This window comes from Roseovarius conchicola (genome assembly GCF_041403425.1).
Lineage (GTDB): Bacteria > Pseudomonadota > Alphaproteobacteria > Rhodobacterales > Rhodobacteraceae > Roseovarius > Roseovarius conchicola.
On the sequence record NZ_JBGEHK010000004.1, the window covers coordinates 406299 to 447563 of the forward strand.

At 55.9% G+C, this 41265-nt stretch carries 36 protein-coding genes and 1 tRNA gene (1 of these 37 cut by a window edge); 15 read left to right on the forward strand and 22 right to left on the reverse strand.

The annotated features are described in order from the left end of the window. Together V6N02_RS14135 and V6N02_RS14140 are read left to right on the forward strand one after the other, a co-directional pair. On the forward strand, positions 1–307 hold the 3' portion of the coding sequence (locus V6N02_RS14135; RefSeq protein WP_371226292.1) for an SDR family NAD(P)-dependent oxidoreductase. The gene continues 437 nt to the left of window position 1, outside the view; 307 of the gene's 744 nt are visible here — the last part of the coding sequence; its start codon lies off the left edge, out of view; its stop codon occupies positions 305–307. After that, positions 304–1233, forward strand: coding sequence for a 3-hydroxyacyl-CoA dehydrogenase NAD-binding domain-containing protein (locus V6N02_RS14140; protein ID WP_371226294.1), 930 nt, complete (start codon positions 304–306; stop codon positions 1231–1233). Before V6N02_RS14135 ends, V6N02_RS14140 begins: the two co-directional genes overlap by 4 nt. Before the next feature lie 164 nt (positions 1234–1397). Here V6N02_RS14140 and V6N02_RS14145 read toward each other — a convergent pair whose 3' ends face one another. Beyond that, positions 1398–3242: an ABC transporter ATP-binding protein gene (locus V6N02_RS14145; RefSeq protein WP_371226296.1), complete on the reverse strand. Its 1845-nt coding sequence runs from the start codon at positions 3240–3242 to the stop codon at positions 1398–1400. 172 nt (positions 3243–3414) lie between these two features. After that, a complete protein-coding gene (meaB, locus tag V6N02_RS14150) occupies positions 3415–4398 on the reverse strand; it encodes a methylmalonyl Co-A mutase-associated GTPase MeaB (RefSeq protein ID WP_371226298.1) in 984 nt (327 codons plus the stop codon). A gap of 105 nt (positions 4399–4503) precedes the next feature. On the opposite strand from meaB, the gene hrpB reads away from it, so the two are divergent. After that, a complete protein-coding gene (gene hrpB, locus V6N02_RS14155) occupies positions 4504–6924 on the forward strand; it encodes an ATP-dependent helicase HrpB (protein ID WP_371226300.1) in 2421 nt (806 codons plus the stop codon). A 134-nt stretch (positions 6925–7058) separates the two neighbouring features. On the opposite strand, the gene V6N02_RS14160 is transcribed toward hrpB, so the two are convergent. Further along, on the reverse strand, positions 7059–8036 hold the full coding sequence (locus V6N02_RS14160; RefSeq protein ID WP_371226302.1) for a sterol desaturase family protein: 978 nt from the start codon (positions 8034–8036) through the stop codon (positions 7059–7061). A gap of 94 nt (positions 8037–8130) precedes the next feature. On the opposite strand from V6N02_RS14160, the gene V6N02_RS14165 reads away from it, so the two are divergent. Beyond that, positions 8131–9063: a LysR family transcriptional regulator gene (locus V6N02_RS14165; RefSeq protein WP_371226304.1), complete on the forward strand. Its 933-nt coding sequence runs from the start codon at positions 8131–8133 to the stop codon at positions 9061–9063. 6 nt (positions 9064–9069) lie between these two features. Here V6N02_RS14165 and V6N02_RS14170 read toward each other — a convergent pair whose 3' ends face one another. The 3 genes from V6N02_RS14170 to ubiA are packed head-to-tail and all read right to left on the reverse strand — an operon-like array spanning position 9070 to position 12340. Continuing rightward, positions 9070–9396 carry a hypothetical protein gene (locus tag V6N02_RS14170; RefSeq protein ID WP_371226306.1) on the reverse strand — a complete coding sequence of 109 codons (327 nt, stop codon included), beginning with the start codon at positions 9394–9396 and terminating at the stop codon, positions 9070–9072. After that, the gene (locus V6N02_RS14175) at positions 9383–11314 is read right to left on the reverse strand and encodes an OmpA family protein (protein WP_371226308.1); all 1932 of its coding nucleotides are present in this window, start codon (positions 11312–11314) and stop codon (positions 9383–9385) included. The genes V6N02_RS14170 and V6N02_RS14175 overlap by 14 nt, the downstream gene beginning before the upstream one ends. A 60-nt stretch (positions 11315–11374) precedes the next feature. Beyond that, positions 11375–12340: a 4-hydroxybenzoate octaprenyltransferase gene (gene ubiA / locus V6N02_RS14180; protein ID WP_371226310.1), complete on the reverse strand. Its 966-nt coding sequence runs from the start codon at positions 12338–12340 to the stop codon at positions 11375–11377. A 12-nt stretch (positions 12341–12352) separates the two neighbouring features. Between ubiA and V6N02_RS14185 the strand changes: the two genes are divergently transcribed. Genes V6N02_RS14185 through V6N02_RS14195 form a run of 3 tightly spaced genes read left to right on the forward strand, consistent with a single transcriptional unit; the run spans position 12353 to position 14234 of the window. Next, positions 12353–13078, forward strand: a complete 726-nt coding sequence (locus tag V6N02_RS14185) for a 16S rRNA (uracil(1498)-N(3))-methyltransferase (RefSeq protein ID WP_371226312.1) — start codon at positions 12353–12355, stop codon at positions 13076–13078. Next, positions 13075–13716: a hypothetical protein gene (locus V6N02_RS14190; RefSeq protein WP_371226314.1), complete on the forward strand. Its 642-nt coding sequence runs from the start codon at positions 13075–13077 to the stop codon at positions 13714–13716. Before V6N02_RS14185 ends, V6N02_RS14190 begins: the two co-directional genes overlap by 4 nt. Then, on the forward strand, positions 13713–14234 hold the full coding sequence (locus V6N02_RS14195; protein WP_371226315.1) for a hypothetical protein: 522 nt from the start codon (positions 13713–13715) through the stop codon (positions 14232–14234). The genes V6N02_RS14190 and V6N02_RS14195 overlap by 4 nt, the downstream gene beginning before the upstream one ends. 36 nt (positions 14235–14270) lie before the next feature. On the opposite strand, the gene V6N02_RS14200 is transcribed toward V6N02_RS14195, so the two are convergent. Beyond that, the gene (locus tag V6N02_RS14200) at positions 14271–14822 is read right to left on the reverse strand and encodes a hypothetical protein (RefSeq protein ID WP_371226317.1); all 552 of its coding nucleotides are present in this window, start codon (positions 14820–14822) and stop codon (positions 14271–14273) included. 280 nt (positions 14823–15102) lie between these two features. Between V6N02_RS14200 and V6N02_RS14205 the strand changes: the two genes are divergently transcribed. Together V6N02_RS14205 and V6N02_RS14210 are read left to right on the forward strand one after the other, a co-directional pair. Beyond that, positions 15103–16473, forward strand: a complete 1371-nt coding sequence (locus V6N02_RS14205) for a glutamate--cysteine ligase (RefSeq protein ID WP_371226319.1) — start codon at positions 15103–15105, stop codon at positions 16471–16473. A gap of 51 nt (positions 16474–16524) precedes the next feature. Then, positions 16525–16869 carry a VOC family protein gene (locus V6N02_RS14210; RefSeq protein WP_371226321.1) on the forward strand — a complete coding sequence of 115 codons (345 nt, stop codon included), beginning with the start codon at positions 16525–16527 and terminating at the stop codon, positions 16867–16869. Positions 16870–16876: 7 nt separating this feature from the next. Here V6N02_RS14210 and V6N02_RS14215 read toward each other — a convergent pair whose 3' ends face one another. Genes V6N02_RS14215 through V6N02_RS14235 form a run of 5 tightly spaced genes read right to left on the reverse strand, consistent with a single transcriptional unit; the run spans position 16877 to position 19524 of the window. Further along, the gene (locus tag V6N02_RS14215) at positions 16877–17683 is read right to left on the reverse strand and encodes a fatty acid desaturase (protein WP_371226323.1); all 807 of its coding nucleotides are present in this window, start codon (positions 17681–17683) and stop codon (positions 16877–16879) included. A gap of 58 nt (positions 17684–17741) precedes the next feature. Beyond that, the gene (locus tag V6N02_RS14220) at positions 17742–18101 is read right to left on the reverse strand and encodes a hypothetical protein (RefSeq protein ID WP_371226325.1); all 360 of its coding nucleotides are present in this window, start codon (positions 18099–18101) and stop codon (positions 17742–17744) included. Positions 18102–18117: 16 nt separating this feature from the next. After that, positions 18118–18558: a hypothetical protein gene (locus tag V6N02_RS14225; RefSeq protein ID WP_371226327.1), complete on the reverse strand. Its 441-nt coding sequence runs from the start codon at positions 18556–18558 to the stop codon at positions 18118–18120. Between the two features lie 12 nt (positions 18559–18570). Continuing rightward, on the reverse strand, positions 18571–18966 hold the full coding sequence (locus V6N02_RS14230; RefSeq protein WP_371226329.1) for a hypothetical protein: 396 nt from the start codon (positions 18964–18966) through the stop codon (positions 18571–18573). 24 nt (positions 18967–18990) lie between these two features. Further along, positions 18991–19524: a GbsR/MarR family transcriptional regulator gene (locus V6N02_RS14235; protein WP_371226331.1), complete on the reverse strand. Its 534-nt coding sequence runs from the start codon at positions 19522–19524 to the stop codon at positions 18991–18993. Between the two features lie 161 nt (positions 19525–19685). Here V6N02_RS14235 and V6N02_RS14240 point away from each other — a divergent pair, with 161 nt between their 5' ends. The 6 genes from V6N02_RS14240 (at position 19686) to V6N02_RS14265 (ending at position 22829) form a co-directional block, all read left to right on the forward strand. Continuing rightward, the gene (locus V6N02_RS14240; protein ID WP_371226333.1) at positions 19686–20570 is read left to right on the forward strand and encodes a carbon-nitrogen hydrolase family protein; all 885 of its coding nucleotides are present in this window, start codon (positions 19686–19688) and stop codon (positions 20568–20570) included. An 81-nt stretch (positions 20571–20651) separates the two neighbouring features. Beyond that, the gene (gene infA / locus V6N02_RS14245) at positions 20652–20870 is read left to right on the forward strand and encodes a translation initiation factor IF-1 (RefSeq protein WP_007205486.1); all 219 of its coding nucleotides are present in this window, start codon (positions 20652–20654) and stop codon (positions 20868–20870) included. A gap of 13 nt (positions 20871–20883) precedes the next feature. Then, complete coding sequence (locus V6N02_RS14250; RefSeq protein WP_371226336.1) at positions 20884–21462, forward strand: Maf family protein; 579 nt, start codon at positions 20884–20886, stop codon at positions 21460–21462. Beyond that, positions 21459–22484, forward strand: coding sequence for a ribonuclease E/G (locus V6N02_RS14255; protein ID WP_371226338.1), 1026 nt, complete (start codon positions 21459–21461; stop codon positions 22482–22484). Before V6N02_RS14250 ends, V6N02_RS14255 begins: the two co-directional genes overlap by 4 nt. After that, positions 22481–22672, forward strand: a complete 192-nt coding sequence (locus V6N02_RS14260) for a DNA gyrase inhibitor YacG (protein ID WP_371226340.1) — start codon at positions 22481–22483, stop codon at positions 22670–22672. The genes V6N02_RS14255 and V6N02_RS14260 overlap by 4 nt, the downstream gene beginning before the upstream one ends. Before the next feature lie 82 nt (positions 22673–22754). Beyond that, positions 22755–22829: transfer RNA gene (locus V6N02_RS14265), tRNA-Phe, on the forward strand. Between the two features lie 74 nt (positions 22830–22903). Here the strand turns inward: V6N02_RS14265 and V6N02_RS14270 are convergent. The 10 genes from V6N02_RS14270 to V6N02_RS14315 form a co-directional block, all read right to left on the reverse strand. Next, complete coding sequence (locus tag V6N02_RS14270) at positions 22904–23605, reverse strand: DedA family protein (RefSeq protein WP_371226342.1); 702 nt, start codon at positions 23603–23605, stop codon at positions 22904–22906. Next, complete coding sequence (locus V6N02_RS14275; protein WP_371226344.1) at positions 23602–24192, reverse strand: hypothetical protein; 591 nt, start codon at positions 24190–24192, stop codon at positions 23602–23604. Before V6N02_RS14275 ends, V6N02_RS14270 begins: the two co-directional genes overlap by 4 nt. 21 nt (positions 24193–24213) lie before the next feature. Then, positions 24214–25092: a hypothetical protein gene (locus V6N02_RS14280; protein WP_371226346.1), complete on the reverse strand. Its 879-nt coding sequence runs from the start codon at positions 25090–25092 to the stop codon at positions 24214–24216. A 1341-nt stretch (positions 25093–26433) separates the two neighbouring features. Further along, entirely contained in the window at positions 26434–27597 is a 1164-nt protein-coding gene (locus V6N02_RS14285) for a recombinase family protein (RefSeq protein WP_371226348.1), read from the reverse strand. Between the two features lie 7 nt (positions 27598–27604). After that, complete coding sequence (locus V6N02_RS14290; protein WP_371226350.1) at positions 27605–29455, reverse strand: ATP-binding protein; 1851 nt, start codon at positions 29453–29455, stop codon at positions 27605–27607. Next, on the reverse strand, positions 29448–30488 hold the full coding sequence (locus V6N02_RS14295; protein ID WP_371226352.1) for an SIR2 family protein: 1041 nt from the start codon (positions 30486–30488) through the stop codon (positions 29448–29450). The genes V6N02_RS14290 and V6N02_RS14295 overlap by 8 nt, the downstream gene beginning before the upstream one ends. Positions 30489–30598: 110 nt before the next feature. Then, positions 30599–32143, reverse strand: a complete 1545-nt coding sequence (locus V6N02_RS14300) for a recombinase family protein (protein ID WP_371226354.1) — start codon at positions 32141–32143, stop codon at positions 30599–30601. Positions 32144–32338: 195 nt separating this feature from the next. Beyond that, positions 32339–33496, reverse strand: coding sequence for a type IV secretory system conjugative DNA transfer family protein (locus V6N02_RS14305; protein ID WP_371226356.1), 1158 nt, complete (start codon positions 33494–33496; stop codon positions 32339–32341). A gap of 85 nt (positions 33497–33581) precedes the next feature. Then, positions 33582–40499 carry a beta strand repeat-containing protein gene (locus V6N02_RS14310; protein WP_371226358.1) on the reverse strand — a complete coding sequence of 2306 codons (6918 nt, stop codon included), beginning with the start codon at positions 40497–40499 and terminating at the stop codon, positions 33582–33584. An 18-nt stretch (positions 40500–40517) separates the two neighbouring features. Beyond that, positions 40518–41265, reverse strand: a 748-nt coding sequence (locus V6N02_RS14315; protein ID WP_371226360.1) for a hypothetical protein, incomplete at its 5' end; no start/stop codon positions are given.

The window sequence follows — 41265 nt, forward strand, 5'->3', positions numbered from 1 at the left end:
CGTGCACGGCCTGACCCGCTCGATCGCCGTGGATCATGGCCCGGATATCCGTTGCAACGCGATCTGTCCGGGATGGATCAATACCGGCATGCTTGACGCCGGGTTTGACCTTGCTGTCAATCCGACCGCAGCGCGCACAGACGCCCTGGCCCGCCACCCGGCTGCCCGTTTTGGCGAGGCGCGCGATATCGCGGCCATGGCCGTGTGGCTGGCGTCGGATGAGGCATCCTTTGCCACCGGTCAACTGTTCACGATCGATGGCGGCATGACCGCCGCCTCCCCCATCAATCCGGGCCTCTTCTCATGAGCAATATCACCCACACAGCCTGCGTTGGCGCCGGCGTCATCGGCGCCAGTTGGGCTGCCCTCTTCCTTGCTTCGGGGCGCAGCGTAGCGGTGTTTGACCCCGCCGAGACAGCGGAAAAAGCTGTGCGAACCTACATTGAAACGGCCTGGCCCGCCCTCACTGAGCTGGGGCTGACAGATCACGGCACGCCCGACGCGATCAGTTTTCACACCAGTGCCGCTGCCGCCGTCGAAGGCGCCGATTTCGTTCAGGAAAACGTGCCCGAGCGCATTGCCATCAAACACGCAACTTTCGCCGAAATCGAACCGCTTCTCAAGCCAACGGCCATCGTGGCCAGCTCGGCCTCGGGGCTGACACTGGGCCAGATGCAGGCAGGCTGGCAAACCCCCTCACGCTTCGTGCTGGGTCACCCGTTCAACCCGCCACACCTGATTCCGCTGGTCGAGGTGATGGGAAATGACAAGACCACTCCCGGTGTGGTCGATGCCGCGCGGACGTTTTACGAAAGCCTTGGCAAAGTCACCATCCGCGTGAACCGCGAGGTGCCGGGCCATGTTGCCAACCGCCTGCAGGCCGCCCTCTGGCGCGAAGCGATCCATCTGGTGCTTGAAGGCGTGGCCTCGGTCGACGATGTGGACAAGGCTGTCTGGGCGGGCCCGGGCCTGCGATGGGCCGCGATGGGCCCAACGACACTTTTCCATCTCGGCGCAGGCGAGGGCGGGTTAGAGGCGTTCTGCGAGCATTTCGCCGACACGTTCAACGGCTGGTGGGACGGCTTGGGCAAACCGCATCTGGATGCGGCGACCCGCGAGGCCATGGTCAAAGGCATGGCCGACGCCAGCGCGGGTCAATCCCCCGCAGACCTGTCCGCCAGGCGCGACGCCCTGATCACCGCCATGCAAAAAGCCACGCGCGATCTGCGTTAAGCACCCTGTTTCTTCTGGCCGGAAATATCCCCGCCGGAGGCATCGCCCGATCAAGGCCACGACACCGCCGGCGAACAAGGCGTCACCTTCCAACTACGCGCCGAGGCGACCGCCCTTCGCGGGCGACGAGATATCAAGCGTGCCCGGCAGGGCACACCTTCAGATCAAACCACCTCGCCCGCGTCTTCGCCAAGGAAACCGCCGGACTGGCGCGACCAAAGGCTGGCATAAACCCCGTTCAGCGCCAGCAATTCGTCATGGGTGCCATCCTCGACCACGCGACCCTGATCCATCACCACGATCCGGTCCATCTGGGCAATCGTACTTAGCCGATGGGCAATGGCGATCACTGTCTTGCCTTCCATGAGGCCAAACAGCGTGTCCTGAATGGCCGCCTCGACCTCGCTGTCCAAAGCGCTTGTTGCTTCGTCCAGCACCAGGATCGGCGCATCTTTCAGGATCACACGGGCAATGGAAATCCGCTGGCGCTGGCCACCAGACAGTTTCACGCCCCGTTCCCCGACAAGAGCGGCATAGCCACGGCGGCCCTTGGTGTCTTCCAGATCCATGATGAAGTCATGCGCCTCGGCGCGCTTTGCTGCCGCCACCATCGCCGCCTCATCCGCATTGGCGCGTCCATAGAGGATGTTGGCCCGGATCGAGCGGTGTAAAAGCGAGCTGTCCTGGCTGACCATACCAATGGCCCGACGCAGCGAGGTTTGGGTGACCTTGCTGACATCCTGCCCGTCGATCAGGATCTGACCGGCCTCAGCGTCGCGGAACCGCAACAGCAGGTTCACAAGGCTGGATTTGCCCGCGCCCGAGCGCCCCACAAGGCCGACTTTTTGACCCGGCGCAATCTCAAGATTGACCCCGTCCAGACCCCCACGGCCCTTGCCATAATGGTGGCTGACATCGCGAAACTCGATCTGCGCCTTACGCACCTGCAAGGCCGCGGCACCTTCAGCGTCCACCACATCATGCGGCACGGAAACCGAGCGCAAGCCCTCGCGGATCACGCCAGCATGTTCAAACAGCCGGATGGTGACCCACATGATCCAGCCCGACATGCCGTTCAACCGGATGGTGAGGGCCGAGGCCGCGGCAACCTCGCCGACACTGACCTTGCCCAATGACCACAGCCAGATTGCCGGGATCATCATGCTCAGGATCAACACGCCGTTGATGATGTTCAACCCGAAACTCAATTCGGTCATCAGCCGCAGGAACCGCTGAAACCGCAGGCGCAGGCGCTTCATCGCGCTCAGCACATAGGTTTCCTCAGTGCCTTCATCGGCAAACAGCTTGATGGTTTCGATATTGGTATAGGCATCCACCACCCGCGCGGTGACGGTCGAGCGCGCGTCCGACCATTTCTCGCTGGCTACGCCAACGCGGCGCGCAATGTAGCGTACGTAAAGCGCGTAAATCACCACCCACGCCAACAGAGGCAGGGCCAGAATCGGATGCACACCGGCCAGAATAACGGCAGCCCCCAGCACATAGGTGATCGAATACCAGATGCCCTCGAACGCCATATAGGTGCCGTCCTCGACAGCCTCGCCCAGTTGCATCACCCGGTTGGTCAACCGCCCGGCAAACTCGTTCTGGAAGAACCCGGTGGATTGACCCAACAGGTGTTTATGCGCCCGCCAGCGCACCTGTTCCTGCATGTTGCCTGCCAGGGTCTGCTCCAAAAGCAAATGGTTCACGCCGATCACCACGGGGCGCAATGTCAGGATCAGCACTGCCGCGATGATCAGCTCCCAGCCATGATCCGCCATCAGGCTGCCAGGTTCACTGGCCCCCAACAGGTCAATCACCCGGCCCGAATAGAAAATCAGGCCGGTTTCCATCAACGCCACAATGATACCGCTGAGCGCCATCAGTCCCATATATTTGCGGAACGGGCCGTAATGGGATTTGAGGTACGCCCACAACGTCGAGGGCGGTGTTTCCTTCGGCGAAGGCGCAAAGGGATTCACAAGGTTTTCGAAGAATTTATACATGACGGTCGCCTCTTACTGGCGGAAATTTCAGAATACACAAATGTGTCAGATGGCGCTGTGGCGGCCACCCATACGGAAGTGGCGCGCCTTAGCTAAAGGTGTTCCAGATCCCGTAATACATGTGTATCCTCCGTCTTGATTGCAGCTTTGATAGCGCGAACAAATCCGCTTGTCACGCAGTTTCAATACCCAATGTCTGTAACAGGTTTTTGGCGGCCGCTGCCGGGGTCATCTTGCCCTCGGCGACAGCGGTGCTTTTCGCCGCCATCTCGGTCCTGGCCTGCGCTGTGTCCAGCCGTGCCAACAAGGCCTGCCGCACCTCCTGTTCAAACCAGTAACGCGCCTGATCTGCGCGACGACCCTCAAAATGCCCATGCTCACGCCGCCACTTGGTCAATGCCTGCATCTCGTCCCAGGCGGTTTGCAATCCATCCTCTTCCAGCGCCGAAACGGTCATCGCCTTGGGGTATCCTTCGGGGTCTTGAGGGCGTTTGCGCAAGAGCCTCAGCGCCCCGGCATAATCCGCACAGGTGCGCATCGCGGCCGCTTTCAGATCGCCATCGGCCTTGTTGATCAGGATCAGATCGGCCATTTCCATGATGCCGCGCTTCACACCCTGCAATTCGTCGCCCCCAGCAGGGGCCAGCAGCAGGATGAACAGGTCCGACATTTCGGCCACAACGGTTTCGGATTGGCCGACACCCACGGTTTCAATCAGCACCACGTCAAAGCCCGCCGCCTCGCATAAGGCCACCGCCTCGCGGGTCCGTCTGGCTACGCCACCCAGATGCGACTGGCTTGGGGAAGGGCGGATAAACGCATTCGGATCACGGCTGAGCCGGTCCATGCGTGTCTTGTCGCCCAGAATAGAGCCCCCAGACCGGGCCGAACTGGGATCAACCGCCAGCACAGCCACACGCAACCCTTGCGCGGTCAGCATCATGCCAAAGCTTTCGATGAAGGTGGATTTGCCCACTCCCGGCGTGCCGCTCAGACCGATGCGAATGGCCTGCCGACCGGATGCTTTCAATCGCTCGCTCAACTCGGCGGCCAGTGCCCGGTGATCGGCGCGCGCACTTTCAATCAGGGTGATCGCACGCGCCAAAGCCCGACGCTCCCCTGCCAAAACCCGCTCACTCAGCTGCTCGATATCCATCGCCACGTGCCCCGTTCTGTCTATCTGTCTTCATGCCTTGCGCGCCTGTCGAATGTCCAGCCCCCGCTCTTTCCAATTGTTCCCGCAAAATCCATAACAGCAGGTGTGAGCGAGACACTTCCCATCCACAGCGTGACCCCAGCGCTGATCGACGCCCTGCGCCGCCATGGCCGCGCCGTGCTGCAAGCGCCACCGGGTGCGGGCAAAACAACGGTCGTACCGTTGGAGATGCTAAAGGCAGAGTTAACCAAGGACCGCATTCTTATGCTGGAGCCGCGCCGACTGGCAGCGCGCGCCGCGGCGGAACGCATGGCCGAAACACTTCGGGAATCCGCCGGGCAAACCGTGGGCTATCGTGTGCGCGGCGAAGCGAAGATCAGCAAGGCCACGCGGATCGAGGTGGTCACCGAGGGAATATTGACCCGAATGATCCAATCTGATCCGGAACTCAGCGGGATCGGTGCAGTCATTTTCGATGAATTCCACGAACGCTCGCTGAATGCCGATCTGGGGCTGGCCTTGTGCCTCGAAATCGCAGGCGCGCTGCGCGAGGACCTGATCTTGCTGGCCATGTCTGCCACGCTGGACGCCGAACCCGTCGCGGCGTTGATGAACGCTCCGATCCTGACCTCTGAAGGCCGCGCCTTTCCGGTCGAAACCCGCTGGCTGCCACGCCCCTTGCGCAAGGAAACACGGTTTGATCAGGCGGTTACTGACCTCACTGTTCAGGCAGTATCCGAGACAACGGGCGGCGTTCTGGTCTTCCTGCCGGGCGAGGGTGAGATCAGGCGCACCGAGGCGGTGCTCAAAGCCCGCCTGTCTGATGATTGCCATATCCATCCCCTGTTCGGCGCCATGCCTTTTGCCGCACAGCGCGCGGCCATCCAGCCTGCGCAAAAGGGCCGCAAGATCGTGTTGGCCACGTCGATCGCTGAAACCTCGCTGACCATTCAGGATATCCGGGTGGTGGTGGATGGCGGCAAATCCCGGCGCGCGCGGTTCGATCCCGGGTCGGGCATGTCGCGGTTGGTGACGGAACCTGTCACCCGCGCCGAAGCCACGCAACGCATGGGCCGCGCGGGCCGTGTGGCGCCGGGGACGTGTTATAGGCTTTGGACCAAGGGCGAGGAGGGCGCGTTGCAGGCCTTTCCTCCGGCCGAGATCGAGGCGGCTGATCTGGCGGGACTTGTTCTGGAACTGGCTTTGTGGGGGGCAAGCCCGGATGATCTTGCTTTTCTGACCCCACCCAACCCTGGCTCTTACGGCGAGGCACAGGCGCTGCTGAAGATGCTGGGCGCTTTGGATGCGGCGAACCGGATCACTGATCATGGCAAGCAACTGGCCGCTTTGCCGCTGCATCCGCGACTGGCCCATATGCTGACCCTTGCAGGGCCGGACGCCGCGCCACTGGCCGCCCTGCTGGCAGATCGCGATCCGATGCCGCGCGGTGAGCCAGTTGACCTGACCTTGAGGATGAAAGCGCTGCGCACGCCCCCGCCCGAGGCAAATCGCGGCGCAATTGAGCGGATCCGGCAAGAGGCCAAACGCCTTGCCAAGCAAGCGCGCGGCTCTGGCGGGTATTCTGCCGCTGAAATGGCGGCCCTGGCCTATCCGGATCGTATCGGTCTGCGCCGTAAGGGCGATGCGCCGCGTTTTGTATTATCCGGTGGCAAAGGGGCGGTGCTGCCCGAAGGTGACCCGTTGATCAATACCCGCCTGATCGTGGCAACCGATCTTGATGGCAACCCGCGCGAGGCCCGTATTCGACAGGCAATCGCCCTGAGCGAAAGCGAGCTGCGCCATCTGTTTGCCAATCAAATCGCTTGGGTCGATCTCTGCCAGTGGGACAAGCGTGACCGGCGGGTCACCACGCGGCGGCATGAACGCTTTGGCGCACTCACCCTGGATGATCGGATCTGGAAGGACGCACCCTCTGAGGAGGTGGCCCGCGCGATGCTGGACGGGGTGCGCGATCTGGGGCTGAACTGGTCCGACCCTGCGCGGCGGTTCGTGGCCCGCGTGGCACTGGTCCGCGAGGCAGGCGACAATCTGCCGGATATGTCGGAAGAGGCATTGTTGGAGAATTTGGAAGATTGGCTTTTGCCCTACTTGAAAGGCGTGAAAACCGCGCAGGATTGGAAACGGTTCGAGATGCTGGACGCCCTGCGCGCGCGGCTGAACTGGGACCAGATGCAAGTGCTGGATACCCGTGCGCCAGCGCAATTCACGACGCCACTGGGGCGCAGGATTCCGATTGATTACTCCGGGGACCACCCCGAGATCAGCCTGCGTCTACAGGAAATGTTTGGTCAAACCACACATCCGGTTGTGGGCAAAACCCCGCTGCGAGTGACCCTGCTGTCCCCTGCTGGACGGCCGGTACAAACCACGCTCGACATCCCCGGGTTCTGGGCGAATTCCTACGCAGATGTGCGCAAGGACATGCGCGGGCGTTATCCCAAACATCCCTGGCCCGAGGACCCCACCGAGGCCGATCCGACCCTGAGGGCCAAACCGAGGCGTTAGGTCGGGCATTGTCTGCCCCCGGGATGGTGATCCTAACGGGGATTTGGGACCACTTTGTCCCAGCCAAATCGCCAGCCCTGGCAGGGGGCTGACGATGCCCGGCGGCTTCGCCTTGATTCCGGGCGTGGAGTACCTTAACGCTGTTGTCCGCGCCGTCCCTTCAACCGCTCATGGGCCTCGATTGTGCCGTCATGAAACGTGCCAAACCACTTGTCACAGGGCACTTCCAAGTTGCCGTAATTCACCTCGAAATAGCGGTGGTGCATCTGGTGGTGGAACGTCCCCAGCGCCAGATCGGCCTGGTCTCCGAACAGCAGCTTTTCATAGCCCGTATGCGAGGTCGATGCGCGCAGGCACAGGTTTTGCATCATGAACAGGATATGAAGCGGGTGCGCAGGCAGGATCATGTGTATCAGCACTGGCGAGAGGAACCCGATATGCTCAATCGGGTGCATAGACATGCCCGACCACGGCCCCACATTCACGTTACGATGATGCAGCGAATGCACGGCCTTATAGAGCGGGCGCCAATGCAGAAGCCGATGAATCCAGTAGAAATGAAAGGACAGCCACAGCGGTGTCAGCACAAACCATAGCGCAAACCACACCGGGTTTTCGGACGGCAACAGAACCGGGAACCAGCCATTGGCCATGCCCCAGAACATCAACACCTCGTAGGCTGTCCAGACGGTCACGCCGCTGGCAAGGGTCCAGAACATATTGTCGCGCACCTGCCCACCAAAATCGAACTGCTTGCCTTTTCGCATCAATTCGCGCGGGTCGTATTTCAGCCGCTCCCCCTGCCCCCGACGCATGTAGAAATACCAGTGCAGGCCACCGGCCACGAGGCTCATCAACACCATGTTGCGCAGCCAGATCGCGCCGATCCAGCTCCAATGCAGCGTTTGCATTGTCTCCAATGCGGGCTGGAAGAACAGGTAGCAGATCAGAGCAATCCCAAGGATCAGCAGGTTTTCCGTGAAACTCAGCCAGCGCACCGCCAGCCAGCGTCCCATCCGGCGCGGATCGGGCGGCCAGCTGAAGAAAGGCGAGACCTGAATAGGCACATCCGGCACATGGCTCCAGCCGGGTAGTTTGGGTGTGTCTGACATGGTCGCGTCCTCCTGCGCAGATCATCGCATGAATCCTTTCATTGGAAAAATAGAATTAAATGTGATTTATCATCTGAAAAACTGAGGATTCATCATGTCTACTCCCCTGCGCCTTTCGCTTAAGACGCTGCGCGCCTTTGCGGTGACGGTGGAACATGGCTCGATCACGCGGGCGGCGGCCGAGTTGAACACCGCCGCCTCGGCCATCGCCGCGGCACTGGATCAGGTCGAGGCCGAGTTTGGAGCCGCCCTTGTGGTGCGCACCCGGGCGCGCGGCATTGCCGCCACCGCCGAAGGGCGCGCCATGGCCGCGCAGTTTCAGGCATTGCTGGATCAATATGCCCATATCCTTGAAGAGGGGCGCGCCTTGTCTCAGACCCTCTCGGGCACCTTGCGCATTGGCTATTATGCGCCCGTGGCGCCCGCTTTTCTGCCGGCTGTGATCGGGCCGCTGATGGCGGGCAACCCGGGGCTGACCCTGACCTTGCACGAACATGACAATGACAGTGCCCAGACCGCCCTGCTGGCCGGGCAGTTGGATGTGATCCTGTTTGCCGGGCAGGATTTGCGGCGGGGCATCACCACCACGCATCTGCTTGACCTGCCGCCCTATTTGCTGAGCCCGGCAGACCATCCGCTGGCCAAGCATGCGCCGGTCAGCCTTGAGCAAATTGCAGAAGAACCGCTTGTGGTGCTGGATCGCCCCCTTGCGCGTCCTTACGTGGATGGGCTGTTTCGCGATGCGGGCCTGACGCCCCATATTGCCGCCTCGGCGGACAGTATCGAGATGGTGCGCGCCATGGTCGGGGCCGGGGCGGGCCTGGCCATTCTGGGGATGCGCCCGCTGATCGGGATCAGCTATGGCGGCCATGCTCTGGCCTGCACCCCCCTGGCACCGGGGTTGCCATCTCTGCAACTGTTGGCGGGTCATGTCACAGCACAGCCACGCAAGCTGGTAGAGGCCTTTCTGGAGGCGCTCACGACGTGGATGGCATCAGATGCCGCACGCCCGCTGACGGTGTGTTAAGGGGCCTTAGCCCGCCTGGCGCTTTTCCAGTTCAACGCGCATCTGTTCGGCCTCGTAGCGAGCCTCGCGCAGACCATCCATCGTGGCCGACAACTCGGCCTCTGTCTGGCTCAGCTGATTGGTCAGCTCGGCCTCGCGCTGTTGCAGATAGGTGATCGCCTGATCGCGGGTTTCCTCGGCCTCGTGCAGCTCTTGCGCCATGCGCTCAAGCTCGCCCACATCCGAGCCAGAGACCCGGATGAACCGATGCACCAGCCAATTGGCGAACCAGCCCATGCAGAACGCCACAAACAGGACAATGGCCGTTGCAATGATAAACTCAGTTCTGTTCATCGGGGCTGTCTTCTTCCTGCGTTTCAGGGTCTGCCGCACTCTCGGCAGGCTCGGTCCCTTCATCTACCGGTTGCGCGAGGCTTTCAAGCGTTGTTTCTTCATCTACGATCGGTTCCGGGCGTACCAGCTTGAATTCGATACGCCGGTTCGCCTCGCGGCCTTCCTCAGTATCATTATCCGCGATGGGAACACTTTCGCCATAGCCCTTGGCGCGGATGGATGAGGTCAGGACACGGCGTACGCGCAGCTCGTTCAGAACGGCGCGGGCGCGTTCGAGGCTCAGTTGCTCATTCATCACCTCGCGGCCCTGACTGTCGGTATGGCCGCCGATAATCATGCGTATCTCGCCGCATTTTTTCAGGATTTCGGCAATGTCATCCATGATTGCGGCGCCATTCTCATCAATCGTCGAAGATCCGGGTTCAAAGCTGATCTTGCGGCCAATCTGCACCTCAGCGATCAGTTGTTCGCATTCATCCGGCGTGGGGATACCGGCCACCGGATCAAGCGCCTTTTGATAAGTGACGTCGATCTCGAACTGTTTGCCTTCACCCAGCTTGTCCGACAGGAAACCAGCGATCTGCTGGCTGGCATCAGGCCGCCCGGTATTGCCACTGACGCGGATCAGATCGGGGGTCACCATCACGGCGCCGTTTGACAGATACGCCAGCGCCTCAAGCCCTGCCAGCACGCGCAGAGGCCAGCGGCCCGGCAACCCCTCGGCCACGCGCACGGTGGTGTGCACCGCATCCGAGGTAAACCGCGCCTTGGCAAAGCTGTCAGCGGTTTCGCGCATCACTTCGCTACCCACCCGGCCCCGCAGTTGCACCAATCCTTCGGGGGACAGCGTGGCGACAAATTCAGGGATATCGACTGTCGCATTTTCAGGGGCTGGCAGCACCGCATGCAAGGCAAATACTTCGGGCAGTGCCGTATCGAGTTTGCCAACAACAAAATCGAACGCATTCTGCGGCGTGCCTTGGGCCGCCACCAGCGAGATGTCAGCATCCGAGAAGGTCACGCTGCCACCGCCCAGTTCGCCCAAGGCGGCAATCGCCTGCGAGGCGGCCTGTCCCCATTGCGGCGACGGTACGCCAAGGCCGATCACGCAATCGGTTTTCTTGGTCAACCCGGCCTTGCCCGCAGCGTCAAGTATCTGCTTGCGCGCCTCGTCGGTATCGGCAGAGCAGGCATCAAAATTGCCCTCTCCATCCTCGATGGTATAGCGCAGCGTGAAGGGTGTGATCACCGGGCGGGGCGCCGAGATTTCAAGGCCCAGCCGCACCCCGTCGGGAACATTACGGGCAAGGGCCACTTCCATCTGGCGTTTTTCCTCGAGGCTTTCAGTCATGGCCTTCACGACAACCCGCCGGGCATCCACCGAAATCTTGGTGCGCGGCAGTCTCTTGAGCGAATTGATGGCGTAGTCCAACGCCGCATCCCATGTTTCAGGCTCGGGATAGTCGGCAGTTTCCAACAGATCAGCCACGGATTTGCCACCCGCCGCCTCCTGGATTTCGGCAACCAGAGCCTCGCGATCATTCGCGGCAGGGATCAGGCCAATCACGGAAATCCCGCTGTCATTGCGCAGGATTTCAACGGAAAACCGCGGCGGGGCGATATCGGCTGTATCCTCGACCAGCATCTGGTCGATGACGCGGGCGGCATCGACAACAGTGCCCGCAACGGACAGCGCCTTGAAGCGGCGGGCCTCGGTGGGGGCCTCGCCGGCAAGGAACACCTGCAGTCCGCTGGCATCCACCTCGGCCCATGTCAGGCCTTGTTCATCCAGCGTATCGCGCACGGATTGGCGGGAATGGTCCTCGATCACGGTGACCGAAAAACGGGCCGCCAATAGGCAAAGTGCTGCTGCAGCGACAAAGACGCCAATGATCGCAAACACCGAAGAAAGACGCATGACGGGGGCCGTGAGTTATTGCACTTGGACTGTCTTAGGCCCTTGCCCTCGCGAGTGCAATCACAGCAACAGGGCGATGGCAAAAAACGGCAGGGGCAACAGCCCTGCATCCCGGTTGGACCGGAAGGTGCGCAACAGCCCCGCGCCATCGTCCGTGTCCAGCCCACGCATCTGCCAGACCATATGCGCGCCCATGGTCCAAGGCCCCAGAAGCGCGATCAGCACCGCCAGCGGATGCCCTCCCTTAGCCGCCAGGATGACCGCCAGCCCCAGAAGAGACACGGTGACCACGAGGAACCGTTTCAGCCATTTGCCGGTGTCTTTCCCGAACAAGAGCGCGGTGGATTTCACCCCGATCAATGCATCGTCCTCGGCGTCCTGATGGGCATAGATCGTGTCATAGAACATGGTCCACGCAATCCCCGCTAGGTAAAGCAGCACGGCAGGCCAGCCCAGGCTGCCCGTATGCGCCGTCCAGGCCAGCAACGCGCCCCAGTTGAAGGCCAGCCCCAGAAACGCCTGGGGCCACCATGTGAACCGCTTGGCGAACGGGTAAATGCAAACCGGTAAAAGTGACAAAACACCCAGCGCGATCGCGGCCCAGTTGAAGGTCAGCAGGATACAGAACGCCAGCAGCGCCTGTATCACCAGCCATGCCAGTGCCTGTTTGGTGGTCACCTGCCCCGACGGAATGGGACGCGACGCGGTACGGGCCACCTTTCCGTCAATATGTCGGTCGGTGATATCATTCCACGTACAGCCTGCTCCGCGCATCAGAAACGCCCCAATCGCGCAGCCGACGAAAATCCACAGATCGAACCAGCGCGCCTGCCCATCCTGCACCATCGCAAGGGTCAACCCCCACCAACAGGGTAGCAGCAGCAACCATGTGCCAATCGGGCGGTCCGCCCGGGACAGTCGCAGATAGGGGCGCGTCCACGCCGGGGCGGTGTGATCCACCCAATTGCCCTTATACGCATCCGCCACCCGGCCTTCGGCCTCTGGTGTCTGGTTGTCGGCGGTCATATGTTGCCCCTCATGAAGGATACAAACGTCAGGCTGTATGTAGATCACCCATTGGGGCAAGGGCAATCGGTTCCGCTCGGCCGGGATCAGGCGCATTACCTGTTCGGGGTGATGCGGCTGGGGGTGGGCGATACGATCCTGCTGTTCAACGGCAAGGATGGCGAATGGCGCGCCAGTATCGCCGAGGCAGGCAAACGCGCCGGGGTCCTGACGCCGGAAACGCGGACCGGGCCGCAACAAGATCCGCCTGACCTGTGGCTGCTTTTCGCGCCTATCAAGAAGGCCCGCACCGATTTTATCGTCGAGAAAGCCGCCGAGATGGGAGCCGCGCGTATCTGCCCGGTACAAACCGCCTTCACCAATTCCGAACGGATCCGGCAGGATCGCTTGCAAGCTCATGCCGTGGAGGCGGCGGAGCAATGCGGAGGCACGTTTGTGCCCGAGGTGGCGGATCTTGCCAAATTCTCCAGGCTTTTGGAGAACTGGCCCGAGAATCGTCGGCTGATGTTCTGCGACGAAGCCCTCGCCGGGGCCGCCCAGACACTGGGCGCGGTGGGTGGGGATAAATGGGCTATCCTGATCGGTCCCGAAGGCGGGTTTTCCGACGCTGAACGCGATGCGTTGAATGCCATGAAGAACGCCCATCCTGTCTCGCTCGGCCCACGTATCCTGCGCGCCGACACCGCCGCCGTGGCCGCGATGACCGTCTGGCAACAAGCCCTGGGGGATTGGGGATGAGCGCGGACCCCACCCTTCGGCTGCACCTGTTCTTTGCCAAGGACAACGACCGCGCCGTGATCCTGCGCCAAGGGCCGTCCAAGCTGTTTCGGATGATCCTGTGGTATCGCGACAGTGATCGCTTTGAGGATGGCCAATGGTTGAAACACAAGGTCTATGTTGACCGTTGCAGCCTGTCGCCGGACGGGAAGCACTTCCTGTTTTTCGCGCTGGATGGGAAATGGGGCAGCGCGGCCAAAGGCAGTTACACCGCCATCTCGCAGCCCCCCTATTTCACCGCTCTAGTCCTGCACCCACAGGGCGACACATGGGGTGGCGGTGGCGCGTTCATCAGCAACACCCGCTATGTGGTGGATGGGTGTGACGCCAAAAACGTTATGGACCATTCCACAGGGCTGAAACGTGTTCAGCGCAAAGAGCCATCGCCGTTGTCTTTGCAAATCCCCGACGCCGAAGCATTGCGCGAGGCGCATCTGCAACAGATTGCGAATCTGGGATACCGCACCGAAGGTGCCTGTCTCTATCGCCGCGCGGACAATTCCCTGATCCGCGACTTCACCGACATGTCCTTCGAGCCAATCAAGGCACCCTATGATATGCGCTCCGGATGGCACCCGGCCGACAGGGATTTAACATGAGCTTCGTGCGCCCCGAAGCCACCGCAGCGCTGATGCGCTGGCGCGAGATCTATGTGGGCGGGTTCGTTTTGCTTGTCGGGGTGTGGTGGGTCTTTGGCCTGAGCGGGCTGATGCCCTATCTGGGCAGCGCGATGATGATTATCGGCGGCATCCTAATTGTCATCGGCTTTCAACGCGGGCGTTTTCGCGTGCCCGGGGATGGCCCCGGCCTTGTGCGTGTGACCGAGGATCAGATCGCCTATTTCGGGCCGTTGACCGGCGGGGTCGTGGCGCTGTCTGATTTGACCCGCCTGCAAATTCAGGCTGATGGCAAACCGGCCCACTGGGTGCTGTCGCAGCCGGGACAACCCGACCTGTTCATCCCCACGACGGCAGATGGCGCCGAGGCGCTGTTTGACGCTTTTGCCCGCCTGCCGGGCCTGCGCACAGAACAGATGCTGACGCGGATGAAGACGCCCTCACCGGGCAGCGCGACAATCTGGGAACGCAGCGTCCCTGTCCGAAAACGCCTGCACTGAGTCAAGGCAAGCGGCCTGTGCCGTCATCTTAGACCTTCAAAACAGATCGCCCTCTTGGGGATTCCTCACCCAGTATCGCAGCAGCTTGCGATACCGTTTCTTGTCTTTCAAATCGTCATTCTGCGTGAAAAGACTGGTCGCCTGCTGACCTTGACTGGTGTTTATCTCGGTGGTCACATTCTCCTCCACCTGTTTCAGCACAATCCCTTTTGAAAACACCGAGTCGACGCGCCGCAACTGATTGACAAGGGTCTCGGTCAGTTGGCGGTCAATCAACATCATTTCGAAAAGGTTCGAGGACATGCGCTTGCTGAACCCGCTAACAACCACGCTCTGGCCCTTCCGGTTGGCCTCCAACGCGATCCTCAGGTCCTCATTACTGACCTTTCGCAGATTTCTTTGCGTATAGACCACATCCAGCTTGCGGGATTTCGTGGTGTTAGATTTTGATTTCTTTGATGACTTGTCGTCGGCTTCGCGACCGCCTCCGCCACCGGCCTGCGCGATACCCGGCATTGCCAGGGCCACGATGGCAGCCCCCACCACCTGGCGTCGTGTCACGCCATCGTGATTGTTCCCAATCCCCATCCGAAATTCCTTCCCCTACATTCGTTCCAACTGAACTGGCTGGCCCGGAAAAGCAAATCACCTGAAAAAAATCTATGCAACTCGGCAATATGCACTCATACAAGGCCGTCCCCTGACCTCCGCGCGCAGCTGTAATGTCTGCACCAAGCGCGGTCGGCGCTTCACCATCGCCCACTCTTCAACCTGCGTCAACCAGACGCAGGCCACCCGATGCCAAGGCTTGACACCCCGCGCCATCCGCTTCACCACTCGCGGACCTTAAAAGCGCGAGGGCAAGCCCATGTCGATCCCACAATCCGGCGGCGGACCAATCGAAGATCATGCCCAACTGGCGGGCTATCTGGAAAGCGGCTGTAAACCGCGCGATGAATGGCGCATTGGCACCGAGCATGAGAAGTTCGGCTATTGTAAAGATACGCTGAAACCGATCCCCTATGAGGGCGAACGCTCGGTTCTGGCTGTGCTGACGGGCCTTCGGGATGCCCATGGCTGGGCCCCTGTGGAAGAGGCGGGCAAGCTGATCGGCTTGGAAAAAGACGGTGCGAATGTCAGCCTCGAACCCGGTGGACAGCTGGAACTGTCGGGCGCCCCGCTGGAAAACATTCATCAGACCTGCGACGAGGTGAACGTCCATCTGGCCGATGTGAAGGACATCGCCGACAAGGTAGGCGTTGGTTTTATCGGGCTGGGGGCGGCACCGGTCTGGCGGCATGAGGACATGGATCAGATGCCCAAGGGCCGCTACAAGCTGATGACCGACTATATGGACCGCGTCGGCACCATGGGGAAATCCATGATGTATCGCACCTGCACCGTGCAGGTGAACCTAGATTTCGGGTCCGAGGCCGACATGGTCAGGAAATTCCGTGTAGCCCTTGCTCTGCAGCCCGTGGCGACCGCGCTTTTTGCCAATTCGCCCTTCTTTGAAGGGGTTCCCAACGGCCATAAATCCTGGCGCAGCCGGGTGTGGCGCGATCTGGACAGTTCCCGGACCGGCATGTTGCCGTTCGTCTTCGAAGACGGGTTCGGGTTTGAGGCCTATGCCGATTACGCACTCGATGTGCCGATGTATTTCGTTTATCGCGATGGCGAATATATCAACGCTTTGGGCATGTCCTTCCGGGATTTCCTGAAGGGCGAATTGCCCGCTCTGCCCGGCGAAAAGCCAACCCTGTCAGACTGGGCCGATCACCTGACCACGATTTTCCCCGAGGCGCGCATCAAGAAGTTCATGGAGATGCGCGGTGCCGATGGTGGCCCATGGCGTCGCCTGTGTGCGCTGCCGGCATTCTGGACAGGGTTGATGTACGATCAGGGCGCGCTGGATGCGGCGTGGGATCTGGTGAAAGGCTGGGATGCCCCAACCCGCGAAGCGTTGCGCATCGCCGCAAGCGAAAGCGCGCTGCAGGCACAGGTGAATGACATCAACATGCATGATCTGGCCCGCGAGGTACTGGCCCTTTCCGAGGCCGGGTTGAAGGCCCGCGCTTGCGAAGGGGCTGGCGGTCTGGTCCCGGACGAGACACACTTCCTCAACGCCCTGATGGAAAGTGTCGACAGCGGCAAGGTGCCCGCCGATGAGCTTCTGGAATGTTACCACGGGGCCTGGAATGGCGATCTGAGCCGGATTTACGCCGAGTATTCATACTAGGCTTTCTGGCTGATACAGTTCTTCGGGCCCAGTTTGCACTGCGAGGACCCGATGAAAATTGCGCAACCAACCCCGGAACTGCCCGTTCGTGACGTGGCCAAGGCGCAGGTGCATTACCGCGACCGGTTGGGGTTCAAGATCGAATGGTACAGCGATGAAGGCCGTATCGGCGCAGTATCACATGGTCCCTGCGCGATCTTTTTTCGTGAGACCGAAGGCGAAATTCACCCCTGTACCTTCTGGGTTTTCACCCACGACATCGACGCCGCCTATGAAGACCTTCAGCAACGCGGTGCCCATATATTCGAGCCGATCGCGAATACCGAGTGGGGATTGCGCCAGTTTGCCGTGCGCGATCTCAATGGGCATGTGTTCTACCTCCATCACGACCTCTAGGGAGGCCCTAACCCCAGTCCAGCGTCGGCATCACGGGTTGTCTTGTCCTGGCATATCCGGGGACATCCCTGTCTAGTCTTGCGGCCAGTACCGGCAAACGATGCACCGGCACCTTCGGGAACAGGTGGTGTTCCCGGTGATAAAACATCAGGTAGGCCACCCGTGCCAGCGGTCCCCTCTGACTGCGCCCGGCCACGCCGGTATGAGCCGTGCCCTGATGGGTGATCCACACAGCGAAGAAGGCGGTCAGGCATTGCGCCGTGGCCATGGCCGCCAGATGCAGCATCAGGAACCACTGCCCGCTGAGCAGGATCATCGCCACCACGGCCACAACCCCGATCCAGTCGATCAGCACCAGACGCCGCCACTTGGGTGACCCGCTGCGCCACGCAGCAAGGTTCAGATCGACCGGAAACCGCGGGCCATAGAGCAGCACCTGACCGGCACTCATATGGCTGCACTTGCCCTCGTGATCCTCGGGACCCATGGCGTGTTTGTGGTGCTTGAGATGACAATACGCATCCGCATGGTTTGACCCGCACATCAATGCGCTTAACACATGCATGACCCGGTTGTCGCCGCGCCGGGACAGGCCCAGATTGCCATGGATCGCCTCGTGGTTCAGCCGCAGCGCGCAAAGGAAAAACATGAAGCTGGCCAACGGCCCGGCCATCCAAAGCGGGCTGGCATAGAGCACCAGCGACAGCGACAGCCATGGCAGGGGCAACAACAACTCGTGGAGTGTCCGCGCCGGGGTCATGCCGGTCAGGTCATGCCATTTGACGCCTTTCGGGGTGGGCTCTTGGGGGCACATGGTCTGTCCTCTCTGTTCAAGGAAAGGCCGGGCCTTCTGTGGGTCCGGCCCTGTTGCCTTAGCCGACACTGGGTTCTGCACGCGGTGGCGATGCTGGTTCACCGCCCTGCGCCACGGCCCGCAGGATGGTGATCGCGTGAGAGAACCCGAGCCCCAGACAGATCGCAGCCAATCCCAAGGCAGCCATCAGTGCCAAAGCCGCGTCATTTCCGAGAAGCGGCAGGACACCGGCGATTAACAAGACACCCCCTGCGCCGATGGCACTGAACCCGGTGGCGACAGTCACAGCCGCCGAACGGATCACCGGCCCGCGTTTGGGGCAACCCGCCAGCATGGTGCCGATCTTGAGGATCATGTTGGCCAGCACAATCAGACCAGCCAGGGAAGTCAGAGTGTAAGTTGCAAGAACAAGTAACATGATGAGGTCTCCTTTCTCATACGAATTGGGCAAAGAACGGGCGGCGCATTCGGCGATAAAGCACTGCAAATACGGCCGACCAAAGCGGCGCAAAAACCGAACCGAACAGCAGGTAGAACATGGCCGTTCCGGACGGATCGCGCGCGCCCGTTGCAAGGCCGAACAGGTAGACACCCGCGCAGATCACCAGATTGGCAGTAAAGCCAAGGGCGGCAATTTCACTTACCTTCGGGGGATGGCGTGCCAACCACCACAACAGGACAGGGGTGGCCGCTGCCAGGTAGATGGGACCGCCAAACAGCAAGGCGAACACCGGGATAAACAAGATCCAGAACGTGGCCCCTGCCACCATGATCGGTGCCGCCACAAGGGCCACGAAAAAGCCGACCGGGTCGATCATATAGCTTCTGCGTTCTGCAACGTTTCTAAAGCCGAGTTTGCCAACAGAACCTGCCATCACAGTTCCTCCTTATCGATCAAAAATCCAATACAAGACCCCGAACGCTGCTCCCCAAAGCGGCGCGAATATGCTGCCCATGCTGAGGTTTAACTCGACTTGTTGCGTGGTCAGGTTCATCCCAATTTGGCGGGCGATATCCAGTGAGGGGTGAAAGGCAATAATGTTCACGCAAAGGAGCAAGAGGCCCGTCAGTATTGCGTTGGCCGGGAACACAAGAAGATAGAGAAACAGGACCGGACCGCCAAAAACCAGGTAAGGAAGGTATCCCATTGGCACCGCGACGACGGGTATCAGATATATCCAAAATATCGGCAAGGCGGCTGCCAGTGGCGCCAACAACAAAGCTCCGGTAAAGGCGGCGATGTTGAGATTGCCGATTTTCACTATTCCAGTTTCTTCTGTCATGAGAGAAATCCTTAGTTAAAATTTTTAGCGAGTTTTGCCCTTCGGCAGCAGCTTGGCGATGCGACCACCCATTTTCAGCAGGGCCATCTGCACCCCGCGCGGCATTTGCGACATCTCCTTGTACCAGCCATCGAACATCTCCATCGTCTCCAGCGTTTCGGAAATCCGGGCCTTGATGTTGGCGGGTGTCTTGTCGGCCTCGGCCTCTTTCGCGACCTCGTGCAATGCGGCCAACGTGGGCGCATATTCCCGCTCACGCCGCCCTTCGATAACAATGTTGACCAGATCGAACATGTCGCGGACCGAAGTGAAGTGATCACGCCGGTCACCCAGCTGGCGGCTGACCTTGACCAGCTTCCAGCTTTGCAATTCCTTCAGCCCGTTTGACACGTTCGAGCGGGCCAAGTTCAGCGTCTCGCAAATCTCATCCGCGGTCATCGGATCGGGCATCACATGCAACAAGGCATGGATTTGCGCGACACTGCGGTTCACCCCCCATTTCGCACCCATTTCCCCCCAATGGAGAATGAAGTTCTGTGTGGCGGGTGTAAGCTTCATCGGTCAATCCTGTATTTTCTGTAATGACAGAAATAACAGACACAGCCGTCAAGTCAAGCGATTCTCATTCGGCATTGCCCATTTTCGCGACCTACCCCATTTTGTACAAACTTCAGGACCCCTGTTTCCCATTTTGTACATGCCCGAAAGGCCCCTTCGACATGAAAATCGCAACCGCCGCCTACCCGCTTGACCCGCTAAGGTCCTGGGCCGACTACGCCGAAAAGATAGAAAGCTGGGTATCTGAGGCAGCCGAAAACGGTGCCGACCTTCTAGTCTTCCCCGAATATGGCGCAATGGAACTGGCCATGCTGGATGGGCCCGAGGTGGCGGCAGACATGGAACGCTCGCTGCGCGCGGTCTCGGCCCGGGTGCCGGACGCAGATGACCTGCACGCCGATCTGGCCGCCAAATACAATGTGCATCTCTGCGCCGGGTCCGCCCCGGTCTATGACGACGCTCTTAGCTCCCGACCCGTCAACCGCGCACGGCTGTTTGCGCCCACAGGCGGACGCGGTTTTCAGGACAAACAGATCATGACGCGCTACGAGCGTGATCCGATGGACATGGCCCCCTGCGCACCTCTGAAACTGTTTGACACGGACCTTGGCAAGATCGGCATCCTGATTTGCTATGACAGTGAATTTCCCTTGCTTGGCAGGGGCTTGTCCGAGGCCGACCTGCTTTTGGTGCCGTCCTGCACCGAGGCGCTGTCGGGCTATTGGCGGGTCAGGATCGGGGCGATGGCCCGCGCGCTTGAAAATCAATGCGTGTCGGTCATGGCCTCGCTGGTGGGAGAAGCGCCATGGACAGATGTGGCCGATATCACCACCGGCATGGGCGGGGTTTTCGGCCCGCCAGACACCGGATTTCCCGATACCGGCGTTCTGGGTATCGGCACATTGGGCCAACCCGGCTGGACCTACGCCACGGTCGATCCGGCGGCGATTGCCCATGTCCGCGCAGACGGACGCGTGCTGAACCGCGCCCATTGGGCCGAACAGCACGGGCGCGACACCACAGTCACATCTGAGACACTTCGCTGATTATCCCCTTGAAAACTTCGCCAAATAGGCTCATTTAAGCGGCGTCCCGCAACTGGCGGGGTGTGTAACAAAGGAGAGACCATGGCCAAGGAAGAACTGCTCGAATTCCCCGGTGTCGTGAAAGAACTCCTGCCCAATGCGACGTTCCGGGTCGAGCTTGAAAACGGCCATGAGATCATCGCACACACGGCAGGCAAAATGCGCAAGAACCGCATTCGCGTTCTGGCTGGCGACAAGGTGCAGGTCGAGATGACCCCCTATGATCTGACCAAGGGTCGGATCAACTATCGCTTTAAGTAAGTACCTGATCTAAATGGCTTTCATCCTCGGATCAGGAAGCCCGCGGCGGCAGGAATTGCTGACGCAGATTGGGGTAGTGGCGGATGATATCCGCCCGCCCGATATTGACGAGACCCCGCAAAAGGCCGAGTTGCCCCGCCCCTATTGCATCCGCATGGCGCTTGAAAAGGTGCAGGCGGTCAAGGCAGAGGCGGGTGATCTTGTTCTGGCGGCGGATACCACCGTCGCCCTTGGCCGACGTATTCTGGGCAAACCTCAGGATGCAGGCGAAGCAGCCGCGTTTTTGCATGCCATGTCCGGGCGACGCCACCGCGTGATCACCGCTGTTGCGGTGCGCCGGGGCGATCAGATCTGGCAGCGTGATGTCGTTACGACTGTAAAAATGAAGAACCTGTCGAATGAAGAAGTAAACGCCTATCTGGCGACGGATGACTGGCAAGGCAAGGCAGGTGGCTATGGCATTCAAGGGCCTGCGGGGGCCTTTGTCCCGTGGCTTCAGGGGTCGTTCACAGGCGTGGTCGGGTTACCCTTGGCCGAAACGGCGAACCTGCTGATCGCCGCCGGGCACCCGCTCTATAAGGACGCCTCATGAAGGGCCGCCAGATCATCCTTGATCACCTGAACGGCGCCGAAGCGGCGGCTCTGCTGGTCGATGGTCGCTTGCACGATCTGCTGATTAACGCTGATCAGCCACGACCCGGTGCCATTTATCGCGCCATTGCCAATCGCCCGATGAAGGGTCAGGGCGGGATGTTCGTGACCACGCCGGACGGCAACGCCTTCCTGCGTCAGATCAAAGGCCTGTCGCCCGGCCAGCCTATTCTTGTTCAGGTCACCGGTTATGCCGAACCTGGCAAAGCACTCCCTGTGACCGCGCGCATCCTGTTCAAAAGCCGTTATGCCATTGTCACACCCGAGGCACCCGGCCTGAATATCTCGCGCTCGATCCGTGACGATGATCTGCGCGATCAACTTCTGGCCATCGCCCATGACGAGATGTCGGAAAGTGAAATGGGCCTGATCCTGCGCTCGGCTTGTGCCGTGGCCGATCCGGATGACATTGCCGATGATGTCCGCGCCATGCACGATCTGGCCACGGCTGTTCTGGCTGATGCGGCGGGCGATGGCCCGGAAACGCTGACCGAGGGCGATGGCCCGCATATGCTGGCATGGCGTGAATGGTCGGATCCCGCCGATGTTGTCACCGACCCGGGCGGGTTCGAGGCGCTTGGTGTGTTGGATCAGATCGAAGAGCTGACCACAACGCATGTCGCCCTGCCCGGTGGCGGATCAATGTATATCGAACCCACCCGCGCCTTGGTTGCTGTCGACGTAAACACCGGAGGGGACACATCTATGGCCGCAGGATTGAAAGTGAACACTGCCGCGGCCAAGGACATGCCCAGACAATTACGGTTGCGGGGTTTGGGCGGGCAAATCACGCTCGATCTTGCCCCGATGCCCAAGAAGGACCGCAAGCTGTTCGAAACCGCGCTGAAATCTGCATTTCGCGGCGACAGCACTGACACCGCGCTGGCGGGCTGGACCCCTCTGGGCCATTATGAGATGCACCGCAAGCGAGACCGTATCCCCTTGAGCGAGTTGATGAAATGAGCTGTCCGATCTGTCAGAAAGAGACTCAGAAAGCGTTCCGCCCCTTCTGCTCCAGGCGCTGCGCGGATGTCGATCTGGGCAAATGGCTGTCCGGCGATTACGCCACGCCATCCCGCGACCCGGACGACATTGAACAAGCCTTTGATGCGATTGAAAAACTTTTAGATCAGGACCCCAAGCTGCATTAAAGACTTTTTTGCCAATACCCTCTGGACACATCCGCCCCCCTCGCCTAGAACGCCTGCACCCGAACGCCCCGGCGTTCCCCGTGCCCGGGTAGCTCAGGGGTAGAGCAGTGGATTGAAAATCCTCGTGTCGGTGGTTCGATTCCGCCCCCGGGCACCATTAAATCAAAGGCTTAGAGAGTGATAGAAATTACTAGGCTCATCATAGGCTCTCGAATTATTCTACTAGGCCAGTCAACGTGGGCTTTCTGATTGCAGCCAATTTAAACCTGCCAGTAATAAGCCCCAAACCATGAACGCTCCAAACACATACCAGTGCTGGCTAGTTGACGTGGCAGAAACCTCCGAAACAACAACAGAAATCAAGAATATCGCAAGTGGAGTCCAAAATAGAAGCGATATGATTGTTAACAAAGCCACGCGCAAATACTTGACCCCAGCGATTCCAGCGTGCGTCGCTACAAGCGCAAGAAAGTTTGGATGAAAACCAAACAGAAGGAACGACCAAACACCCCATCGCTCTTGCCAGCTTGCCGCCCTTTCCAAACCCTCGCGTCCGCCGATCCGTGCGAAAAGAGAGTAAAGCCCATACCTCCCAATAGCATAGTCAGCTGAAATACCAACAAATGCGCCGCATGCTACGACTATTGTCAGCTGACTTAAATTCCCCAAAGAACCGCCAATGGCCAAAACACTCAAAACAATTACCAATGAGCCGGGAAAATAGAAACTGAGCACAAAAAGCGACTCCAAAAGAGTTGCCAAGAACACCGCTGCAAAACCATACCGCTCGAAGGCGGTGCGAAGAAACTTCTGGATTTCAATAGGATCCGGAAAGTCTAGGGCGTAGTAAGTGACAGAAAACCCAAGGAACAAAAATCCAAGAATGAATGGGAATAGCCCTGGTCGAAAAAAACGGGCAACTTTCCAGATCATGGAAGAACTCTAACATTCAGTCCGAAAATGGTCAAAATCGCCACATATATTGCCATCCCCAAGCAGATAAATCGTGCTGTTAGTATGCGGTTCATTGGTGGCAATGTGATATCACCAAATACTGCGCGCCTGCGTTTACTGAATGATTCAACAACCGATGGGGCGCCAAGTGTCCCAGACAACAGGAGCCATAGTGTGACAATCCCCACCACGAAAACCTGTATCCCAATTGTATAGATTCGCAGAACATACCAGTCTGCAATCTCCAATGCGGGGGCATACACTATTCGGTAGTGCAGCAGCTTCCATAAGGCGATGTTAATACCAATCATCGAGGCGACCAAGGTATAGAAATGGATGCCGAACTCCATAATCGAGTACTCACTGTCGCCTTGCTCAATGTTTGCCAAGCGTTGAACTACTTCAGGCAACTCTGCAATTCGGTTTTTCCTTTTGAGACCATTGGCGGCCACTCGCACCTTGTTTAACGAAATCGTAAACAATACTGGTCCTAGGGCAATGAGCCAAATAACAGGGCTCGAAGCCAGAAACAAAATTAAACTGAGTATCAGTTCGTCTGTTTCCATATCGGCCTCATGAAAATGACTTTACGAGCCAATTGCGTACACTTCTATGCGTTGTTTAAGTTTCGCAATGTTTTGTTCAAGTTCTGGTCCTCCGATAGCCATAGATACCTCATTTTCTAGCTTTAACAGGTCGTCAGTTGCATAGACGATTGCGCTGAGGAAGTGGTAGAGTGGGGTACGGTCCCCTTCAAAACTCGCTAACTCATTCTTGAATGAATCTGCATTTTTTTGAATTAATCTCAGCAAATCTGCAAGTCGGCCACATTTCACAACTTTAGCGAGAATCTCGCTGTCAGACATTCCCTGATATTCTCGACACGAAATCGTGGTAGTAGCGCCGCGCCGACTGTCGGCAAAAACGTCCGTTAAATCATCCATGCATTGAACTGCAATTTGCAAGGCTTCTACAATAGACGCGTTTTCAGCACCGGCACCAAGTTCTCTTGAAATGGGTAACTCTAACAGCGCGTTCTTCTGAGCAGCCGATTGCAAAATCTGACTATAACTACAATTGTTTTCTAAACTGAGGAGTTGCCCAACAAGTGCTTTTCTTATGACGGATTCGGTTTTGGTGTTTCTTGGGTATGATAAGCGCCCTACGCGAGACGCGGCTACTACACTTAAAATCTGAACTGAGGCGACATTCTCTTGATTACTCTCGATTTCACCATCTTGGAGGTCGTCCATCAGTGAAGCCGCCAAATACAATAGAATCCACGCCGTATCGTACAGGGCGTCTTTTCCGCGGGAAGAGCGTCCCCTGAGAAATAGCGGAATGAGCTCGCTTAAGGTCGGCTTTGGGGCGCCAGCGAAGTACGAGCGAGCAAGTTCAGCCGCTACGGGAAAATCGTCAGCGATGTCTTTAACAGTCTGCTCTCTTAAGAGGATCCAACGTTTCACCTCAGCTCTACTTAGAAGGTAAGAAGGGTCTTCTATTGAGGTTCGTGCTTCATTTTCAACTATCATACGTTGGTTCACCCAGATTATAGCATAGTTCGGCTGCATGTTTTAACTATCTCGAATGCTCCGAACGTGTCCGTTGAAGAGATCATTAGCGTCAGCTTGCTTAAGTATCTGTCGAGGTTCAAGTTTATTTTGCGAGCTAAGAAAGACCAAAAGGTTGGCCCATATCGATGCAGAACCTCTACAACGAGCTTGGTAAACGTCGATTGTCTGACGTCAGCGCTGATCGGTCATTTTCGGGGGATTTGATCCGCACCTAGACAATTGTCGAACCATTAACAGGATAATACTGGAGCGGGCTGCCACATCTACTTCAGCACACATCGTTCAAGCAGCAACGATTGGGCATGGATGGTGTTTCTTTTCTCATAAAGTTCTGAAAGCCACCTGGTGGGTGCACCATACAAAACGTATTTTGACTAGCAGGCAGCGCATCAGTTCGAGCGATAGTCATCAGATTTGCTTGCTGCATTAAGTAGCTCAAACAAAGGCTGGATGAGCTGCATATCGTCCTGTGTAATACCCTGCCTGCTTCGGCCTCTATGTCGCTCTGGGGCACCACCACAAACACTTTAGCTTGACTAGCAGGCACAGTATTTGAGCTGGACTTTTCAACATATTTTAACGCTGTAGTCTGCTCATTCGAGCGTATTTCACGACACCCTTCTAGGAATCGAACTCTGAATAAGAAAAAACCGGTCCCGCAGGTCCGGCCTATTTGCGCTATTTATCGCGCTTTCTAAAATAAAGATAGACGCCACCCATTAGCATGATGGTGACAACCCACTCGAGTACTGCGTATGACATGGCCTAACCTCCTAGTTCGGCTTCCGATTGAGCCAGGCAAGGATTTGTTTTGTGCTGACACCCGCAGAATTCAGTGTGACGAGCCAAGATGTACTCACTTCAATCTGAGTTCTCATGGCTCCATTCCTTCAGGCAAGAAATCCCACCAGCTTTCAATCTGGTACCATCGCGGAACAGCTTTCTTCCGCTTTGGACACCAAACTTTCATTCGCAAGTATCCATTCTTGATCATTTTATCCTCCACTGAAACTGCCCACTTACACTGGACAGTAGTCAGAGGATGACAATCCTTTGATACTAAAGCAAATTAACCCGCATCTGGCAAATCATCGTTTGCTCGCTTGCTGTGCAGTAAATTGAAAAGTGGGTCAGTCAACTTATCATCCTCAGACATAATAGTTCGGTCTCTATCCCGCTCGAGGGCACCTCAAGAAACACCTCTTTTTCGGGGTGCATCACAAAAAATATGACTCAGTAGAGCCGTTGATTAAGCGTCGTTTTCTGTGGCTTTTCTATAACCCCAGAGGAATCGAACTTTTCCCACGGCTCTAGTTGGCCGTATTTTGAAACTTCGTCTCTAGAAATCACACGAAATCGGTGATTTTGCCACAAAACACGATCTTCACGAACACATACCCGACACATGCGACAGCGGTAATATACCCATGTTTTTTGATGTTCCCCGAGAAGACACTTGTCGCAGGTGTTGCAGCGCAATCGTCTTTGATATCGAAAAATGTGACGTCGTCTCCGTTTGGGTTTTCTCGATGCCAGTATCCCTTGCACGCATTCAAATAGCTCGGCAGTGACCAGTGGCTGATGGGCGCCTTGATAGAGCTTGCCACTGATTTTCATTTCCCCTTTGTAGAATGGGTTGCGCAGCATTTTCGAAAGTGCATCCGGTCGAAGCGCATTACCCGATTTGGTTACGAGACCCTGTTTTGAAAGCTCCGTTGCCAACGCATTCAGCCCATACTGTCCGGATACATACAGTCGAAACGCTTGGATAATGAGCGGAGCGATTGCTGGATCAGGAGATTTCACTCTTCCCGAACCTTGGTCGAGATAGCCCCGTGGTGCACCAAACGGGTACAGGCCCTGGCGCAACCGGCCATACATTCCTTTCTTCACTTCTTCACGCAGGTTGCGGATGTAGTCAGCGGCGATGACAGCCTGGATATCTGCAGTCAGCCGACCTCCCCTGCTCCAAAGATCCAGGTTCTCGTGCGCGAAGCGAACATCAATGCCGTGATCGATCGCCTCACCAATTGAGGCCCAGTCGCTGAGATTGCGGGCGCCGCGGTCAATCTTGTGCATAACAAGCCCAGTACGTCCTCTAGAAGATCGCAGGCTTTGCATGACTTGCTTGAACACCGGTCGGCCCGACTTGGCGGCTGTATACTGTTCTTCGTACCAGTCGTAAATCTTCAGATTATGCTTCTTTGCGTAGTGACTAATGGCCCGACGTTGTTCGGTGAGCGATACACCGTGGGCACCTTGCTTTTGCGTTGAAACCCGGGTGTATGCGATGAATTTATTTGTCATATGCCCACATGGTAACGACCCAAAAAAGGCTTGGCGAATATGACTCTTTCCGGATTTTTTGAACTTTTCATGCCCAAGGCTCCTGAGCATTCAAATGCTATTCAATCACGGGGATCGTGACTCCAAATTCTAGAGTGCCACTTTGAGGTTTTTTGTCATCATCGAGTTTATCCACGACTAGCTTTAATGGCATCTGACCCGCCGTTCCGCTGAAAATGCATGTACCTGTAGGGAGTGTAGGGATCGATGCTTCTGATAGTTGATCGATATATGAAACTGCACTTGAGATTGTCGACAAGTCCTTTTGATTGATCAGTCTATGGATAAAGTAATTATGTGCCTGAGAAGTTATTGTTGGAGATATGTCATTGGGTCGTTGACTGGCAATGGTTACAAAAACTCCGAATTTTCGACCCTCCTTAATGATCTCCTCGAAGGTTTCGAGACGATAATCTTTCCAACTTTCAGCCTCTCGGGACGATGAAGTTGAAAGAATATTATGAGCTTCGTCTATGATAATTGAAAGTGAATCCTCCGCAGACCGATCCTTTTGATCCTGATACTCTTTTCTTGAGATCAGAAGTGGGATGGTCTTTTTCATTACAAGATTTACATCGTTGAGGTTGATTACGACAAAGTTCTCGGTCCAGAGTTCGCTCTCTCCAGTAGTATCCAAGACCTTCTCGATATCTCTACGCTTGCTCTTCAATTTATTAATCGCTGGAGCAATATGCTCGTTTTGAGCGCGATTAGACAAGACGTCTGAAATCAGTTGCAAATACATGAAGTGGATCAGGTTTGTGAGAAGGTTCCCGCTAAACTCAAACTGTTCCACGTGTTGGTAAACGAACGTCTCAGGTATTCTATCCGGGTTTTGCTTTAGATAAACTGCCCCTTGCCGGATGAAGTACTCTTGGGCACCGTTGTGCCATTCGAGGTCAGCTGCTAGCTCAATCTGATTGCCTTGGTTGTCGAATTGAGGAAGAACTTCCCGGAGGTAATCAAAAAGCAAATCAACTCTCACCTTGTCAGACATTTGAAGTATCGAGGTAATTCGTTGTCTGAGAAGGTTTCGAAAATGTTCAGCCTGCTCGTTTTGATCAGGCTTCGCGACATGTCGAAAGAGGGAAATTGCTCTACTCAAGAATGGCTTTTGTGTCTTTTCTGTAGCATCGGCCAAAATGGCCAGCAACTCGGCGTCGAGCAAACTCTCTTGTGAAATCGGTAGCTTATCACCTCCTTGCTCTTGTCGGGTTGAAAGATTGAAAACCGTCTTTTTTTCAGTGATGCAGTGCTCACCCGCGTATTCTCCGTTGAAGTCAATCAGTAGAAATTTGCACCGTTCACGAAAGGCAGCGTCATTTCGATTAGACAAAGCATTAATAAACTCACCAAAGATAGCTGCCAGAGTATTGGACTTTCCACTTCCTGTGTTTCCAAAAATTGCAATATGACTGTTAAACAGCCCATCTACTGGAAACTCTATAGCGTAGTCCTCATAGTCAGTTTTTGCGAAGCAGACTGAAATACCGTCCGCAGAAACTAATCTATGGATCTGATGCACCCTATCAGAAGTAATAATTGAAGCCTCATTGCCAATCAGAGGTAGCTCTTTGGTCCCACCTTGAAAGGCACCGCCCTTATCGATGTAGCCCACCAATGCAACTGAAAGAATTCTTCGGTTCCGGTCAAAATCTTCCCATCTTGATGCCGAAGAAGGATCTGCGGAGGCGTCAACTTTCTCCCCCTCTACTTTTCCGATCAAGCTGAGGAAGCCCTTTTTAATTTCTATGTATCCATTTACTGATACGTTCCGCAGAAGCTGCCCCTGGAAGAACAGGTCTGAGAGGTTCTTGTTTTTGTCTACACTCACAAAGACTTTTCGACCGGACACTTCAACGACCTCGCCAATTCGAAGTACTGCATCTCTGTTAAGCTGATTAGTCATATCGCGAATTTGGCACGACACGTTTAAGCAACTCGTTCAAACGGTCAAATTTGATGTTGGCATTGTCCTCTGGGTGGATAATCAATACGTTGTCGTATTTCGCAAACTTATCCTGATAAGAATTTTTTGAGTTATCACTGTAAGCAAGCAAAATCAGCAATAGGGTTGGATTCTTTAGTGCACGCTTGGTGATATCGAGAATATGTTCATCTTCAAAGGAAAAGCCAAACGAGAATAAAACAGTGTTTTCGATCTCCATCGTGTTCGCGTAGATACGCAGTAAATCGTAGTAGATTCGATCGAGTAGCGTTTCGTTAAATTTTTTCTTCGTCGGTAAAATGAGAGAAAACTCTGAGGAGAATTGTTCTATCTTTGCGACGTAATCGTCAGCGGCAGCATCGGGAATGCTCTTGCTTTCAACTTGGTACTCAATTGAATCCGCGTCTGCTTTCCACGACAATGAGCCGTGTAGCTTAATCAAATTGACTACCGGGACGGGAAATTTGTAATTGAAAAGATTACCGGTTTTATAAAGCGCGTCAAAAAAGGTCTCCGGTTCGAAGCTGAACGAGCCTCCCACTGTTGGATTTCTGTTGAAACCATCATTCAGCCTGAGAGTCGGAATGCCAGCCGAAGCATGCTCAACGAATAAGTCGTAGTTAGTAGTGAATATTGATACCTGTTTCGCGAGCAAATCAGTCTTCCGCTCGTCCAGGATACGTACCAGAATTCTTAGGAAGTCTTGATAATTTCCTATGGTTTCGACTGTGCTCGGATTTGGAGCACCACCAAACAATTCATTGGTTACTGACTGTATTTCAACCAAGAAGTCATTTCGGGTCTTGGTGAATAGCGCTTCGTCATCATCATCCAAGCACTCATTTAGAGTCTTTTCTATGTCACCAGCAACAGAAATTGCTGGCTGCGAAGCGCCAGATCCGATGAGGAAGTTAATATTTCCGGACTGAAGAGCCCTCTCGAGAGTTTTCTCAATCTTTTCAATATCATCTGTTAGAACTAAAGTTTCAGCCATATTTATCAAATTTGCCTTTTGAGGCATGCTACCACATCAAAACAAGTCGACAAGTCATCCAGCTCTACGCAACGGCAATTCAAAATGAGATTTGACTAGCAGGCAGTGCATCAGTTCGAGCGATAGTCATCAGATTTGCTTGCTGCATTAAGTAGCTCAAACAAAGGCTGGATGAGCTGCAAATCGTCCTCGGCGATATCGTGAGTGGTTCGGTCTCTATGTCGCTTTTGTGCACCACCTAGGAGGGCTGGATCAATTTCCACCCTCGCGACCCAAGAATATGGCTCAAACGCTGGCTTGATGCCGGACACAGTGCGGTTCGGCCACACGTTTTCGATAATCATGCGTTTTTCAGCCCGATTAGCCTTTTCATAAAGCAAAACAAGGCTTTTTCGCAGTTCGGCCAGTTGTTCTTGGTGCTCGGTTAAAGCATCAGGATCAGGATCAGGTAGTTTCAGAACCTCCTCACGCAGTCCAGCCAAGCGCACATAGATCTTCCCTTGCTTTCGTTCGAAAGCGCCTCGGTCGAGAACCCCATCAAGCAACAAGTCTTCCAACCGATCCAGACGGCGCTGGTCGTCTTTAATTTGCAAATCCAGCGCAACCCGCTGTTCCTCCAGCCGCAAAATCGTTTCTGGCATGCCTGCGTTCTCGGCTTGTGCCGCCGCCTTTGCACTCAGCTCCAGTCGCTTCAGTTCCTGTCTTATCGCATGATCCAGCAGTTCTTCTCGGATGGTTTTGGTTGCGCAGTCACGCTGCTTGCAACGATAGTACACGTGGCCTTTTTGCTTTTCCGGGACCATCGGTTTGTCACACAGGCCACAGCGAAAGATACCCTGAAACAGGTGGTTGTGTCTGGTTGATTTGGGGCCTGATCTCTCACTTCGAATGGCTTGCACTTGTTTCCAGGTCGCCACCGGGACGATTGGTTTGTGAACGCCTTCATACGTCTTACCCGAGCTCTTGATGTGCATGAGGCCGATGTAGAAGGGATTTTGTAGGATATTGCCCAAGCCACAAAGCGTAAGCTTGCCGCCACGCGTATTCCGCAGGCCGCGTCGGTGTAGCTCATCAAGCAAGGCATCGTATGAATACTGACGGGTGGCATAGAGCTCAAACGCCAGCTTGATGAGAGGCGCAGTCTTAGGGCAAGGTATCTTGGGCTTGCCGCCGCCCTGATTAAGATATCCCGGCGGCGCTCCCCAAGGAAACAGCCCCTGCTTCAGCCGCCCGTTCATTCCTTTGATGCATTCTTCGCGCAGGTTGCGAATGTAGTCAGCGGCGATGACGGCCTGGATGTCTGCGGTGAGGCGACCACCGCGTGAATTGAAGTCGAGGCTTTCAGTAGCGACGTAGACACTCACCCCAGCATCAGGCAGCTCGCTGAACATCGCCCAATCCCGCAGGTTGCGGGCGGAGCGGTCAATTTTGTGAATGATGACGCCCTTGGCTTTCCCTTGCTTCAACTGCTTGAGCATGCTGTTAAAGACCGGGCGGCCACTCTTGGCGGCAGTTTCCTTCTCTTCAAACCACTGAGTGACAGCGAGGTCGTTCCGACTCGCAAAGACCGTGATGGCGTCTTTTTGTGCTTCGAGTGATACACCCTCGCCTTGCTTCTGGGTGGATACTCGAATGTATCCAAAGCACGGTTTCATAGGTCGGTTTCAGGGTTCTCGGACTCTATCACATCCTCAGATTTTGGCGAATCCGGCCACGGCCATTTCCCTTCCGCCACCAGGCGCTCAAAGACCCGTTGGCAGATTTCGAGATGTCGTTGGATGCGTTCGTCTTCAGTCATTCCACCATCGTAACTCTGTGGTCTGAATTGCCTAGCAGGCACCATATGACCCTCAGTGATGCGGTGGATGCATGGTGGCGGAGAATGGCTTCAGCCGCTTCCCCTGGTGCATCAGCCAAACCGCTACCTGATAGTTCGGTAGGTTCTGCAGATCCCGCGCCGAAAACGGCGCCAGCAGCCGTTCAAAAAGCGGCGCGTCGCTCGCCCCCAGGCGAAACAGGACCATGGTGCCGATGTTGCCGAGAACGGCCTCTCGCACCTCCGTATCCGTCTGCGACAGGTGTTGGTGCGCCAGAATGAGGCCGAGGCCGTATTTGCGGGCCTCGGAAAGCAGCCCGGCAAAGGATTTGGTGGTCAGGTTGTGGAACTCATCGACATAGAGAAAGAACGGCCTGCGGGCGGACTCAGACAGGCTATGGCGCGTGAAGGCCGCCTGCATGATGCTGGATGTGATCAAGCCCCCCAAGATGTTTGAGATATCCGCCCCCAAACGCCCTTTGGCGAGGTTCACGATTAGAACCTGCCCCTCATCCATCACAGACCTAAAGCGCAGCGGTTGCTCTGGCTCGCAAAGCGCTGTTCGCACGGATGGGTGCGCCAGAAACGCTCCAATCTTGTTCGCCACCGGAGACACGCCGTCAGAGCTGGTCTGGTAATTCATCGCCGGGTATTCATGGTTCCAGAAGAAGCGCACCTGGGGATCGGTCAGGTTTTCCGTCACCTGACGTCGAAAGCCTTTGTAGATGAACAGCTTCATCAGGTCGCGCAGATCGCTCTCTGGTTGCTCCAAGAGCGCCAGAACGCCGTAGCGCAGTAGATGCTCCATACGCGCCCCCCAGGCATCCGGCCACTGCTTCTTCAGCGTCTCAATCAGACCAGAGGCGATCAAGGGGCGGTAGCGCTCTGACACCCGCTTGAGAGGGTTGTATCCAAGTGGGCATGTAGGGTCAGCCACGTCCCAATACACATGCGGCACCGAAAGGCTTTGATGCAGCGTTTCTGCCAGATCACCATGTGGGTCGATCAGGCAAAAGCCACGCCCCTGCTCAGCGTCTTGTCGCGCGAGATTGAGGAGCAATGTCGATTTCCCAGCACCTGTTTGCCCGATAGCATAAAAATGCATGAGGCGATCACGCTGGGTTATCCCAAATGATGATGCTTCGCTATAGCGACGATATGCGCTGCCAATGATCGAAATGCCGGATTGCATTCTGACCATAGTGACCTTTGGCACGTCCAGCGGTCTAGCAGGCACGATATCATTCAGTCGACTAACTTAAAGCCCAGCAGAGCAATCAGAACGTCACGAGCACGTCGTCGATCAATATCGCAGCGCCATTGTCTGTTTCGATGCTGATGGCATAGATGTCATCCAGGGCAGCTGAATTATCGTTCCCCAACGCGTCTTCAAACGCCGGATCGTTGAAATCAATCTCAAGCGGAGGGTTACTGGAGTCGACATTGAACACAAACTCATCGGCTTCTGCATAGTGCAGGAAATACTCGCTATCGCCCGAAGATCCTTCGGCCAGGCCGCCCTCAACAACGTCGATGATGTAGGTCGTTACTGTGATCGTCGTTACACCGTCTGCCAATACGCTCAGCGAGATGCCGTCGAGATCGAAACTTGCTCCAACCCCGTCCGGAAGCTCGGTCGGTAAGGTTGGCGGCGTTCCGGATGGCGCATCGGTCAGGTAGAGTCCTTGGTCATTGAAATCAAAGGTCGCACCGGCACCGAAAACACCAAAGATCTCATCAATCTCAGTCGTTGTCACGGGTAGGCGCGTGCTGGGATCAATCACCGGTTCGCCCGTGACCTGGTCAAGAACCGGCACGTCAATCGTGGTGGTGTTACCCACCAACAGGTTCGAACCACCTGTCGTTGTTTGACCGGCGCTGTAGTTGATCACTCCGTCGCGACCATGCCCGGCGGTCACCTCATCTGTTTCGATCACGATGGCACTTCCAGAGAATGACAGGCCTGCATAGCTGTCATCTGAGAGGTCAATCTGATAGCCAGCAGGGTCGGCGAACGACTCGAAATCAAGAGCAATTTGCTGCGGCCCAGGATCAACAGCAGGATCAACGAAATTGAGGGTCACCTGACCTGTGGTTGTGTCAGTCCCGTCCGTCACCGAATAGGTTAACGTTCCAACGACGCTTTCACCGTCTGCGAGCCCGAGATCCGCAAACGAAATGGTCACAGTTCCATTGGTGCTATTGAACGTATAGGGCACGGTGATCGGCGTGCCCGTGGTCTCGTCAAAGCCAATACGTAAATCGCCCGGCACGATGGTCAGAGGATCGCCGTCTGGGTCTGATATCAGCGCTGTAAGGTCGATGGTCAAAGACGTCGTTGCCGGGTCATCAACGATGACATCAGCCGGTATGGCATTGCCCTGGTCGTCGGTGCCAGCGGGATAACCGGGCACGCCAAGAACATTCAACGCTTCTGGTGGGGTATTGCCAACAGTAGGCGTGTGACCCGTAAGCGTCAGGGTGATCGTCTCACTATCGCTCGCGCCATGCTCATCTTCGACCGTATAAGTGAGGGTGATGGTTTCGACCTCGCCATCCTCCAGTCCGAAAAACACGGGGTCGATGAACAACTCGCCGCCTTCTCCCGTAACGACCCCTTCGGAGAACGGTACATCTGTTGTACCGCCAAAGAAGTCCGTCGTGAGGGAGGTGATCGTCAGGGTATCATCAACATCTGCATCCGTTACAATGCCGGACAGATCTATGGAAATCGAACCGTCCACCTCATTGGCGGCGATACTCAGCGGGTCTGCCACTGGTGCCGCATTGGGTTCGACATAGTCCTGAACCAACAAGTTTTCGATTCCCCATTTCCAGGAGGAGTCCTTGTTCTCGAATGTGACGATGTTGTTGCCGTGCAAAAGCTCGTCGGCTTCAAAGACGATGGAATGAGGCGTCAATGCCTCATCCTGACCTACGGATAAATGGGAATGGAACTCGCCATTCAAATAGATTGAGATTTCATCAGCGAAATCGATATCGAAACCCGTCAGGCTTAGTTCCATCGCGGAGCCGTCGGCGACAAATCCAACCTCAAGCTTGCCATCCGCATCGGTGAGGCCATTCCAGTTGTTGCCGTATTGCCCCGAGGAAGCCACACCTGTCTGGAGCACCTCGGAAACATCATTCCAATGTATGTCGACGAAATTGTCGATTGTGAAATCTGTGAGGCCCCACGTCCAGGAAGGATTTGTGTTCTCGAAAGTAACTATATTTTGGCCAAAGAGCAGAGCATCTGAGCCAATATAGATAACGTAATCTGTGAGGCCGTTGTTCGGCCCCAGGTCGAGATAGGAATGGAACTCATCGTTGATATAGATCGCGATCTCATCGGTGAAGTCGATATCGTAACCAGTCAGTTTCAGTTCCATCGGGGAACCATCACTGGTGAACCCGATATCAACTTTTCCATCGGCATCTGTGAGACCATTCCAGCTGTTGCCGAACTGCGATGTGTTTTCAACACCCGTTTGCAAGACCGTCGACGTATTGCTCCAGTTTGTATTAACAAATTCAGCGGCGACAAACTGACGAATTTCGGTCTCGGTCATGACGTCGCCATCTGAAAACTCGATCATCTCCAAGGTGGTGCCGGGGGCCGCAAAGAAGTCTTGGACTGTAATGGTTCCGCCATCCGGAAACGAGATGACTAAGTCGTCGCCGGAAACATCTTTCGCCAGCGTGATACGCCCAGACGGTACATCGGTGAGCATGAGCCGGTCAGTGCCGCCGCCTGTAGTTTCCGTAATCAGATCGTGGCCATCACCCAGTGCGTACACGTAGTGATCATTTCCTGCGCCGCCACGGAGTGTATCATTTCCCGTCCCGCCAATCAGTTCGTATTCACCGGGGCCTTGGCTAGTGATTCTATCATCGCCTTCGCCGCCATCCATCAGCACATTGTCGCCAGCGGTGTAGAGCGTATCATTGCCGCCGTGGCCGAAGATGGTGTCGCTTCCTATGCCGCCACCCAAGTTGTTCGCACCATCATCGCCGATAATGAGATCGTCACCCTCCGTGCCCCAAACATTCTCGATGCTGATCAGTTGTTCTGGCGGAAACAGATCATGCCAGCTTAGAATACCGGCCTGTAGGTTGATGACTGCTCCGGGGTAACCTTCATAGCTAAAGTACCAATAAAGATTGAGAAAATCCGTCCCTTCTCCGCCATCGTACATGTTTTGGCCAGCACTGCCATAAAAGGTGTCGTTGCCAGCCCCCCCGAAATACTCATCATTCCCATCATTCCCCCAGAACTCATCGTCTCCGCTTCCTCCGATCAATGTATCGTCACCAAGACCCCCGCTTAGGGAGTCATCACCAGCATTGCCATAGATCAGATCATCGCCTTCAAAGCCGTCAATGTCATCGTCACCATTGCCGCCAATTGCGAGATCATCACCTTCGGAGAGCACGAGGTCGTCATTGCCGTCTCCACCGATAACGACATCGTCTCCGCTTCCTGCGTTGATCGTGTCATGGCCGTCTCCGCCGGTGAGGACATCATCCCCAGTCGTGCCATTGATTAAGTCATTTCCCGTGGAACCGCTGGTTTGCTGCGCAGACACATGTTGCCATGCAGCAAGGGACACATCTGATAAGATCACCGCATCATCGGAACCAAACAGGATGTAGGTATCGCCATCGATTTCGTCGAACGTGACGCCAGTTGGCGGATCGTTTGGATCGACATAGACCCCATCGATGACAACAACAGATCTGGCGATATCGAAGTTTGCCACACGGGTGGCGGCTGCGTTGTCTGGGTCGCTCTCGACCAGAACCAGATTGTTTTCGATATGTACCTGATCTGTGCCGCTGGCCACGCCATCGAAAACAATCGTAGCTGTTGCCGTTTTTTCCACACCGGAAGAATCCGTTGCGGTGTATGTCAGAACCTGAACAGCGGTTTCACCCTCATTCAGCGCCGCGTAGGCCCCTTCCTGGTCGAATTCGATCTGGCCGTTTGTCAGAACTGTGATCAGCGCACCACTCGCCAACCTGATGGTGTCTCCCGGTGACACCGCAACCCCATTGATGTGCGTAAGACCGATTGGATCACCACCGAACTCAAGATCATTCGCCAACAGGTCAATCGTAACGGTTTGACCCTCATCTGCCCTCAGGTTGTCATCAATAACCTCAAACTCAGTTTGCAACGGGCCTGCGATCGTTCCGTAAGAGACGGTCTGATCGGTAAACGCGATGTTCTCGACATCGTCATAGATGATGACCGTGCCGGTCTCCATGCCATGGGTAAAGTCCGGATGGGTGTCGTCGATCACAACTCTCACCCCGCCATCGACATATTCATATGTCACGGCAGTGCTCACCACGTTCAGTTGGGCAGTGTCAATTCCCGCACCACCAAAGATGACGTCATTGCCATCGTTGCCAATGAGCGTATCGTCGCCACCGCCGCCAAGGATCGTATCATCACCTTTGCTGCCATCAAGAACGTTGGCACCATCATCGCCCCGGATGAGGTCGTCGCCCCAACCGGTTGTCACATTTTCGATATTCACCAACGTCGTGAAATCATCCGTGCCGCCGAAATCGGCCCGCCCGGCGGCGAGATCAACAACCAGACCGCCATCATGGTAAAACTCGGCCGTATCAGTTCCCACACCGCCATCAAGCAGATCACTGCCGGGGCTGAGAATTTCGGTGATGTTCACGACGTTACCATCACTGATCAGCAGATCGTCGCCCGCGCCGCCCAGCAGCGTATCATCGCCACTACCGGCCTGGAGCGTGTCATTCCCTTCGCCACCATCAAGAAGATCGTTTCCGGTAAGGCCGGTCAAGCGATCATCACCCGCCTCTCCATAAAGCGTATCGCCTTCACCATACCTGCCGCCGCCCAGTGTGTCTGACCCGGCACCACCATGAATAACATTGGCAAACTCATCGCCAATCAGGAGGTCATCAAAGGCTGATCCGACCAGATTTTCGATTGAAACCAACTCGTCCCCAACCGCTTCGCCGGATCGGAAGCCGGTGTCAAAAAGACGGAGCCCAACGCCCGACGTTGCCCCCGCATAGCTTGCGGTATCGATGCCCGTACCGCCGTTCATATAGTCGGCGCCTTCGCCACCGGAAAGTACGTCTGAACCGCTGCCGCCGAACAACGTGTCGTTGCCCTCATACCCGTTCATCTCATTCGCCGCGGTGGTGCCGTATAGTTCGTTGTCCGTGCCCTCACCATCAATCGTGTCTTCGGGGACCGAGCGTTCCTCATCCAATGCGCCAAGCGCATCGAAAGCCGTATCGCTCACCGGGCTGTTGGTTATGCTTCCGCCAGAAACCAGAACGCTGTTGAGATCGAGCAAGCCATCGTCGAACATCAGATCGAATGGGTTGTGTACAAACGCAGTAGGCTGGATGCTCCCGGTGCCGCTCAACACTTCTGTGTACGAGCCGGTAACATTTTCAACTGTAATACTCGCTCCGGTCGCATTGACGATGATCTCAAGCGTACCAACGGTTTGGAAAACTCCGATTTCCATAGAGCTTGAATCAAACCACCAACCAATCAACGGGTCATAATTGAAGTAATGAGTGTTTACTAAAGTCGGGTCGCCATACTGATAGTTGACAGTAATGTCCGAACTGTTGATCCCTTCAAACACAACCGTGTCAACGCCGTCTGGTCCACCGGCAATCAAGTCATGGCCAAAATCGCCCGAGAGAACGATGGTCAGATCGTCCGTGGCAACATCTGACAGCTGGGTCTGTTCCGAGGTCAGATAGAGGTCGTTCCCTGCACCGCCGTTAAAAACATCCACCCCGCCGGAATGCACCAGAACATCAGCCCCGGCTCCGCCGTTGAGCGTGTCATTCCCCGTGCCGTCATAGGCGATCAGTTCAAAGTCTGCAGGTTGTCCGTCTTCCGGCAGATTAACCGCATTATCGAAGAGAAGGTCGGCTCCATCGCCCCCCTCGATTTCATCACTGCCTAAGCCGCCAAATAGACTGTCATGGCCCAAGCCGCCATCGATAACATCGTTGCCAGCTCCGCCGTCGATAGTGTTTCCGGTGTCGCTCCCGGTGATGTTGTCGACGTGATCTGTTCCAATCACGTTATCGAAGTTTGAAATGCTCAGAGTGTCGCTGCCAAGTGTGATAGCACCAGGGTCATCGTTCACGCCCTGAAGGTTAACCGTAATCCCACCGTCAAGCCCCAATCCATCTAGAAGGTCACCTTTTTCTAAACTGCCTCCTGCGTCGATGACGTTGAGATTAAACATCTCGGGGTCGAACAGCACCTCATCATAGTGCTTCGTGGATAGAATTAAGTTTTCGAAGTTGGTGAATGTATCCGTCCATTCGGTTGCCCCAATTTCAGTCGCTTGAAATACTGCTGCTGCGTCATTTGTGGCAGCAGTCAACAGGTTAATTGTTACTCCAGTGTCAATACCTTGATATGATAACGTATCTGAATCTGCGCTATTGTCTGCGTTTTCTCCGCCATCAAGGTAATCACTACCCAGCCCAGCGTACGCGAAATCATCTCCGCCCTGACCGTAGTAAAAATCATCAGAATTTGTGCCAATCATCCCATCATTGAAGTCTTCGCGGCCCAAAAGCACGAGCCCTTGGTCACCCAAAGCGGAATTGGCAATTATCCATTCTTCAGACCCGCTGCCTAACAATGTACCGTAAGAATTTCCGAAGTAGTTCACACCGGCATATTGGCTGCCGAAGTGTCCAAAGTCACTTCTCTCAACTAACTCGCGGACATCTACTCCAACAGTGTTGAGTACGGTTAAAATAGTAGAGTTCGAGTTTGCAATAGGGCCGCCATCTACATTTGTCCCTGGCGCACCCGCGATGTCGTATTGGTATGCGCCATCGAGTCCCACAGCAAAGCTGCTAAGCGAATTCCACGCTCCCACTCCTCCCGGTATCAAATCTGTAATATCGATAGAGAAGCGTTCGTTTTGTGGCGTGCCTCTATCATATGCGTCTTGTGATGTGGCAAGGGAACCGATCTCAATATCTAGTTTGGTTCCGCCCTCTATTGGAACTCCGCCACGAATAACTTCAGGAGTGTCAGTTGGGTTTGAATCATCCCGAAGAACAAGATACAGGTGCCCATGATTGGTACCTACGCTGACACCCAAAATCTCAGTGAAAACCTCTTTTGCTTCTAAATATATTCTTGGTGCCATGTTAAGGTCTTTCCATTTTCAAAAAGATGCGAGGCAGCCGTCGCCTTTTTTTTCTAAGGTAGGCCAAGAACTCTTCAGCCAATTGACTCCGCCAAATGAAATTTCATCAAAAGTCACTTCTTCGCCGGACGATGGTATGGTAAGAAATACGCTTACTAGATAGTTTGGCTTACGCCCCTCGAGTGATGATTTAAGCGTCCATTTTTCTGAAAACCGATACCTTATGAACCTGAGCTTGGTTCCACCGGCTATTGAGCCTTTAATGTACTTGAGTTCAGCGCTTTCCGCGAATTTCCCAAGCGCGAAGATAAAAGTTCGAGCATCAGTTTGATAGCGGTAGTTGGATTCTGTCGGTTTCCCGCCAAGCTGTATCGCGAGGTCTTTCAAATGGCTGGATAGTTCATCTGCAAAAAAGTTGACGTTTTCCTTCCGAACCCAGTATACGATGTGGTCTTCTACAAATCCGTCAACACTCGCACCCATCTCCTGAATCCGTTCAGGAGAATAGTTGTATAAAGACGACTCTCTTCCCTGATGTCGTTCGTTTGCAAGCGCGAGTGCCCGCTCCGGATCGGCCATCAAATCATCGTAGGTGCTATCGCTACTATAGGTGAGACCATCCGCACGTATCTTGTCAATTGCGGCACGAAAGCTCTGGCCCTGCTCGGTCGCTATAGTAATGATACGCTCTGCTTCCTTGTCGGACATTCCGTCAGGGCGGCAATCGCCAGCCGACAAAGGTGAGGCAACAATAAGAAGCAAAACC

Coding starts and splice junctions, on each gene's coding strand:
- V6N02_RS14140 (WP_371226294.1), top strand. CDS start 304: ATGAGCAATATCACCCACACAGCCTGCGTTGGCGCCGGCGTCATCGGC.
- V6N02_RS14145 (WP_371226296.1), bottom strand. CDS start 3,242: ATGTATAAATTCTTCGAAAACCTTGTGAATCCCTTTGCGCCTTCGCCG.
- meaB (WP_371226298.1), bottom strand. CDS start 4,398: ATGGATATCGAGCAGCTGAGTGAGCGGGTTTTGGCAGGGGAGCGTCGG.
- V6N02_RS14160 (WP_371226302.1), bottom strand. CDS start 8,036: ATGTCAGACACACCCAAACTACCCGGCTGGAGCCATGTGCCGGATGTG.
- V6N02_RS14165 (WP_371226304.1), top strand. CDS start 8,131: ATGTCTACTCCCCTGCGCCTTTCGCTTAAGACGCTGCGCGCCTTTGCG.
- V6N02_RS14170 (WP_371226306.1), bottom strand. CDS start 9,396: ATGAACAGAACTGAGTTTATCATTGCAACGGCCATTGTCCTGTTTGTG.
- V6N02_RS14175 (WP_371226308.1), bottom strand. CDS start 11,314: ATGCGTCTTTCTTCGGTGTTTGCGATCATTGGCGTCTTTGTCGCTGCA.
- ubiA (WP_371226310.1), bottom strand. CDS start 12,340: ATGACCGCCGACAACCAGACACCAGAGGCCGAAGGCCGGGTGGCGGAT.
- V6N02_RS14185 (WP_371226312.1), top strand. CDS start 12,353: ATGAAGGATACAAACGTCAGGCTGTATGTAGATCACCCATTGGGGCAA.
- V6N02_RS14190 (WP_371226314.1), top strand. CDS start 13,075: ATGAGCGCGGACCCCACCCTTCGGCTGCACCTGTTCTTTGCCAAGGAC.
- V6N02_RS14195 (WP_371226315.1), top strand. CDS start 13,713: ATGAGCTTCGTGCGCCCCGAAGCCACCGCAGCGCTGATGCGCTGGCGC.
- V6N02_RS14200 (WP_371226317.1), bottom strand. CDS start 14,822: ATGGGGATTGGGAACAATCACGATGGCGTGACACGACGCCAGGTGGTG.
- V6N02_RS14205 (WP_371226319.1), top strand. CDS start 15,103: ATGTCGATCCCACAATCCGGCGGCGGACCAATCGAAGATCATGCCCAA.
- V6N02_RS14210 (WP_371226321.1), top strand. CDS start 16,525: ATGAAAATTGCGCAACCAACCCCGGAACTGCCCGTTCGTGACGTGGCC.
- V6N02_RS14215 (WP_371226323.1), bottom strand. CDS start 17,683: ATGTGCCCCCAAGAGCCCACCCCGAAAGGCGTCAAATGGCATGACCTG.
- V6N02_RS14220 (WP_371226325.1), bottom strand. CDS start 18,101: ATGTTACTTGTTCTTGCAACTTACACTCTGACTTCCCTGGCTGGTCTG.
- V6N02_RS14225 (WP_371226327.1), bottom strand. CDS start 18,558: ATGGCAGGTTCTGTTGGCAAACTCGGCTTTAGAAACGTTGCAGAACGC.
- V6N02_RS14230 (WP_371226329.1), bottom strand. CDS start 18,966: ATGACAGAAGAAACTGGAATAGTGAAAATCGGCAATCTCAACATCGCC.
- V6N02_RS14235 (WP_371226331.1), bottom strand. CDS start 19,524: ATGAAGCTTACACCCGCCACACAGAACTTCATTCTCCATTGGGGGGAA.
- V6N02_RS14240 (WP_371226333.1), top strand. CDS start 19,686: ATGAAAATCGCAACCGCCGCCTACCCGCTTGACCCGCTAAGGTCCTGG.
- infA (WP_007205486.1), top strand. CDS start 20,652: ATGGCCAAGGAAGAACTGCTCGAATTCCCCGGTGTCGTGAAAGAACTC.
- V6N02_RS14250 (WP_371226336.1), top strand. CDS start 20,884: ATGGCTTTCATCCTCGGATCAGGAAGCCCGCGGCGGCAGGAATTGCTG.
- V6N02_RS14255 (WP_371226338.1), top strand. CDS start 21,459: ATGAAGGGCCGCCAGATCATCCTTGATCACCTGAACGGCGCCGAAGCG.
- V6N02_RS14260 (WP_371226340.1), top strand. CDS start 22,481: ATGAGCTGTCCGATCTGTCAGAAAGAGACTCAGAAAGCGTTCCGCCCC.
- V6N02_RS14270 (WP_371226342.1), bottom strand. CDS start 23,605: ATGATCTGGAAAGTTGCCCGTTTTTTTCGACCAGGGCTATTCCCATTC.
- V6N02_RS14275 (WP_371226344.1), bottom strand. CDS start 24,192: ATGGAAACAGACGAACTGATACTCAGTTTAATTTTGTTTCTGGCTTCG.
- V6N02_RS14285 (WP_371226348.1), bottom strand. CDS start 27,597: ATGCTCAGGAGCCTTGGGCATGAAAAGTTCAAAAAATCCGGAAAGAGT.
- V6N02_RS14290 (WP_371226350.1), bottom strand. CDS start 29,455: ATGACTAATCAGCTTAACAGAGATGCAGTACTTCGAATTGGCGAGGTC.
- V6N02_RS14295 (WP_371226352.1), bottom strand. CDS start 30,488: ATGGCTGAAACTTTAGTTCTAACAGATGATATTGAAAAGATTGAGAAA.
- V6N02_RS14300 (WP_371226354.1), bottom strand. CDS start 32,143: ATGAAACCGTGCTTTGGATACATTCGAGTATCCACCCAGAAGCAAGGC.
- V6N02_RS14305 (WP_371226356.1), bottom strand. CDS start 33,496: ATGCAATCCGGCATTTCGATCATTGGCAGCGCATATCGTCGCTATAGC.
- V6N02_RS14310 (WP_371226358.1), bottom strand. CDS start 40,499: ATGGCACCAAGAATATATTTAGAAGCAAAAGAGGTTTTCACTGAGATT.